This is a genomic window from Dokdonella sp., assembly GCF_041395345.1.
Lineage (GTDB): Bacteria > Pseudomonadota > Gammaproteobacteria > Xanthomonadales > Rhodanobacteraceae > Dokdonella.
Map to the genome: position 1 here is coordinate 1 of NZ_JAWLAR010000015.1, position 57,671 is coordinate 57,671.

The 57,671-nt window shown below is 60.5% G+C and carries 41 protein-coding genes and 1 tRNA gene; 18 read left to right on the forward strand and 24 right to left on the reverse strand.

Translation table 11 applies throughout. From position 1 onward, the window contains the following. The 3 genes from R3F00_RS13660 to istA all read right to left on the reverse strand — a co-directional run. The coding region (locus R3F00_RS13660; protein ID WP_371282353.1) for a SpvB/TcaC N-terminal domain-containing protein at positions 1-2,715 on the reverse strand (2,715 nt) is incomplete at its 3' end. A 298-nt stretch (positions 2,716-3,013) separates the two neighbouring features. Next, complete coding sequence (istB, locus tag R3F00_RS13665) at positions 3,014-3,760, reverse strand: IS21-like element helper ATPase IstB (protein ID WP_371282354.1); 747 nt, start codon at positions 3,758-3,760, stop codon at positions 3,014-3,016. Beyond that, positions 3,738-5,285 (reverse strand): IS21 family transposase, encoded by a 1,548-nt coding sequence (gene istA / locus R3F00_RS13670; RefSeq protein WP_371282355.1) that lies wholly within the window; start codon positions 5,283-5,285, stop codon positions 3,738-3,740. The genes istB and istA overlap by 23 nt, the downstream gene beginning before the upstream one ends. 757 nt (positions 5,286-6,042) lie before the next feature. Between istA and R3F00_RS13675 the strand changes: the two genes are divergently transcribed. Both R3F00_RS13675 and R3F00_RS13680 read left to right on the forward strand, forming a co-directional pair. Continuing rightward, positions 6,043-6,807 carry a hypothetical protein gene (locus R3F00_RS13675; protein WP_371282357.1) on the forward strand — a complete coding sequence of 255 codons (765 nt, stop codon included), beginning with the start codon at positions 6,043-6,045 and terminating at the stop codon, positions 6,805-6,807. 1,080 nt (positions 6,808-7,887) lie between these two features. Then, complete coding sequence (locus R3F00_RS13680; RefSeq protein ID WP_371282358.1) at positions 7,888-8,784, forward strand: hypothetical protein; 897 nt, start codon at positions 7,888-7,890, stop codon at positions 8,782-8,784. Between the two features lie 386 nt (positions 8,785-9,170). Here the strand turns inward: R3F00_RS13680 and R3F00_RS13685 are convergent, their stop codons facing one another. From R3F00_RS13685 to R3F00_RS13695, 3 genes are all read right to left on the reverse strand, one after another. Beyond that, positions 9,171-10,283: a hypothetical protein gene (locus R3F00_RS13685; protein WP_371282359.1), complete on the reverse strand. Its 1,113-nt coding sequence runs from the start codon at positions 10,281-10,283 to the stop codon at positions 9,171-9,173. 778 nt (positions 10,284-11,061) lie between these two features. Next, positions 11,062-11,439 (reverse strand): hypothetical protein, encoded by a 378-nt coding sequence (locus R3F00_RS13690; RefSeq protein WP_371282360.1) that lies wholly within the window; start codon positions 11,437-11,439, stop codon positions 11,062-11,064. A gap of 38 nt (positions 11,440-11,477) precedes the next feature. Continuing rightward, positions 11,478-12,758 carry a hypothetical protein gene (locus R3F00_RS13695; protein WP_371282361.1) on the reverse strand — a complete coding sequence of 427 codons (1,281 nt, stop codon included), beginning with the start codon at positions 12,756-12,758 and terminating at the stop codon, positions 11,478-11,480. A gap of 561 nt (positions 12,759-13,319) precedes the next feature. On the opposite strand from R3F00_RS13695, the gene R3F00_RS13700 reads away from it, so the two are divergent. The 3 genes from R3F00_RS13700 (at position 13,320) to R3F00_RS13710 (ending at position 17,368) form a co-directional block, all read left to right on the forward strand. Beyond that, positions 13,320-14,474: a helix-turn-helix transcriptional regulator gene (locus tag R3F00_RS13700; RefSeq protein WP_371282362.1), complete on the forward strand. Its 1,155-nt coding sequence runs from the start codon at positions 13,320-13,322 to the stop codon at positions 14,472-14,474. A gap of 82 nt (positions 14,475-14,556) precedes the next feature. Continuing rightward, a complete protein-coding gene (locus tag R3F00_RS13705; protein ID WP_371282441.1) occupies positions 14,557-15,738 on the forward strand; it encodes a helix-turn-helix transcriptional regulator in 1,182 nt (393 codons plus the stop codon). Between the two features lie 538 nt (positions 15,739-16,276). Beyond that, the gene (locus tag R3F00_RS13710; protein WP_371282363.1) at positions 16,277-17,368 is read left to right on the forward strand and encodes a CFI-box-CTERM domain-containing protein; all 1,092 of its coding nucleotides are present in this window, start codon (positions 16,277-16,279) and stop codon (positions 17,366-17,368) included. 47 nt (positions 17,369-17,415) lie between these two features. Here R3F00_RS13710 and R3F00_RS13715 read toward each other — a convergent pair whose 3' ends face one another. The 8 genes from R3F00_RS13715 to R3F00_RS13750 all read right to left on the reverse strand — a co-directional run bounded on the left by R3F00_RS13715 (position 17,416) and on the right by R3F00_RS13750 (position 23,795). Then, positions 17,416-17,949: a hypothetical protein gene (locus R3F00_RS13715; RefSeq protein WP_371282364.1), complete on the reverse strand. Its 534-nt coding sequence runs from the start codon at positions 17,947-17,949 to the stop codon at positions 17,416-17,418. Positions 17,950-18,094: 145 nt separating this feature from the next. Then, positions 18,095-18,883, reverse strand: coding sequence for an IS30 family transposase (locus tag R3F00_RS13720; RefSeq protein ID WP_371282365.1), 789 nt, complete (start codon positions 18,881-18,883; stop codon positions 18,095-18,097). Positions 18,884-18,916: 33 nt separating this feature from the next. Next, on the reverse strand, positions 18,917-19,753 hold the full coding sequence (locus tag R3F00_RS13725) for a serine/threonine protein kinase (RefSeq protein WP_371282366.1): 837 nt from the start codon (positions 19,751-19,753) through the stop codon (positions 18,917-18,919). Positions 19,754-19,984: 231 nt separating this feature from the next. Further along, positions 19,985-20,227 carry an antitoxin Xre/MbcA/ParS toxin-binding domain-containing protein gene (locus tag R3F00_RS13730; protein ID WP_371282367.1) on the reverse strand — a complete coding sequence of 81 codons (243 nt, stop codon included), beginning with the start codon at positions 20,225-20,227 and terminating at the stop codon, positions 19,985-19,987. Between the two features lie 280 nt (positions 20,228-20,507). Next, positions 20,508-20,584 (reverse strand) — tRNA-Arg (locus tag R3F00_RS13735). Between the two features lie 276 nt (positions 20,585-20,860). Next, the gene (locus R3F00_RS13740) at positions 20,861-21,406 is read right to left on the reverse strand and encodes a DUF1579 family protein (RefSeq protein ID WP_371282368.1); all 546 of its coding nucleotides are present in this window, start codon (positions 21,404-21,406) and stop codon (positions 20,861-20,863) included. A gap of 164 nt (positions 21,407-21,570) precedes the next feature. Continuing rightward, positions 21,571-22,479, reverse strand: a complete 909-nt coding sequence (locus tag R3F00_RS13745) for a hypothetical protein (RefSeq protein WP_371282369.1) — start codon at positions 22,477-22,479, stop codon at positions 21,571-21,573. Next, positions 22,476-23,795: a dicarboxylate/amino acid:cation symporter gene (locus R3F00_RS13750; protein ID WP_371282370.1), complete on the reverse strand. Its 1,320-nt coding sequence runs from the start codon at positions 23,793-23,795 to the stop codon at positions 22,476-22,478. The genes R3F00_RS13745 and R3F00_RS13750 overlap by 4 nt, the downstream gene beginning before the upstream one ends. Positions 23,796-24,214: 419 nt before the next feature. Between R3F00_RS13750 and R3F00_RS13755 the strand changes: the two genes are divergently transcribed. From R3F00_RS13755 to R3F00_RS13780, 6 genes are all read left to right on the forward strand, one after another. After that, the gene (locus tag R3F00_RS13755) at positions 24,215-24,952 is read left to right on the forward strand and encodes a response regulator transcription factor (RefSeq protein ID WP_371282371.1); all 738 of its coding nucleotides are present in this window, start codon (positions 24,215-24,217) and stop codon (positions 24,950-24,952) included. Continuing rightward, the gene (locus R3F00_RS13760; RefSeq protein ID WP_371282372.1) at positions 24,949-26,181 is read left to right on the forward strand and encodes a sensor histidine kinase; all 1,233 of its coding nucleotides are present in this window, start codon (positions 24,949-24,951) and stop codon (positions 26,179-26,181) included. Before R3F00_RS13755 ends, R3F00_RS13760 begins: the two co-directional genes overlap by 4 nt. A 54-nt stretch (positions 26,182-26,235) precedes the next feature. Further along, positions 26,236-27,717 (forward strand): ArnT family glycosyltransferase, encoded by a 1,482-nt coding sequence (locus tag R3F00_RS13765; protein ID WP_371282373.1) that lies wholly within the window; start codon positions 26,236-26,238, stop codon positions 27,715-27,717. Positions 27,718-27,775: 58 nt separating this feature from the next. Then, positions 27,776-29,407 (forward strand): FMN-binding glutamate synthase family protein, encoded by a 1,632-nt coding sequence (locus R3F00_RS13770; protein WP_371282442.1) that lies wholly within the window; start codon positions 27,776-27,778, stop codon positions 29,405-29,407. A 262-nt stretch (positions 29,408-29,669) separates the two neighbouring features. Then, the gene (locus tag R3F00_RS13775) at positions 29,670-31,028 is read left to right on the forward strand and encodes a 3-oxoacid CoA-transferase (protein ID WP_371282374.1); all 1,359 of its coding nucleotides are present in this window, start codon (positions 29,670-29,672) and stop codon (positions 31,026-31,028) included. Positions 31,029-31,178: 150 nt separating this feature from the next. Next, complete coding sequence (locus tag R3F00_RS13780; protein ID WP_371282375.1) at positions 31,179-33,440, forward strand: TIGR03032 family protein; 2,262 nt, start codon at positions 31,179-31,181, stop codon at positions 33,438-33,440. Positions 33,441-33,507: 67 nt separating this feature from the next. Here R3F00_RS13780 and R3F00_RS13785 read toward each other — a convergent pair whose 3' ends face one another. From R3F00_RS13785 to gpmI, 5 genes are all read right to left on the reverse strand, one after another. Then, a complete protein-coding gene (locus tag R3F00_RS13785) occupies positions 33,508-34,101 on the reverse strand; it encodes a hypothetical protein (protein ID WP_371282376.1) in 594 nt (197 codons plus the stop codon). A 101-nt stretch (positions 34,102-34,202) separates the two neighbouring features. Then, positions 34,203-35,009, reverse strand: a complete 807-nt coding sequence (locus R3F00_RS13790; RefSeq protein ID WP_371282377.1) for a hypothetical protein — start codon at positions 35,007-35,009, stop codon at positions 34,203-34,205. 133 nt (positions 35,010-35,142) lie between these two features. After that, positions 35,143-36,552, reverse strand: a complete 1,410-nt coding sequence (locus R3F00_RS13795; RefSeq protein WP_371282378.1) for a S41 family peptidase — start codon at positions 36,550-36,552, stop codon at positions 35,143-35,145. 51 nt (positions 36,553-36,603) lie between these two features. Next, positions 36,604-37,758, reverse strand: a complete 1,155-nt coding sequence (locus R3F00_RS13800; RefSeq protein WP_371282379.1) for a murein hydrolase activator EnvC — start codon at positions 37,756-37,758, stop codon at positions 36,604-36,606. Next, a complete protein-coding gene (gpmI, locus tag R3F00_RS13805; RefSeq protein ID WP_371282380.1) occupies positions 37,758-39,287 on the reverse strand; it encodes a 2,3-bisphosphoglycerate-independent phosphoglycerate mutase in 1,530 nt (509 codons plus the stop codon). The genes R3F00_RS13800 and gpmI overlap by 1 nt, the downstream gene beginning before the upstream one ends. A 216-nt stretch (positions 39,288-39,503) precedes the next feature. Between gpmI and R3F00_RS13810 the strand changes: the two genes are divergently transcribed. Together R3F00_RS13810 and R3F00_RS13815 are read left to right on the forward strand one after the other, a co-directional pair. Further along, positions 39,504-40,163 (forward strand): hypothetical protein, encoded by a 660-nt coding sequence (locus tag R3F00_RS13810; RefSeq protein ID WP_371282381.1) that lies wholly within the window; start codon positions 39,504-39,506, stop codon positions 40,161-40,163. A gap of 144 nt (positions 40,164-40,307) precedes the next feature. After that, complete coding sequence (locus R3F00_RS13815) at positions 40,308-42,020, forward strand: M28 family metallopeptidase (RefSeq protein WP_371282382.1); 1,713 nt, start codon at positions 40,308-40,310, stop codon at positions 42,018-42,020. Between the two features lie 449 nt (positions 42,021-42,469). On the opposite strand, the gene R3F00_RS13820 is transcribed toward R3F00_RS13815, so the two are convergent. The 3 genes from R3F00_RS13820 to R3F00_RS13830 form a co-directional block, all read right to left on the reverse strand. Then, positions 42,470-43,753, reverse strand: coding sequence for a hypothetical protein (locus R3F00_RS13820; RefSeq protein WP_371282383.1), 1,284 nt, complete (start codon positions 43,751-43,753; stop codon positions 42,470-42,472). 229 nt (positions 43,754-43,982) lie between these two features. Beyond that, positions 43,983-45,656, reverse strand: a complete 1,674-nt coding sequence (locus tag R3F00_RS13825; protein ID WP_371282384.1) for a hypothetical protein — start codon at positions 45,654-45,656, stop codon at positions 43,983-43,985. Between the two features lie 2 nt (positions 45,657-45,658). Continuing rightward, complete coding sequence (locus tag R3F00_RS13830) at positions 45,659-47,014, reverse strand: choice-of-anchor Q domain-containing protein (protein WP_371282385.1); 1,356 nt, start codon at positions 47,012-47,014, stop codon at positions 45,659-45,661. Positions 47,015-47,171: 157 nt separating this feature from the next. On the opposite strand from R3F00_RS13830, the gene R3F00_RS13835 reads away from it, so the two are divergent. Then, positions 47,172-49,160, forward strand: a complete 1,989-nt coding sequence (locus R3F00_RS13835; RefSeq protein WP_371282386.1) for a winged helix-turn-helix domain-containing protein — start codon at positions 47,172-47,174, stop codon at positions 49,158-49,160. A gap of 296 nt (positions 49,161-49,456) precedes the next feature. Next, the gene (locus R3F00_RS13840) at positions 49,457-51,481 is read left to right on the forward strand and encodes an amidohydrolase family protein (RefSeq protein WP_371282387.1); all 2,025 of its coding nucleotides are present in this window, start codon (positions 49,457-49,459) and stop codon (positions 51,479-51,481) included. A 99-nt stretch (positions 51,482-51,580) separates the two neighbouring features. Here the strand turns inward: R3F00_RS13840 and R3F00_RS13845 are convergent, their stop codons facing one another. Then, positions 51,581-52,060 (reverse strand): hypothetical protein, encoded by a 480-nt coding sequence (locus R3F00_RS13845; RefSeq protein WP_371282388.1) that lies wholly within the window; start codon positions 52,058-52,060, stop codon positions 51,581-51,583. A 495-nt stretch (positions 52,061-52,555) separates the two neighbouring features. Then, a complete protein-coding gene (locus R3F00_RS13850) occupies positions 52,556-53,101 on the reverse strand; it encodes a carboxymuconolactone decarboxylase family protein (protein WP_371282389.1) in 546 nt (181 codons plus the stop codon). A 154-nt stretch (positions 53,102-53,255) separates the two neighbouring features. Here R3F00_RS13850 and R3F00_RS13855 point away from each other — a divergent pair, with 154 nt between their 5' ends. The 3 genes from R3F00_RS13855 (at position 53,256) to R3F00_RS13865 (ending at position 57,486) form a co-directional block, all read left to right on the forward strand. Beyond that, a complete protein-coding gene (locus R3F00_RS13855; protein WP_371282390.1) occupies positions 53,256-54,107 on the forward strand; it encodes a cupin domain-containing protein in 852 nt (283 codons plus the stop codon). 328 nt (positions 54,108-54,435) lie between these two features. Further along, the gene (locus R3F00_RS13860; RefSeq protein ID WP_371282391.1) at positions 54,436-56,760 is read left to right on the forward strand and encodes a catecholate siderophore receptor Fiu; all 2,325 of its coding nucleotides are present in this window, start codon (positions 54,436-54,438) and stop codon (positions 56,758-56,760) included. Between the two features lie 33 nt (positions 56,761-56,793). Then, a complete protein-coding gene (locus R3F00_RS13865) occupies positions 56,794-57,486 on the forward strand; it encodes a Fe2+-dependent dioxygenase (protein ID WP_371282392.1) in 693 nt (230 codons plus the stop codon). Positions 57,487-57,671 lie beyond the last annotated feature (185 nt).

Genomic DNA, 57,671 nt, shown 5'->3' on the forward strand with positions numbered 1-57,671 from the left:
GGCATTGCGAGCCACCGAGACAGCGCTGCCGCTCGGGTTAAAGCGCACCAAATCAGGCGCACCATCGCCGCTGGTATCCATCAGGAAGCTCAAGACCTGCAATGGATCCTGTGCGTTGTTGGTCGCATTGCCGACGCCAATCTCTGCATTGAAGCCCGTGCTGCTGAACAGCCGGGCTTTCAGGGGATAGCGCGGCGTCGTACCACTGCCCAGGTCGACGGGATAGAACAAATCCTTGCGACCATCTCCATTGAGGTCGAACAGATTCACCTGGCGCGCGAGGTCTGCGGAGGTCTGCAAACCCGTCGCCTGCTCCGATTGAAAACGGCTACCGGCGGCAGCCGGATCGGCCTTGCCAACATTGAGACGAGTGTGAAAGGTCCGCAGCGCTCCGCTGGGCACTCTCTGGTAGAGCACATCAGCCTGACCATCACCATTGATGTCGGCTAGCTGGACGTCATTGCCATCGCGACTGATGTTGCCGCTACCGGTTCCGGTTTCGCCGAGTGTCGCCTCTTGATCGAGTACGAAACGGAAACGGCCATTCGGCTGGATGCCCGCGTTGCGATAAACGTGCCAATAGCTGCGGAACATCTGACCCGCACCTTCGACAATACCTTGGGTATTCCAGACATCGTCGTATGCGGACGGTAGTAGCCGGGTGCCCTCTGAAGGCGGAACGCCGATGCCCAACTGAATGCATATTGGGCAGCTGCCGCCCTCATCGATAAACTGCACGCGAAAGAGCATGTCGCTGGCACCGTCCCCATCGATATCCGCGTTGGGATTGCCGCGGGACAAGGCCGAGTTGATGGTGACCCCGTTGAGAAGGTAGTTGGGCCCAGGGCTCGGCGGCTCATCCACATCGACGAGAATATTGGTGCTCGAGAATTGGTAGGTGTTTGGCACTGAGGGGGCCGTGCGCTCCAGTAGTCGTGCCGTGGCAGCGCCTGCCGATCCGATGTGAATCAGATCGGGAAGCGAGTCGCCATTGAGATCGAACAGCCGACCGTCATCGTCGATCGACGACTGGATGCCTGTGGCGTAGAGGGTCGCCGAGGTATATCCCCACGTGACCAGTCCAAGTGTTGCCGGCGAGATGACCCAGGCGGTGGTGTTGGAAAACATCAGGTCATCGCGACCGTCCCCGGTGAAGTCGAACAAATGCCAGAGGTTCTCGAAATGGAGTGCACGCAGATCGCTTCCGCAGGCTCCAGGGTTATTGCGTTGCAAATAGATGCCACTGGCCGACGAGGTCTGCAGGCCCGTCGCGTTGGCAATCGAAACCATGATCTCGAAGCGCTGGTTGGCAGGAACCGACCCATTCGAGCACTTGTTGTCACGCAGCCAGATCAGATCCTGTCGACCATCGCCATCGACATCACCCACCTTGAAATCAATGGATCGCGCCAGGGTAGCGTCATAGCCGGCAGAGGTCGGAGTCGTCGGAAATCCCTGGACCGGCGACCCTCCATTTGCGCCCCATTGGAACTGCGTGGCGGGATAGCAGACTTCGCCGGTGCCATTGGGCGCGCATTCCTGCAACGATGTCAGTCGTGAGTATCGACTGCCTGTGCCAAAGGTAAAGTAGTTCAGCTTGTAGGTGCGAGCAGTCGCCGCCGTATCAGGATTGGTGCCATTGTTGACCGTGCCAATGACCTTGATGGTGCTCAGTCGCTGAGTCAACGCGAGTTTGGAGCCGGCCAACCAGTCGATGCGCTGACTGGTCGAGGGCATCGCTTCATAGGTGAATTCGACGCGGTTGTACGGTGCCCTCGTTTGCGTCTGGACGTGCGGCGAGGAACGATCGACTTTGCCGGTATAGCTCACCTCGGCAAGGCGCATCTCGCCATCGGTCTGATCAGCGTTGTAGAGGAAATCGATGCTGTTGCCTGTTGCGTCAACGATGCGATCGATGCCCCAAGTAAGGGCTTGTGTCGCGAGTAAAGTGCCCGTGCCGTTGTTTGGACGCAGTCGCGAATTGCCGGCGAATCCGAATCGCTGCAGGGAACCGTCCTTGGGGTATACCAACCAGTACGAATAGGCAGGCGCGCCACTGACGCGATAGCCACAGACGCGCAAGGCGGGGTCCAGTTCGATTCCGAACTCGCGGCCCGTGTGCCCATTCGGCGCTGCGGGACATGATCCAATACTTCCACGATCCAGCAGGCGGCCACCGTCAAGGCAATAGGCGCTGCCCGATTCGTCGGCACTGAAACGAATGCCGGGAAATGGCCCTGCGCCATCACCGTATTCGGTGCCCTTTCTGCACCGGCTGATCGAGGAAAGGCCACCGATGGCCCAGCCCGGTCCAAGCGGTCCGTGGCTGCCACGACTGGAATACTGAAGCGACAAACTGGGGACAAAGCCTGCCGTCCCTGGCGGCGTGTAGATCGGTACAGTGTAGGTACTCGCGCCGCTCTCATCGACGTGCGTGGTGCCTGGTGTTGCGCCTACGCTATCGGAGTACGGGTCTACAGGTGGCGTCGGCTCCTGGTATGGGACCACTGGCGACTGAGAAGGCCCGCCGAAAGCTCCGCCGGGCGGCGGGCCGAAGGCATTGTCACCGAAGCCGAAGCCGATCACCCTGACACTTGCGGGTGTAATGCCAGCAGAAAAGGCCAGAGTGGCTACAAGCGCGGCGCTGAAGAAGCGGGAATTCAATACACGGTGCGCGTATCCACGCGCACCGGAGACGGCCTTTCCATGATCCATGTCTGCACCCCAGTGATCGAAACTCGATCCCCCGGAATCCCATGCGTTTCCGAGGGACCGACTCGACAAAATCTAGCACATTCAAATGAAGAAGATCGCCTTCTTGACAAATATGAATGATGATTGGCGTGAACTCTGGGGCTCAACACGTGAAACCCTGTCCGAGACCGCTTCCCAACAGTGCACGGCCCTTTGCAGCCGAAGATCTCGCGATGTACTGGGCAAGGGCTGATCAAGATGGAGCGACGAAGTGATCACGGTGACCGGCCCCGGGGTTCGCCGGGGCCGATGACCAGCCTCAGGCGTCGGGGTTGCCTCGCGAGGTTCGTCGCATTGAATCTCCCTTGAGCGCGATCGCGTGCTTGTTGTGCAGCAAGCGATCAAGAATGGCATCGGCGATGGTTGGCTCGCCCAGATAGTCATGCCAGACGTCAACAGGAAGCTGAGAAGTGATCAAGACGGAGCCGCCCGGAATGCGATCGTCAATTGCCTCCAGCAAGTCTTGCCGGCCGCGATCGGTGATCGGCGATACGCCCCAATCATCGAGAATCAAAAGGCGAGCCTTGGCCAATCGAGTTCGAAGTGCAGGAAGGCTGCCATCCGCATGAGCCACCTCCATTTCTTCCAGCAGTCGGGGCATTCGGTAGTAGATCATCGAATAGCCTTTGCGAGCCGCTTCGTGCCCGAGCGCACAGCCCAGCCAGGTCTTTCCTGTCCCTGTTGGTCCTGTGATCACGACGTGCTGGCCGTGCTGAATCCACTGGCACGTCAACAGATCCAAAATCTGCCTTTTGTCGATTCCCCGTTTGGCTGAGAAGTCGATGTCTTCTGGGCAGGCACTCTGCGCTTTCAACTTGGCATTCTTGAGCAACCGGTCGATTCGCCTTCTTTCGCGTTGAGCGAGCTCAACGTCAACCATAAGCCCGAGGCGATCGTCAAAGCCCAGGCTCTGCGTCGTCGGATTGTCGAGTTGCTCAGCGTAGGCGCGCGCCATGCCTGGCAGGCGCAATGCAAGAAGTCCTTCACGCGTCTGATTGGTCAACATGTTTCTGCTCCTTGTTCTTGAAATAGTCTGCGCCTCGGAGATTCTCGTGCGAGGGCATGGGTCGTTGGCTCACTGGCTCACCACTGCGTTGCTCAAGACGGTTCTGCAGAATCGACCGAATGCTCTTGACCGTCGGCGATTGAATAGCCAATGCCTTGACGCAAGCCAGCTCGAACCGTTCAAGCCCGTTCTTTCTGGAGATCCTTTGAAGGGTGGCGCAGGCGTTGAGCGCACCTGCAGGGTGGCGGGCGCCGTCAAGAAGCTTCTCGACGACAAGCAGTGCGTTGGGCCCAACCGACTCCGCCCACGTCCGATAGCGCAGGGGCGTGTGATCCGCCCATGCCAGGTGATGGTCTGGCATGTGCGCTCGATCGGTTGTTTTGTGCCCAATCGATTGAAGGCGAGCGTGCGATGCAACACGCGTCCGCCCACTGAAGATCTCTATCATGGTTGGAGTGCAGCGTGCATGGACTTCCTGCTGCGCCAATCGATACGGCACCGAATAGAAATGTCCCATCACAGCCACGTGGTAGTCAGGAGGAACACGCTGGGGCCCGAACCATTGCGCATACTCATAGCGGGAGGGCAGCGGATTCAGCGCAGGCTTGTCAATGGCATCGAACCGTTCGCGACGACTCTGCCGGTAGCGACGCATGACCCGGTTGTTGATGGCTTCAACACACTCGAAGATCCCAGCATTCAGCTCCGACAATGAGTGGAACACCCGATTGCGCAGTTTTGCGATGCCCCACCGCTGAAAGATCAGGACGCCGCCTTCCACAGTAGCTTTGTCTTTAGGCCGACGAGAACGGGCTGGCAAGATGACGGTTCCGTAGTGTTCGCCCATTTCGAAGTAGGCCGGGTTCAGGGTCGGATCGCGACCCGCTTTCAGGACCGCCGATTTCAGATTGTCGGGCACGGTGATTTTCGGGACGCCACCAAGCGCCGCGTACCATTCGCAGTGCGCATGAATCCAGTGTTCCTGGCGCTGGGATGGAACCGCGAGTGCAAACAGCAAGCCGGAAACACCCGCTGAGGCCACAAAGATTTCCGCGTCGTGAGTTTCACCGGTGGTCGGGTCAACCCACTGCATCTTGCTACCGGAAAAGTCCACCCAACCCCGCTCGCCGGGCTCGAATTGCTGGCGCATGGAAAGGGTATTTCCGCCCACCCATTGGACATAGAGTTCGTTAAAGTGACTCAATCCATAGGCAGTTTCAGGTTCCTCTTCCTTGTACTCCATCCACAAGAGCGTTCGCGTTACTCCCTTGCGTTGCAACTCTCGATGGACATGGGCCCAGTCGGGCAATCGCTTGTTGGAGTTCGTGGCGCCGCGACGGCTGAATTTGAGTTGAAGTTCGTCATCGTTTAACTTCTGGACGTCGTCCAGTTGTATTTGATACTTGTCTGCAAGCTGCCGGTATCGCCGGATGCTGTTGTAAGCCATGTCTACCTGGCGACCAATTTCCCGGTTGCTATCGGACGTCGAAAGAATCAGACGAATAGCCGTCCGCAATGGGTTCATGCCAATCTCCAAGAACAATCCGCCACCCAGGGAGCGGCTGCGGCTCCGGCGGATCGGCAATTGAGACAAGCGAGCCCTTTGCCCGAACCGGCACAGAAGGACTTGACATCGACAGGGTCGCAGATGGAGTATTGCAGGCAAGGTTGTGCCGCAAGACCCGAGCGCCTTGGAGTGTAATGAACTCCAAGGCGTTCTCATTTTTGCGCTTGGGAAAGCAGCCTTGAATACGAATTACCGATTCATGTCGAACCTCTCTGCGAGTTTTGATAGGTACTGGAGCCTGCGCGGCGCTGCCCCCAGAGCCATGCCGCGATGTCCACAGCCGATGCGAAACGGCCTCGACGGCCTTCCACCGTAAACGTCGCAACGGGCAAACGTCCCCTCTGCTGAGCTTTTCTGAAGGCGTCCTGTGAGGGGTAGCCCAAGGCGCGGGAGAGCGGCTCGCCCCCGACCGTTGCTCCCAGGGCGCGAACTAGCCGGCACTCGAAATCTTCATAGACCAGCCCGCCATGGGATAAGGGTTCTGTCGGTTGCCGCTGAACCATTTTGCTTGTCTCCGACTAGGGTGGACATTTTCCGCATCCTAGGATCTCTAACGTGAGATCGCAAAGTGGAGCGGTTCGACGAAATCGATACACCCACGCCAACCCCGGACTACCCGTGACAGAGCAGGATATTCGAGCGACCATGGGCCATGCCCATACCATTCCTGAGTCCACTTCCGCCCGCCGACGGTTGGGTGCACCACCGGAATGAGGTGAAGCGCTGCAAGGGCGGAGCATGCTACGGCGCATTGGCGTCCCACTTCGGGACAGATTCGCCGAAGCAGCTCGAATGGCGAGTGGATGGTCGAAGGCCCTATGGGCGCGACAGCGACGCCGCCGCATCAAACAAGTATCGCCGCTGGCGTCAGGGCAAGGCGCTGCCGCACAAAGAAACCATCTTGCACGTAGCGTCACGCACAGCGATGAGTGTCAGGCTCGACGACTGGATAGACCTGCCACTTTGGGAGCTCCTCGCTCCCGAGCCGCCAGCGATGCAACGAATTCATGAGTTGCTGGAAGAGTCCCCGACTGCCATCAGACGGATACTGTTCATGGACAGTTCTCCGGATCGCTTGGGCCGGTACCGCCATTCGATGGTCAATCGGCAACAAACCCTCGCCATACGCAACCAATACTCACTTGATGCGCTCATTGCACTTCTGTGCCTGGCGCGAAAGGGAGAGGTACTTGATGACGATCCGCACCATTTCCTGCCGTCGGCGTGTGCCTTCGACATTTTTCCGAGAGTGCTTTTCGCGCATCAGCCCTTGCGATATGTGTGGCAAGAACTGTTCAGCTGCATTGAGCGCATTTTCTGGAAGCGATCGTACGTTGATGGAATGCACTACAACTTTCCTGAAAGCTCCGTTCGATCCAGTTTACGAGCGCTTGATGTCAATCCTTCAGCCATACTTGCTTGTATGTCGGGGAAAAACACTCGATTGGTTCAACAAGAACAGTCGAAATCAGCAGGGTAGAAGGGGTGGTCAACATTAGCGGTAAGCTGATCACGCAAAATCGGCGAGGTGGTCAATCTGAATCGGTTTAGTGATCATGATCAAGCGGCGCACGCAACCCGATGGGAAGACGGCGCTACCGCACTCACAACGCTCTTGGCCGGGTTGTGGAAGGTCAAAGGCGGCCGTCCCATTCTCGCCCTCGGGAAGATTGTCCAAGCCTTCGACCAGGACAGCGTCGAACAGGACCGGCGCAAGCACAAGAACCTCCGTCACCAACCGTGGACTGCACGAGCCTGCGCGGGAAATCGTTCATAGGCAAAGCGCGCGCAATCAGAGGTCGCGATCAGCTAGGCTGGAGGCCGAATACGGCCACAGCCGGACATTCCGAAAGCTAGGGTGGACGTCCCACGGAGTCGCCTTGTAGATGAGCGCTTTGTTTGAGGGTGCGTAAGCACTCTGGGGGATCGCGTCAATAGGCACGGACAACACGGTCAACCGGGATCGTTTCGGTGTCTCATGCATGGCACTGAAACTTAGGGGCAGGTCACGACCACTATTCATTCCTAGCCGATTTGATCGGCACGCAGATTTGATCAGCACGTAAATATCCAGTCGTACCCCAGTTGGGTGATGAATTTGGGAGGCTTTGGGCAGATGATCCACGAAGCGAATCGCTGTTGAGCCTCGCGGACGCGGATCAGGGAACATTCGGTAGCTGGAAAGGAATTGGATCGTTTAGGCGATCTGGAGTCATTCTGACGAATGCGTCCCCGACGAACTTTGCGCCACTATTCGACAGAAAGTGGCAGCGTGGGTTGATCCTCAATGGGTGCCGTTGGTCGCATTCTCCTGATCAAAGATTCGAAATTCGAATGCGGCGAGAGGAAAGGCTAACTAGCAGCAAGTAACTTTGTAACCTACAAACGGTAAAGCATTATGTTTAGATGCAAACACGCGCTAATTCTTTATGGCCTTGCTGTATTCACTAATAATACATTTGCGGCAAGCACTGAGTCTTTTAGTGGGGAGGTTGGCGTTTGCATCTCCGCGTCGATCTCCTGTGGTGGATTCGACTGGGTTCGCCTCCGCGGAGGGTTCTTGGTCGGTACTGTGCGATACCAGTCTCACGACGACAAGAGCTTCAAGTACAGCGTTGAGTTTGACAATCGAACGCGCTGCAACGTAACAGTCGGCACCACGATGATGCGGCACGGAAATACATTGAATGCTCAGACGTTGGATTTCGGCAATATAGAACTCGAGCCGATGGAAAGTCGCGAGTCAAAAGTTATGAGCTTTTCACCAAGCAAAAGTGAGTCTCAAAAATATGAGATGGTGAAGTTCACATTCAGCGGTGTTGCAACCTGCGGGAAACTGAAAGACGCCGAACACACGCACGTATCACTAACCCATGGAGGAGCTAGAATGAAAAGGGCCTTACTGTGTTTTGTAACTCTTGTCGCATCTATCAACTACGCATCAGCAATGGATTGGAATACTTGCAAAGCCACAGGAACTAGCCGCGTTTGGTTCGAAGACACTTCAACTGGCCTTGAAGAAACTTCAGGCCAAATGTCTTCCGCTCAAGTGCCCAAAACGAAGGGCGTTTCATGTGAGGAGATACAGGCTGACGATGGTCAATACTCGTTAAACCCAGCAGTCCACAACTGGACCTGTTTTTGCAAAATAGATGCTGAAGGGAACGCCATTATTGACCGCGTAAGCACGAGCAAATTCCATGACGATGAGAAAAGCAGACGGCTAATAGTGATTGACATTGACAAAGGCGAATTTGAAGTGGGGCAAAGTATGGAGCGCTATTCGCCCACGCTTTCGAATGTGAACAATTCTTCGCGCGAAGAGGTATGTGAAGCGACAAAATCACCAACTCTGGACACTATCAACTCGTTCAAACAGAGCTATAGCGGGTGTGATAATCGAGGTACTTGCGCTGTAATGAGCTATGCAACAGGATCGCTTACAGATTGCGAGTAAGATCCAGACATTTTAGCGCTACCCGCCTTTCAATCGGGCTGAGCGGCGTCAGTGACTTTCCGCTTGGCCGGATGGGGGCAATCCAAGGACTTTGTTTAAAGCCCGTCGGCACTCCGATTTGCGCCAGGTCACTGACGCTTACGAAATCGTAAGTCCCTCCGACGGGACAATCGGCCTTGGGAGTCAACCCGCCGGCCTCTGAGCGTCGGCGCGATCACCAGGGCCTTTCATTTTTTGGGGCAATGCTCCCAAAATGGAGTGTCCGAGAAAGGCACAAGGAATGCCTTGCGTGAGCGCCCTAGATAGATCTAGTTTTAAAGCCAGACCCCATGCTACTAGATGCGCGTACGCATCTGACCCAAGAATGTCAGTCATGGGCAAGGCACCTATTGCGCCTGTGAGGCGCTCACCCCGGCAAACAACGAGATCGTGCCCAATGCGCTGTCGCGAACATCCGAATTGGTGCTGTCGGCGAGTCGATGCGCCAGATCCAATGCGCGTGAATCGCCAATGCTGGCCCAGAGCACCATCGCGAGCGCCTGCCAGGGCACTTCCTCTTCCTGCGCATACGTTTGCGCGAGTAGCGCCACATCCTCGGGGTACTTCTTTGAGACCTCGCCGACAAACCACTGAACGCCCTGGACCTCATCACGGAAGCCACGAGCCGTTTGGACCTGCACTTCCAATGCCTGATCCGCATCGAGTTTGATGCCCGCTTTCCGGGCGCGATCCGGAATGCCTTTCGCGCGCTCGACCAGGGCGGTGCGCACTCCCGACTGATCAAGCAGCTCGACAAACTCATCGCGTGCCAGCGCGTTCCAGTCGCCCAGTTCTCCACGAAGAACGATCTGAACGAACCAATCCCCATACAGCGCCACGTTCTGCGTCATGACCGGAATGCTCTTGATGATATAGGGTGCGGGTATGCCGTTGGCATCGACCGTGAAGCGCATAGCCTGCATTGCCTCAGCGATCCTGCCTTGAAAGAAGAACCAGAAGGCCGCCTGTGTTGCGAGCCAGGGGTGATCAAGGCCGGCTATGGCGCTCATAGCCGGGCCGAGATCCGGGTAGGTCATGACTTCCTGGAAGGCTTCATCAAGACCATCGGGATAGCCGCCATGGTCTTCGTACGCCTTCCCCCCAATCATCCCCTCGCCATGGTCCGTCGCGAAATCAATCATGACCCGAGCCGGACGCCGGGAAGGATCCGTCGCGACCTGCTCGATCATCGACAATGCGGCCTTGAGACGGTCGCCATCGCGGTTGTGGGCGAGGCTTAGGACGGAGGTCAGGATCTCGTATTGCGTTTCCGAATCCGCAGCGGCAATCGCGTCGACAAAAAACTGGCGATTCGGATCACTGGGCTTGGCCCAGCGCGCCAACCAGCGCCGTTGTGCCAGGGATGCATCAGGCCAACGGGATGCAATCTGGTCAATATCGGCAGCATGGTATTCGTGCCGCCCCAGGCAATCCGTCTCCCCGGCCGTTGCACAGGTCATCAGGCGGTCGCCTCGCGCTGTCAGCGCGGGTGCATCGCCTTGGCCGGCACGGGCTTCCTCCGCAGCCTGGACCAAGGCTTCGTTGTCACTGTCTGCGGCCCATTGGGTCAGGATCCGCATTCGCTCGACGCTGATGACCAGATCGCTTTCCAGCAACACGCCGGCCGCTGCGCGCAGTGCTGCGGCCCGTTGATCATCCGTCAGGGTGCTCCTGTGCGCCGCTTCAAGGAGTTCGTCCTGGCTACGAAGACCTACCCCAACCATCAAGCCGGCTGCAGAGAGCGTTGAACCTCCTCGTTCTGAAGCGCCCCCAGCTTTGCGCTTGCGCTGGTATCACCGCAATGTGCCTGCTGAAGAAGGTCCTCGATCTCCTTGCCGATCCCGGGCGTGCCTTGGCTTCGGCTGAGGCCACTTCCAGAAAATCCATGAGGCGCCGGGTGGGCATGTAGACGACTTGGGAATCACATCCCTGAGTGGTCGGCTCCGATGGCGCGGCCGCTTGCTCCGCCAATGCAGCCACAGTAAACGTCACCGCCATGATCGCGGCAACGGCTGTCAAACCCGACAGGCGAGCCTGCTGCATCGGCCGCCCCAAGCTTGAATGGAAACAGCTAGCGTAGCTGCGCATACCTCATTGTTCCGGCGATATAAATTCGAGTCACCTGAATCCTCTATGGAGGTTCGGTCCTTAGTTGAGATTCTAGAGCTATAGGTTATGGGACCTCTTGCTTCCGCAACTTACTCAAGTGTACTGACTCAACTGCCCGCTAAGGCTTCGCTATCTCTTTGTGGACCAGTTGCATGGCATTGCCTCGGTTACTTTTGCCGGCCCTTGCAGAAAAATGCCAACATGAAACATGGTAACTGATGACTGCTCTCGATCAAGCACAAAGAAGTACTCACTGCGACTGGCATTTATCACCTCGAACCCGGTATCCGTTTTCTCAACGCTCCCTTGGTCCGCTTCATAGCCACCTTCAAAAATCCTAGCGGACGTTCCTCGCACAATCAGCGTCAACTGCGCCTGAGTATATCCGTCGTCTCTTCCCCTGCCGCAGAGAATGTCCACGTTCACAGAGTTCTCGCCAATAAACTCGACTTCAGCAAGCGCCGGCGCGCTTAGCAACATTATTATCAACGCGAGTGTGCCTTTCATATGCGCTCCTGCCAGTTGGTAGTTCCAAAGTGAAAGCACTATAGTTGAGATTCAAGCAGCTTCGGGATTGCATTTGCTGTAATCCCTTTCTTATTTTCTGGATTATCCAGAAGTATAGGCCAGTAGTTTATTCTGTCAGATGTTGCCCACTGCAAGCTCAGTACGCGAGGATCATGATTGAGAACAATCTGGGTGAAGGAATTTGCTACCGAGTCAAGCCAAGGGCGTAGTTCGTCCGGCACACGGCAGTCATTCGAAGCACACGCTATGCTCAGCAAGGTGAGAGACTCTGCAACCCAAGCTTGAATTTCACGAGACTCATGAAGCTTAAGAAGATCCGGGACCTCACCAGCACCGTAAAGCAGCAGCATGTTGATTTCGGATAGCGAAACGAACGCGAGATAGTTTCGAACTACATTTTCGCGATAGAAAGTAAAGATCTGGCGATCAGGATCCGACCATTTTCCGTAGGGCCATATGTTTAGTGTACGGCAGTGCTGTCGTTGCCTGAACCAATCATAGTGGGAACGGAGCTCTGCTCTCCTGTCGACATCAATGTCCATCAACTGGCCTGCGGAAAAGCGCAGTTCACGCTCGGAGGACTCACGCTGGTCTCGTTTGCAAGAATTGCGAATTTCCTTCACGTCGAGATGAAAGGGTGTCTTGTTCTGGTATCGGGTTGCCCAGAAATCGATGAGCCTGCGATCACGCAACAAGGAGAGGGAGACTTCACTTCTACTGTGCCCGCTCCAGCTCATGAAGATCGACTCACGATCTGCTGGAGCCGCTCTGTGGAGCAAGAACGCCAGCCGAATGAATTCCGAAGCTTCAGCATGCTCTCTACTCCAGGCTTTGCTTGGATAGCCCAGGATTAGTTCGAGGTTGGGGAATAGCGCGCGCCATGGGCTGTCGTCTAGAGAGGCATCAAGAACTCCTGAATAGCAGCCACGAAGCGCGATGGCCTTGACGCTGGGGAAGGTTGCTCCACTTCTCTTGGCCTCTTCGCTGTCGAACGCTCCTAAATGCCCGGAAAAACGAAATGCGCCCGAGTGTCCTGAAAATATAAGAAAGTCTGGCTGGCCAGACGCTATTGATTCAAACACTTCTTGTGTGACTTTGGCGGGCGTACCACCGCTTGGGAAAAGAAAGGAGGTTGAAGCATCGAGCCTCAATGCTTCCTCCATTAGTTTGTCTGGCCCGTCAAAGTCTATTGTCAGTGAGCGGTCAGATGCGAAGACGGAAAAAGTCAGAGAAACTGAAACAAGCCATGCCAGCGAAAGGCGGACTTTTGCTTTGATGCGAGCAATAGGAGACATCATGACGATGTTCTCCCGATTGGCGGAGTGGTCGACATGGAAGCAAGGAAACCTCGTTCGCCTTTAAGCAATCCAGCTATCTCCTGAGAGGCCGCACCTCGCTGATCTAGCCACTCTCCCTACCGCCTGGTTCCGCTCCAACCCATCATCGGCGTGCTTATATGAGATTTGGAAGGATCCACTAGCCGAACCCCTTGAGCAGCCACAATTCCGAAGTTTGCTTTCCCGCCGCAGCGCCACAATTGTTCTCCGGACCTCAATTGCTTGGGCGAAGCCTATCCCCTCCTGCGCAATCTCCCATCCCCCAAGTGGGGGATGAAATTGGATAAAGCCGAGTTTCCAATGGAAGTATGATGATTCGGTAGCGCCTACTACTTCGATAGGGGATTCGACTCTATCCAGCTCTACCGTATTGCCCGTTTTTCAAATGAGACGCTCGGTGCTGATTTGCGACGGGCGTTAGATGCGCTGGCGAGGCAGTTCTGTAGGCCATATCCAGGGCTCTTGAAGTTGTGCCGGTTTGAGGATTAGTCTCAGCAACGATCACGTGACAGGGGCGTGTACGTGTTCAAATCCAGCGACGCCGCGTGGCGACTTGAATATATCGATGCCTGCTATGCGGCAACGCTGGCAAACGACGCCTCTGCGCTGAGTCCTGCGCTTTCAATGGTGGCAGGTCGCGTTGGCGCGGCCATGGCGTTGCTGCAGGTCATGCAGCCTTGTGGTCCGGCAGTTGAAGGTATTGCCTCGTGGGGTTTTCCGGACGGCATGCTGGAGGACTACGGCGCGCATTTTGCGGCGGATGATCCCTGGCTGCGTTTGTTTCTCTCCAATCGCCTGCACTGGGGCCAAGCCGCTAGCACCGGCGAGGAGATTGATATCAGCCCGGTCATCAACACCGGCTACTACAACGAGTTCTGGCGCCGCTGGGGCCTGCTGCATACCTCGGGTACATTCGCCGAACTCGCCTCGGGCGGTGTGCTCAACCTCGGCCTGCCGCGCTTTGCCGACGCCGGCACGCTGCAACGATCGCATCAGGACGATCTCGCTTTCGCCACCAGCCATCTGGTCCGCGTGGTCTCGATTCAGCAGCGTCTGGGGGCTCTTCAGGCCGACAACGAACGCCGGCAATCGATTCTCGATCGCCTTGATTTTGGCGTGGTGCTGATTGATGGCAAGGGTCGCATAAATTTGATCAATCTCAATGCTGAGGCATTGATTGGAAACGGGGGCCCCTTGCGCAGCAATGGAGGCGCTCTCGGATTTCGTGACGACGATACCGAGCAGCGCCTGCGCCGCCAGTTGGAGCTGTCGCCGCTGTATCGGCGCATTCGATCCCGCACCGCGCCTGATCCATTCGTGGTCAGCGCGATCAACGGGCGTCGCTGGATGGTTTTCGTCCTGCCATGGCAATGCACCACGTCCGACCAGTGGGCGCTGCTGTTCTTCGATGAAAAAGCGCCTCAGCCGGATGCGACTGCTGCGCTGGCCGTGCTGGGTGCGCTGACGACGGCGGAAACCGGTGTATTGCAGCGGGTGCTGCTAGGTTTGAACAGCAGCGAGATCGCGCGCCAGCGGGGCACCAGCCCGGAAACTGTTCGCAGCCAGATCAAATCCATCATGCAGAAGCTTGGGGTCCACGGCCAGTCGGAACTGCTGCGGCTGGCATCGCGGTACAGGCCGCCGCTGACAGCGGACGACACGGAGCCAATGGGATGACGCATCGCACGGTTGCCAGCTTGGACAACCGACTTTAATCTTCCAGAATATCGCGCTACAGGGGGTGTGTCGCGTGTCCGAAATGAGTTGGCAAGCAGCGACCCGAGAGAGCGAGCAATCGCAGTGGCGGCTTCAGTATGTCGACGCTTGCTATGCGGCGGCACTGGGTTCGGATCCGCTGGCGTTGAGCGGCGTGTTGCGACAGGTGGTCGAGCGCATTGGCGCGGCCATGTCATTCCTGCAGGTAATGCATACCTCTGACAGCGCGATGCAGCCAATCGCCGCATGGGGCGTGCCGCAGCCGGTGCTCGAAGACTACGCGCTGCATTTCGCCGACAACGATCCCTGGCTGAAGCTGTTCGCAACCAATCGTCTGCGCTGGGGCCAAGTGGCCTGCACCGGCAATCTCACCGACATCGGCGAAGTGGACATGGGACCGCTGAAGATGACGCCTTACTTCAACGAGTTCTGGCGCCGTTGGGGCCTGTTGCATACCGCAGGCACGTTTACCGAAATCGCGCCCGGCAAGATTGTCAGCCTCGGAACTCCGCGCTACGACGATGCCGGTTCGCTGCGTCCGGGCGATTACCCCGACTTCGCGTTCGCCGCCAGCCACCTGGTCCGCGTGGTATCGATCCAGCAGCGCATGAGCTCGCTTGAAGCGATCGGCGCGCGCAGTCAGTCAGTGCTCGATCGACTGGACTTCGGCCTGATGCTGCTGGATGCGCGCGGACGCATCACCCAGACCAATCGCCCGGCGGAAGCGCTGCTGCAGCCCGGCGGACCCTTGTGCAGTCGCACCGGCCATCTTGTTTTCCGAGACGCGGCGATCCAGCAACGCATCCTTGAGGAGCTCGATCTCTCGGCACTACGCGGCAATCGTCGAAGCCTCCACGCCGTCGATCCGTTTGTCATCATCTCTGCATCGTGGCAGCGCTGGGTGGTGTTCGTGCTGCCGTGGCATAGCAGCACCTCGAACCAGTGGGCGCTTCTGTTCTTCGACGAGCACAATCAGGCGCGCGATGCCGGCAAGGCTCTATCCGTGTTGGGTGCGCTGACGCCAGCCGAAGGCGAGGTACTACAGGGCATGCTGCAAGGACTCACTTCATCCGAGATCGCTAACCAGCGAAATACCAGCACCGAGACCGCCCGCACCCAGATCAAATCAGTACTGCATAAGTTGGGTCTGCGGAGTCAGAGTGAACTGCTAAGGTTAGCCGCCCGCTTTGCCATGCCGCTGCGAGATAGCGGTGAGTCGCCATGATTTCTGCGCATCAGATAACCCGCTCGCCATTGATACATCTGCGAATGTGTTGTCGTTCTCGTATAGGACGGAAGATCGGCATTCAAGATCTGGCAGCTCCAGCATCTGGCACGCCGTTTCGCCGCCGCGATTAGTCATAAGGATATGGCATTGACTTTGGGAATCAGACGGAACCCGGAGTGTGCAGGGGCCGCCATGATGGGGTTGCGCCCAGTGTGGTCGGTGAGTAGTGAGCAGCAAGAATACACCTTTCATCTTTGAAAACTACGGATCTGCGTTGATTCCCGCAATCGCTATTGACAGCTGAACCGGCCTCGCTTGTACCACTAGCCAGCCTAGCTACCTCTACCGTTTCAACAATCACCCAACTGGGGGATGAAATCCAGCGAAGAAAAGACTTCAATTGGACGACCATGCCTCTTAAGCCAGCGCTGCATGCGGTTTGATTTAGCTCGTTGCTGCCTGGGTTGAGCCTGACAACAAGCGCGATGACCAGTATGCAACGACACAACGTTTTCGACCTTTGAGCGCACACCTAATGATTGACCTGAATCGTAGATTGATCTCGCTCGCGACTCTCGGATTGACAGTCTGTGGGCTAACGAAATCAAGCCGTGCTATTGCAAGCTCAGCTGCCCATTGCCCCATCGGCGAAATTACAACACCAAACTGGAACGGATATTGGAATGTGCACAGAGCCATGGTGTCTACAGGTTTTGGGCAGGAAAATCCCGAGAAGAGCGGCATAGAGATTTTCGCCACAGACGACACTTCGGGCTACCTAGAAGCCGCGGGCGCATTCGATTGGGAAGAAGTGCTGACATTTACCATCTCAGCCAAACCAGATGACTACAGTAGTTTGGTCGTGGAAGTGGATTCGATACCCATCTTTTTCAACACAGCCAAGTCAAGATTTCGACCAAAAGTTGTCCAGCAGGATGGAGAAGCGCAAGTAGTGGGCGTAAGCAGGTGGTCGCGTGAAGCCGAAACTACTCTGGAAGCCAATCTGGCGGTTCGGCTCAGAAGAGGTTCGCTGATTACATCGCCGCAGTTCGTGTCGTTCGACGGAAAAGACAAATATGTTGAATCCACATTTCTACTATCGAGTGCTCAGACGAAACAGTTACTTGCACCAGGGGCCGATAAGATATCTGTTGAGCTCTTAGACGACAATGACGTGGTGCTATCTCGCGATTACATCTCATTGGGTCTCGAAGACACCTTTCTAAAGACAATGGAGGCACATTTACGAGCGCGGAATGCCGCCAATGATATTGATGCTTGCCCCAAAGGTGGTGGGTGCTACCTGACTACAGCAGCATGTGCTGTACTCAGGCTGCCCGACAACTGTTGGGAACTCCGGCAACTCAGGAAGTTCAGGGACGAGTGGTTGCTCAGCAAGACATGGGGACGAGCAGATGTTGACCACTATTACCAGAGTGCGCCAGCGGTTGTAGCAGCTCTTTCAAGAGCAGATGATTCGCATCTGATATTCACGAAGCTGTATTGGCTCTACATTCTTCCATGCGCACTTTTGTTCGCAATTGGCTGTCCCAGGATTGTCTACATGCACTATAGAAACGGCGTGCGCTCCGTTTCAAAGCTTGTCCGTAAACGCAGCAGCGACTGATATTGACCTGTCACGAAGTTTCAGTGGCAGGGGGTATTGTGAATGAACTAACTAAGAGCGGCGCGGAGCCGGGCGGCCAGCCATGTCTGGATCGCGGTCTGAAAATCATCACTATAGTTCGGCGCACTAAGGTCGGTGCGATAAACGGTCTCGCCCGACATGCGCAGGAGAAGCTCCTCACCAGCGGGCACGGCCTCATAGATGACCGACAAAATGCGGTCGGTCGATCCCTGTTGCGACCAAAACAATGTGTTTCGACCGATTTCGCCGGTGACGCCCCAGCCAGTCTGAGTAATTGACAGACTACCGCCGATGGATTGCTGCATTTGATTGAAGACCTGTTGCACCTCCCTCAGTGCGTCACTGAGCATCGTGATCGTTGCCTTCAGCCGGCGGCTGGCGGAGGTGTCGAGTACTTCGCGGAGCGCGGCCAGATTCTCGTCGGCCGATGATCCGTGTGATTGATTTTGCATCATCCTGTCCATTCGTTCGCACATCGCTTGCACGGTGGCGAAGCGGTTCACAAAGCGCGTGGCAAAAGCCTCATCGAAGAGGGCGAGTTCAACTCTGAAGCGCAACACGGTTGAAGGAACGGTAGAACACGAATTCTGGTGTTTTGAATCCTAACCGCTTTCGTGGTCGTCGATTGATCTTGTCTTCGATGCGTTGAATTTCCGCGTTGGAGAATGAAGCGAGATCGCAGCCCTTGGGGAAGTACTGGCGAACCTAACCGTTGGTGTTCTCATTGCTGCCACGTTGCCAGGCTGAGAAGGGATCGGCAAAGAAGCTGGTTGCCCCCAGGGCGGCGTCGATCAGGGCGTGCTCCGCGAACTCACTGCCGTTGTCCCAAGTCAATGTATGCACCCTGGGCATAAGGGGCTTCAGCGCTTTGAGGATGGCGTGACGGGTTGGATCGGATGCGCCGCTGGCGACTCGTCGCATTCGGAGCAGGCCGCTCTTGCGATCCACCAGTGTGACGATACGAGCTCTACCCTTGCCGACGATCGTGTCGCCTTCCCAATCGCCAAGGCGTTGGCGGGTCTCGACGATGGCCGGACGTTCCTGAATGCGGCGACCGCCGAAACGTTGGCGATCCCGGGGCTTTCCACAACGGTTGCGACGTTGCTTTCGACGGCGCCGCAGGCTCTTCCAGAGGCTTCCGCCGCGTTGACGGTCCCGTGCGATGTGCAAGTAGATGCGCTCATGACTGACAGCGACCTCGCCACTGCCTGCGATCTGGTCAGGACTCCAGCCCTCACGCAAGCACTCATCGACTCTGCGCCATTCGCTCAGACTGATCCGAGGTACGGCGCTGGCACGATTGCGCCGCTGCTCGCTGAAGTGTTGTGCCGTGGCAGACCGATACTGACCTGTGCCCGCGTTGCGCCGCAGCTCGCGACTGACAGTACTGGGACATCGTTCAATGACCCGGGCGATCCAGCGGATCGAAACGCCTGCACGAAACAGCCGCTGAATCTGGTAGCGTTCGTATTGGCTCAGGTGCGTATATCGCATGTGCAACTCCACTTGCCGGTGAAGTCGCGCAGGCTAGCGCACCTGGGCCACTTCACCGAATCGGTGTTGCGCTTCGAAGTTGAACTCACCGAGTGCCAAGAGACTCGCGAGTCGAGGCGATGCGACGTTCTGGAGCTTTGTCATCGCGGCCGTTCGTTGGTGCGGCATTCGGCCCTCGCTGTCTTCAAGCACATCGGGTGGGTCGCCGGTCAGCAGAAAGAAGAGGATACCCGCAGCAAAGCAGATGTCCGACCTCGGATCCTGTTTCGACAGGCTGCCGGCCGACAACTCGGGAAGCCGCAGGAAACGGTTGCCGACCTCCTGCCAGTGCTCGGTCTGGAAGTCGATGTCGGTGAGATCGTGATAGCTGATCCCGAAATCGAGCAACCAGACGCGCGCCGGGGAGCCGCCTTCGAGGATGATGTTGTCGGGCTTTACGTCGCGATGGACGCACCCCTGCGCATGGCAAGCCTGAAGGATATCGAGCAGGCGCGATGTAATCGTCACAGCCGTCTCGATCGACACCGATGCTTGCGAAGCGCGCCATGACCGCAGAGTGGTTCCATCGATGAATTCGATCACGATGAAAGGAAAGGCAGTGCCGTCCACGTGTCGATGTGGGTTGCTCTCTATTAGCTTAGGAATGCCATCGACACCGAAGCTGTCATAGGCAGTCGCCTCGCGGAAGAAGCGAGCCCGACGCTCGGGAACATTCTTCGATTTGATGATCTTAAGGAAACCGATCTTCCCGTCGGACCGACGTCGCGCGCGATAGGCTTCGCCTTGGCCGCCACCATCCAACTCCTTGAGTTTCACCCAGCGCGTCTTCCACGTCTGGTCATCGATCCATGCTGATTGGGTCTCAGTCATGCTCTGCCGCACCTCATGGCCAACGGTCCGAATCGTCTGGCATTGCTTCATTGACCTCTATTCTTGTTGGGGGGAGTCGATTCCAGATTTGGGCGACTCAGGCCCAATCAATTGCATATAGTCTGCAGCCTCGCTCGGGGCAAGGGATGTCGCGTAGGAAAAGTGACTTCAACATACAGGCGCGAGAGTGGAGGCGCCGTTTGCGGCCAGTGAGCAATTAAGCAAACTGGGTTACTGGTATGCGCCACCAATAATTGCCCCGAGAACCCTCCGTACGGACCTGATGCCGTCTGGGGTAATCATAAGATCTGTTGGTCGCGATCCACCAAGTGCTGGCTGAGGTCGCTTTAGCCACTCGCCGCGCCAGTGATCGAATTTGAATCCAAACGGTATCGCACCTTGTGCGTCGAGAGCCGATTCAAGGCTGCGAAATACTTCTTCGAGCTCTTCGGGCAGGGCTATTGATTGAGGCATGAGGACACCATCTGAGCCTGCCGCGATTCTAGCTCACTACAGTGCGGAAGCAGACAAGAGCGGTTTCCGGATCGCTCTGATTGGCAACTACACCATGCTCAATCGGTGCGCCGATCAACATGTGCCGGTGCACGCACCTCGCCAGACGAGCAAGAGCAGGTACTACATTCAGCATTTGGAGACGCACCCCGCAAGGCATGCCTCGGAGCCTTTACTCAAAGGCAGTTGAACGCCAATTAGCCGGGTCACGAAGGTGGCCACGAAAGAGTCACGAGGGGGTTGGCGCGCCCGGAGGGATTCGAACCCCCGACCACCGCCTTCGGAGGGCGGTACTCTATCCAGCTGAGCTACGGGCGCGTATCTAAACGACTTTTTTCTTGAACGGGCAGAAAGCCGAGTAATGGCCTCGTGTCCGGCCGCGCATTATATCCGAAGACTGAGTACTGCCTTCGGAGGGCGGTACTCTATCCAGCTGAGCTACGGGCGCGTTGCAAGTCTTTTTCGGCAGCTTCTAAGCCCGGGTAACGGCACCGGGGCGAACCGCGGCGGGAGTATAACCCAGCTGCGTACGTTGGCCGGAGCGGACCTTCGCGTGCTTCACGCCCGATTGCAGGTGCAAGGCACCCCAACTCGCTATCTGGCGTACTTGCCGTTGAAGATCTGTTTCCAGGTCTTGCCGCCGTCGCTGCTGACGGTCCAGACCTGCTGGAATCCGCCGTCCTCGTTGGGACTCCAGCGGATCCTGTGGTGCACGGTTGTGCCGGGCTCCCTGACCGATGGCCGCTTGCCTTCAAGCACCAGGGAATCACCATCGAACTGGCCGCTCAGCTCGAGCACGATGCCGTTGCTGTCGATCCAGGTCTGCCGATAGATATCGAGCTGGGAATCGTAGAAGCTCAGGCTGGTTCCATCCGAACCGCCTTCGGATTTCCACTCCTCGCGCACGGCGCAATCACCGAACACCGGGGTCAGCGTATTGTGGCCCACCACCTTGCCGTCTTCGGTGACGGTCCATTTGCCGAGCAGCATGCGCAACTTCTGGTGCTTCGGCGTCGTGCAGTCAGGCATGGCTGACTGAGCAGGCTTGTCGGATTCATCGGCGTGTACGCTCATCACGGAACTCCAGAGCAGCAGGAGGGCAAACCATACCGACTGAATCAGTTTGAATGCAGCGTTCATGGAGCGTCTCCAGGGCAGCGAGCGGGAGTGCTGGCGGTATTGATACATGGCAAGCCACCCAGCGACAGCGCCAAAAGGCATGGGGCTCCACTCCCCGCAATGCCAGACCCCTTCAGAATTCTTGATTCTGTCGGACTGTCTGCGCCACGCCAATGCGGATCCCGTCAGAACGCACTCTCGCGCCCTTCGAGAACCAGGCTGACGGGCACTTCAAGGATGTCTGCGCCACCCTGAGCATTCGAACGAGCAATGTAGAGCAGTTGGCCATCCAGCGACGGGCGCGGCATCAACTCGCTTTGACTGGTGTTGATCGATACGACTGGCATCGGCACAGACCAGCTGTCGCCGCGGCGCCATGACCGATAAAGATCACCAGCAGCCGACATTGCACCGGCTCGACCGGATGATTCGAAAAGCAGATATTCCTCCTCCGGATCGACGAACAGGTTCCATTCGCCGTGCTCCGAATTGACGCTGGTTCCCAGATTTTCCGGCTGCGCGTAGCGAGTCCCCAGTCGCCTTGCCCGCCAGAGATCACCGCTACCCGAACCGCCTGGCCGGTCCGACGCGAAGTAGAGTGTTCCCGAGCGGGTCGACACCGGACTGAATTCGGCGGCGGTCGAGTTCAGGCCATCCACTCGCGCCGGCTTGCTCCAGCCGCTCGCGGTTCGACGCATGGACCAGATGTCATCATCGCTGCGCTCGGGATCTTCATGGGCATTGGAGGTGAAAAAGAACTGTTGTCCATCCGGCGATACGAACGGATCGCCATAACAGACATCATTGCCGGCGAGAAAATCCGACGGCTCGCTCCACTCGGCTTCGTTCGGCAAGCTGACCAGGATACGACCGCAACCCGGTGTTCCCCACGGCGCATCGGTTCGAACGAAATAGAGCGCGCCATTGATCGGATCGACTGCTGCGCCGTATTCGACGGCAGCGGTCGAAACGATACCCTTGCCGAGCACGCGTGCCTCGTCCGCCAGGCATGCACCCGACAGCAGCGCGAGCAGCACGAAAGCTAGGCCGCGCCCACGCGCGCCGTGGCGCACATGGCGTGGTAATGCGTTCACTCGCCTTCCCGCGCGGCGACTGGCTGCATGTCGACTGCATCCGGCAGATCGGGACCCGCCTCGAGTTGTCGCGCCAATGCATCGCGATCGAGCTCGTTTTCCCAGCGCGCGACGACGATCGTCGCAACACCGTTGCCAACCAGATTGGTCAGCGCACGGGCCTCGCTCATGAAGCGATCGATGCCGAGGATCAGGGCGAGGCCGGCAACCGGCACGCTGGGCACTACGGTCAGCGTCGCCGCCAGCGTGATGAATCCGGCGCCGGTTACACCCGATGCACCTTTCGATGTGAGCATGGCCACGGCCAGCAGGGTCAGCTCCTGGGTCAGGCTCAGTTCGACGTTGAGCGCCTGGGCGACGAAGATCGCGGCCATGGTCAGATAGATGTTGGTGCCATCGAGATTGAACGAGTAGCCGCTGGGAATGACCAGGCCGACCACCGATTTTGAACAGCCGAGTCGTTCGAGCTTCTGCATCATCGGCACGAGCACGGTTTCCGACGACGAGGTGCCGAGCACGAGCAGCAGCTCCTCGCGGATATAGCGCAGGAACCTGAAGATGCTGAAGCCGCTGAATCGGGCGATGGCACCGAGCACGAAGACCACGAACAGCACACACGTCAGGTAGAAGCTGCCCATCAATCGGGCCAGTGGCCCGAGGCTGTCGACTCCGTACTTGCCGATCGTGAAGGCCATGGCAGCACCGGCACCAATCGGCGCAAGGCGCATGATCATGCCCATCATGCGAAAAAAGACCTGCGAAAGTCTCTGCAGGAATTCCAGCACCGGTTTGCCGCGCTCGCCGATTCCGATCAGGGCGAAGCCGAACAGCAATCCGACCAACAGCACCTGCAGCAGGTCGCCCTGCCCGCTGAAGGCATCAAGGAACGTCTTCGGAATGATATCGAGGAGAAACTGCGTGCCGCTGCGCTCGCTGGCCTGGTTTGCGTAGCGGGCCACCGCTTCGCCATCGAGCGTGGCCGGATCCACGTTGAACCCGGCGCCCGGCTTCAGGGTATTGACCACGAGCAGGCCCAGGACAAGGGCCATCGTCGAGACGACCTCAAAATAGAGAATCGCCTTGACACCTACGCGTCCGACCTTCTTGACATCGGAAACCCCTGCGATGCCGATGACCACGGTCAGAAAGATGATCGGCCCGATCAGCATCTTGATCAGGGCGATGAAGCCGTCACCGAGCGGCTTGAGCTGGATGCCGGTATCGGGCAGGAAATGGCCGATACCGCCCCCCAGGATGATGGCCCCGAGTACCCACAGGTAGAGATGGCGCGGGCTATTCTGGCTTGATGCGCTCATCGATGGATTGTCGCCCTGGAATGGATGGAGCCTGACTTCCCTGCGGTCGCCCCCCGAATCGTGTGCCAGGAGCGCGCAGCCTGCCACTCCGGATTGCGCCAGACCCGGCGACGCAGTGCAAGCCTGAAACACGGGGGCGGACGACAAGCCGTCATTCCAGCGCAGGCCGGATGCCGTGCCTGCTTTTCTTTGGAAATCAACGGCGCGACTGGATGACCAGCCGTTTGGCTGCTGTAAAGCGCTTCAACCCTGCATTGGGATGATCGGAAGCGACGAATTCAGCGCTGCCTTAACTCAAGCCTAAGATTTGACACAGGAGTGCGAAACGAGGATTCATGCATAAAGTGAATACCCATGACTGCCAGGCCAGCCATGACGGATAGCGGCATCTGCTTGATCGAACCGGATAGCGAGGGGTAATGCGGTCACAAGCCACACAGTCGGGGCATCGCACCGGCAAGAAGATTGCGAGTAGTTTCGGTCCGCTCAAGGTCCTCCTTGTCGAGGACGAGCGTGATATCGCCGGCAACATCTGGGATTTCCTCGAGCGTCGTGGCCACGTGATTGACCACGTCGTCGATGGCGAGCGTGGCCTTGCGCGCGCGCTTGAAGGCGGCATTGACGTAATCGTGCTGGATCTTGGCCTGCCGCGCCTGGACGGACTTGAGCTGTGCAGGCGCTTGCGTGCGGCCGGCGATGGCGTGCCGGTGCTGATGTTGACGGCTCGCGACACGCTTGAGGATTGCCTGGCCGGATTCGAAGTAGGTGCAGACGACTACATGGTCAAGCCGTTTGCCTTGCATGAGCTCGAGGCGCGCATTGGCGTTCTGCACAGACGGGGCCTGCCGCCTGCCGATGCGCAGCTGCAGGTTGGCGATCTGGCCTACGCGCCAGCGACCATGCTGGCCAGACGAGCAGGACAATCGATGCCTCTGACCGTCGCACAAGGCAGGATTCTCGCATTGCTGATGCGCGAATCACCGAAAGTCCTGCGCCGTGAGGACTTGCTGCACGCACTTTGGGGAGAGGAAGGCGGCAGCTTCGCCGCATTGCATACCCATGTCAGCGCATTGCGCGCGATCATCGATCGGCCGTTCGGTTCAAGCATGTTGCAGACGATTCACGGTATTGGTTATCGCTTGTGCGTCGAGCCATGAAGATGCGGCCGGCATCGCTGCGCCGGCATGTGACCCTGGCCTTCGCCTTGCTCGGTTGCGTACTCAGCTTGCTGTTTGCCACCGCCACGATCTTCATCACCGAACACTACGAAGCCGTCATGGCCGAAGGCATGATAAACGGCCTCGCGCAGGATCTGCGTGATCGCCACGCGCGTGATCCGGAGAACGAACTTCCCATGCCGCGATCGCGCCTGCTGCAGGGATACCTGCGCCACGCAGATGGTAGTGGCAACGTGCCAGCCGACTTTGCCGAGCTGCCGCTGGGCATCCAGGAGTGGGAAACAGGCGAGGATCTGGACATTTTCGTGGGCGTCTTCGACCTCGCTGGCGATCGGCTGTACCTCGTTATCGACATGCAGGAAGTGGAGACGCTGGAGCTTTATCTCGAGACCGTATTGGCCGGTATCGTGGTTTCCGGCACCGCGATTGTCGCCTGGCTGGTCTGGATTCTGGCCGGCAGGACGATCGCACCCGTACGGCGGTTGGCCGAAGCCGTCGAGGCGTTGCCGGTTCGCGCCGAGCGCACCCATCTGGCCGAAAACATGGCCAACGACGAATTGGGTCGCCTGGCCAGCGCCATCGACGGCTACCAGGCCCGACTCGTGCTATCGGAAGATCGCGAACGACAGTTCTTCGCCGATGCCAGCCACGAATTGCGCACACCGTTGTCTGTTGTCCGCGGTGCTGCCGAGCTGCTGCTGGAGGATGAGCAACTTGGCAACGCGTCGCGAGAACGGTTGCGCCGGCTGGACCGCGGGGTCGAGACCCTGACCGACCTGCTGGACGTGATGCTCAGGCAGGCCAGGGGAATCTCCAGCTCGCTCGAAGAAGTCGATACCAAGGCCTGGTTGCAGGAGAGCCTCGCCGATCTGACCGACCGGTACCAACTAAGCCTGCATGTAGAGCAATCCCGATTGTCTCTGAAACCTCGCGAGGGCGCGCTGGTTCTTCGCGGACTCGTCCGACGTCTGGGTCGGAGCGAGCAAGCCTGCAAACTCGATGTCATTGCCGGAGCGAACACGATCACGCTGCGTCATGCGATGGGCTCGAACCGGAAAGCCGAAAGCATCCAGCGCGATCAATCGACCGACACCCAGCTTGGCGCCACTCTGGTGGGCAGACTCGCTGCCAACATGGGCTGGTCCATTGACGAGAGTCAGGCCGAATCCGGCCAGATCACGCTTACCATCCCACCAACTGGAACGTGAGCCGCAGTGTGCCGGTCGGAGCCGGTACGCGCTCGCGGAACCCGAGGATTACTGATGCGAAATCCGGCGCCACCCTCCTTGCTTCTGACTGCAGTGGCTGTCCTGCTGCTGGCCTTCACCTTTCTCGGCACGCGGCCGATCTGGGACCCGGACGAAGGTCGCTACACGAATGTAGCCCTGAACATGCTCGAGAGTGGCGACTGGATGCACCCGAAGCGCAACGAGCACATCGGCCACTGGACCAAGCCCCCGATGACCTACTGGGTGATCGCATCAAGCGTTGCCGCTTTCGGTTACAACGCCTGGGCCGCACGCCTGCCGATTGCGCTCGCCTACCTTGTCTGCATTTGGATGGTCTGGCGAATTGCCAGACGCCTCATGCCGGGCGAAGAGAACAAGGCTGCATTGATCTACGCGACGATGTTCCTGCCCTTCGGTGCAGCCCAGTTGGTGACCACGGACTTTCTGCTGGCCGCCGCATTGAGCGTCGCCATGATGGCCTGGATCGAATCCCGATTCGGCAATCCTGCGATTTCCCTGCGCTGGGTATGGCTGATGTGGCTGGGATTCGGACTCGGATTCATGATCAAGGGACCTCCCGCCCTGCTTCCCTTGCTGGTCATCATTGCCAGCACCCGCCTTCTTCCAGCATCCGCGGGTCGCTCCGCCTTCCACTGGAGTGGCCTGCTGGTCTTCGCTGGCGTAGCGTTTCCCTGGTATATCGCAGTCTTGCAGAGCCAGCCTGGCCTGCTCGACTATTTTCTGCACAAGGAAATAGTGGATCGGGTTGCCAGCGCCGACCTGGGCCGCCATGGCGAATGGTACGGCTGGCTGCAGATCTACGCGCCGACCCTGATCCTCGGCAGCCTGCCCTGGACCTGGCTGCTGTGGCGCTGGCTGCGATCGCTCGGGACGACCTTCAGAACCTGGCGCGATCCCGAACTGCGCGGCAGCGATTCGACTGGACTGATGCTTTTTCTCTGGGTTGCCCTGCCGCTGATCGTGTTCTGCCTGGCCAGGTCGCGCCTGCCGCTCTATCTGCTGCCGCTGTTCACGCCGCTGGCCCTGATTGTTGCGCGCCAGATGCGTCTCGACGGCAAGGCGTTTCCACAGCTGCACTGGTTGGGCCTGTGGATGGTCGCCCTGATCGGTCTGCGCCTCGCCAGCGCATTCTGGCCCACGCACAAGAATGCCGAAAGCTGGGCCGACGCGATTCGCGAGCGAACCACGGAAAAGGTCGAGGAATTGGTGTTTGTCGAGGACATGGCTCGCTACGGCATTCACCTGCATCTTGGCGCAAGGGTCGACAAGGTCTCCATTGATCCGCTTCATCCCTCCCTGATCGGCGGCGAGTACGACAGCGAACTCGATACCGAACTGGACGACAACGACCAGGCCGCGATCTACATCTGCAAGGAGAAGCGATGGCCCGAGCTGGAGTCCATGCTCAATGCGCGCGGCTATCCCACGCGCGTGCTCGGCGAACCCTTCAACGAACGCGTGATCTTCAGGATCCTTCCGAAAACCTCGCCCTGATTCCGCAATCCGCTATCCTCGGCACGTCGCCGGAAAGGGGGTTGCCGCCTTGAGTTCCATCCTGCCAAGTCGCTACTGGATTTTTTCTGCTGCGCTGATCGCCGCCGTCATCAGCGCGTTGTTCTGGAAGGAGGGCGGAATCTGGCCCTGGATTTGCGTGCCGGCGACCGCCCTGACCGGGGTCGGACTGTGGGATCTGCTGCAACGGCGACACACGCTCCGGCGAAACTTCCCGATCTCGGCGCACGGTCGCTACCTGATGGAAGCGATCCGGCCGATGATGCGTCAGTACGTCGTCGAGGGCGACAACGACGAGGTGCCGTTTTCGCACGATCAACGCTCGATCGTCTATCAGCGCGCCAAGCAGGCGCAGGAAACGCGCCCGTTCGGCAGCGAGCGGAACATGTACGAGCCGAACTACGAGTGGATCAATCACTCGGTGCTTCCCAGGCATGTCGAGAACCATGACTTCCGCGTTCCGGTGGGTGGTCCGCAGTGCACGAAACCGTATTCAGCCAGCGTCTTCAATATTTCGGCAATGAGCTTCGGATCGCTTTCGCCGAACGCAATCCTCGCACTCAACGCCGGTGCCAGGCGCGGCGGCTTCTACCACGATACTGGCGAAGGCTCGCTCTCCGTCTACCATCGCGAGAACGGCGGCGACGTGGTCTGGGAGCTGGGTTCGGGCTACTTCGGCGCGTGCAGCTCGGCCGGCGTTTTCAGCGAGGAGAAGTTCGCCGAACGTGCCGTCCTCGACCAGGTCAAGATGATCGAGATCAAGCTCTCCCAGGGCGCCAAGCCGGGTCACGGCGGCATGCTCCCGGGTGCCAAGGTCACTCGGGAAATTGCCGAAACACGCGGTGTGCCCGAAGGCGAAGACTGCATTTCTCCGGCGCGCCACTCCGCGTTCGACAGTCCGGAAGGTCTACTGCGTTTTGTTCAGCGCCTGCGTGAGCTGTCCGGCGGAAAGCCGGTTGGCTTCAAACTTGCGATCGGCCATCCCTGGGAATGGTTCGGCATTGCCAAGGCTATGCAGACGACCGGCATCCTGCCCGATTTCATCGTCGTCGATGGGGGTGAAGGAGGAACGGGGGCCGCACCGATGGAATTCATTGATCATGTCGGAGTGCCGATGCGCGAGGGTCTCATGCTAGTGCACAACACCCTGGTCGGGCTCAACCTGCGCAAGGACATCCGTATCGGCGCCGCCGGCAAGATCATCACCGCATTCGATATTGCGCGCACGCTGGCATTGGGCGCGGACTGGTGCAACGCTGCACGCGGTTTCATGTTCGCACTGGGATGCATCCAGTCGCAAACCTGTCATACCGACAAGTGCCCGACCGGCGTTGCGACCCAGGATCAGAAACGCTGGCGCGCGCTCGACGTGCCGAGCAAGGCCGATCGGGTCATGAATTTTCACCAGAACACATTGCGCGCGCTCGCTGAACTGATCGGTGCCGCTGGCCTGGCGCATCCGGGTGAACTGGGCCCGGAACACATCATTCGCCGGGTTTCTGGCAAGGAGATTCGCTCGCTTGGCGCGCTGTACTCGTTCCTGAAGCCAGGTGACCTGCTCGATGCTGTTCCGAAACATGCCGTCTTCCAGCAGTTCTGGACCAGCGCTCGCGCCGACAGCTTCGCCCCGCCGATCGGTGTCGCCGAATTGCGCTGGAGCAAGCAGATCTAGGTGGTTCCCTGCTCGCGGCCTGGCCCTGGTCGGCTCCATGGTTTTTGACAAGTGCCATAATGCTTCCTGATCCCGTCGCATTCGCGCAAGATGCTGCAGTCCGTGTCTTGCAGAGCGTCATTGCGTTGGCGCATCGCATTTGCCCGAAAGTCGCATTGAACCGGCTTCAGGTCCGTACTACGCTCGCCGCCTGACCCAGCAATCGCTTGACTCTGTATACCGCTTGGGCGAACACACCGGCTCGAACCTCAAAGGATTTCACGTGAAGAAAGTCTATGCCAACGCCAACGCAGCCCTCGAAGGCTTGCTGTCCGACAACATGACCATTGCCGCGGGCGGGTTTGGCCTCTGCGGCATTCCGGAAAACCTGATTCAGGGACTGCTCGATGCCGGCACCAAGGGCCTGACCATTGTCGGCAACAATGCCGGCGTCGATGACTTCGGCATGGGCCCGCTGCTGAAGACCCGCCAGGTCAAGAAGGTGATCGCCTCCTATGTCGGCGAGAACAAGGAATTCGAGCGCCAGGTACTCGCCGGCGAACTCGAACTCGAACTCGTACCGCAGGGCACGCTGGCCGAAAGGCTTCGCGCCGGTGGAGCTGGCATCCCCGGCTTCTACACGCGCACGGCCTACGGAACCCGGCTCGCCGAAGGCAAGGAGACCAAGGCGTTCGACGGTGTCGACTACGTGCTCGAACCGGCGATCAAGGCCGAGGTTGCCATCGTCAAGGCCTGGAAGGGCGACAAGTTCGGCAATCTGATCTATCGCAAGACCGCACGCAATTTCAATCCGATGATCGCGACATGCGGCAAGACCACGATTGCCGAAGTCGAGGAGCTGGTCGAAACCGGCACGCTGGAGCCAGATCAGATCCACACGCCCGGCATCTACATCGACCGCATCATCCAGGGCGAAAAGTACGAGAAGCGCATCGAATTCCGCACCCTTTCCGGTGCCGCACCCAGTGGAAAGGAAAATCCGGTACGTGAACTGATGGCCAAGCGTGCGGCCAGGGAGTTGCGCGACGGCTTTTGCGTGAATCTGGGCATTGGCATTCCGACCCTCGTGGCCAACTACATCCCGGACGGCGTCAGCGTCACCCTGCAATCGGAGAACGGCTTGCTCGGCATTGGTCCCTTCCCGACCGAGGCCACCGTCGATGCCGACCTGATCAACGCCGGCAAGCAGACCATCACGACGATTCCTGGCAGCAGTTTCTTCTCCAGCGCCGACTCGTTCGCCATGATCCGCGGTGGCCACATCGATCTTTCAATTCTTGGCGGCCTCGAAGTATCCGAGAACGGCGACCTCGCCAACTGGATGGTGCCGGGCAAGATGGTCAAGGGTCCGGGCGGCGCGATGGACCTCGTCGCCGGCGTCAAGCGCGTGGTCGTGCTGATGGAGCACACCGCGAAGGACGGCTCGCCGAAGATCCTCAAGGCTTGCGAGTTGCCGCTCACCGGCAAGGCCTGCGTCGACATGATCATCACCAATCTATGCGTATTCGATGTCGCCGAAGGCGGTGGCCTGACCCTGACCGAGCTGCATCCGGGCGTCAGCCTCGAGGACGTCAAGGCGAAGACCGGTTGCTCGTTCAAGATCGCACCGGGCATCGGCTGATCGCGTTGCTGGCATCGTGCGCGGCGCGAATCATGCCTCCTGTCCGAGGCGTTGTTAGCGCTGCCATTTCGGCCCTGCCGGCTGCAGTCGTGGTCTCGACCAGCCGCTTGACCGAGACCTAGCTGACGCATCCGAGACAACGCCCAGATCATGCAGCCGTTTGCCAGTCAGCACACCGAGAGCTTCGCCGGGTTCCTGCGCAAGGCTGGCGTTTCACTCGCGGTTTCCACCTATGAGGCCGGCCAGCTTGTCCTGCTGCGACCGCAGGAACAGGGCGCGAACACGCACTTCATGCCGATGCGCAAGCCGATGGGTATCGCCGTGGATGGCGGAACCCGCCTGAGCGTCGGCGACGCGCACCGTGTCGAGACCTTTCGCAACCTGCCGGCTGTCGGCGAGAAGATCGCGCCGGGTCGGCACGATGCCGTCTATCTGCATCGGGCCACGCACGTCACCGGCGATATCGATATCCACGAGATGGGGTACGACGCCGATGGCGAACTCTGGCTGATCAACACGCGCATGTCCTGCCTGTGCACGCTCGCCGCGGACAGCAGCATCGTGCCGCGCTGGAAGCCGCCTTTCATCAGCCACTACGACCTGCTCGATCGCTGCCATCTGAACGGTCTCGGCTTCCGCAACGGGCGGCCGCGCTACGTGAGCATGCTCGGACATGGCAACGCGCCCGGCAGCTGGCGCCGCGACAAGGCGAGCAGCGGACAGATCATGGATATCGAGGACGATTCGATCGTCGTTGACGGACTGTGCATGCCGCATTCACCGCGCTGGTATCGCGACCGGCTCTGGTTCCTGGCCTCCGGAGAAGGCTGCCTCAAGCGTGTTGATGACCATGGCAAGATCAGCACCGTGGTCGAGCTGCCTGGTTTCACGCGCGGGCTCGCTTTCGTCGGCCGCCATGCCCTGATCGGCCTCTCCAAAGTGCGCGAATCGGCCATCTTTGCCGGCCTGCCGCTGACCGAGCGCGTCAGCGAACGCCACTGCGGCATCTACCTTGTCGACATCGAGGCGGGCTGCGTGGTCGGTTTCCTCAAGTTCATCGGCGATATGCACGAGATCTTCGATGTTCAACTGCTGCCGCATCGTTCACCGACCGTGCTCGACTCGAGCTCGCCCCTGCTCGCCAGTTCCTTTGAGTTGCCGGTCGAATCGCTGCACCTGATTGCGCCGGCAGATCCCCTGCAGGAAGCACTGGCCGAGGCCCTCCGACTTCATGCCGGCGGCGAACTCGAGCAGGCCATGGCCGCGTATCGAACCATCGTCGACCAGCATCCGCAGCAAGTTGAGGCCCGCCAGCAGCTCGGACGTTGCCTGTTCGACGCGGAACAATGGCGGGATGCGATCGGCATGCTGGAGAGCGCCCTGGCCTTGCACCCCGCCAACGCCGACGTGCTCAATCGCCTGGGCTTGTGTCATTCGCGCATCGGCGATCAGGACAGTGCGCTGGAATATCTGCAACGCGCCCTGCAAGTGGATAGCCAGTTCGCTCTCGCGCATTTCAATCGTGCGCTGATCCTGCTCAAGCTGGGCCGCTTTGCCGAGGCCTGGGCTGAATACGAATGGCGCTGGCAACTACCCGGCTTCAGGCCGTTCAGGTCTCCGCAGCCGCAATGGCAAGGCGAGGACATCACGAATCGGCGGCTGCTGGTGCACAGCGAGCAGGGCGATGGCGACCACATCCAGTTCTGGCGCTACCTGCGACTCGCCCGCGCGCGTTGCCGGGAGCTGATCTATGTCGGCCCCGATCACCTCGTCGAACTGGCTGCAAGTGTGGACGGGATCGATGAAAGCCGCGGTCCCGGAGACATCGCGCGCGACCGCTTCGACTGCTTTGTTCCGCTGATGAGCCTGCCCCTGCGACTGGGCCTGCCCGATCCACTCCCGATGACAGCGCCCTACGTGCGCATCGCGCAGCATGCGAAAGCGCACCCGTTGCCCGGCGACCGGCGCATCGGCCTGGTCTGGAAGGACGGCGCCATGCACAAGAATGAGCGCGATCATTCGATGACCCTCGAGCAAATGCTGCCCTTGGTTCAAGCGCGTGGCGCGGAGTACTTCAGCCTGCAGATGTCTGTCACGGGCGGCGAAGTCGAACGCCTGAAGGCCCACGGCGTGACCCATCTGGAGCCGGAAATGCGCACTGGCTTGCGCACCGCAGCCTTTGTCGAACAGCTCGACCTGGTCATCACCGTGGACACGGCCATCGCGCATCTGGCCGGCGCAATGGGCAAGCCGGTCTGGATCCTGCTTGGCGGCGATTCCCACTGGCGCTGGGGAATGACCGGCCAATCCAGCGCGTGGTACCCGAGCGCGCGCCTGTTCCGCAAGGCCGCTGGCGAATCCTGGCCGGCGCTTGTAGCACGCGTCGCCGTTGCCCTGGCCACGGCCGACTGAGAGGCAACCACGAAGCGGCGACGCGAGTGTTGCGAGGAGGCGAGGAAGATTTCTGTCGCCAGGGTGTCTAGCTGAGCGTCTGGAATTGCCGAATGATCCAGGAAAACTGGTAGGCGAGGCCTGCGATTGCAAAAACGCCGTGGTAGATCGGATTGCGCGTGGCCATGGCGATTGCGCAAAGCACGACATAACTCAGGTTGCGTATGAGGTACTCGCTCCCTGCAGCGCGAAAGTACTCCTCACCCTTGATCCAGGTGTCGGCGAAATCGACCAGGTAGGCCAGCGCAAGCAGGCTGAAGAACCACACGCGTCGATCGTAGAACAAGCTGCGGTAGTCCTGCCCGGAATCCAGCACTTCCGGAAACAGGATCGTGCAGAGCAGGTAAAGCAGCAAGGCGTAGACCGTGACGAACAGGTAGATCTCGAAGGTCCATTCCACCGTGTGGGCCAGGCGGAACTCCCACCACCAGAAGTGCAGCAGGTAGACGAACATCGAAATCGCCCACAACAGATGGATCCAGTAGGCCTTGAGACGAACCGGTCGATCAATGATGCGGGCAAGGTTGCGAATAAGATGAGTCAGCCCGAGACCGACGACCATGCCCAGCAACACGCGCACGTGCACATAATGGCTGGCCATTTCGACAGTGGATTGCTGCATCAGTCGGCAAGACGGGGACTGGGCCTGGGAACCCAGTGTTGCCGAGGCCGGCAGTCATCGCAAGCTGAGGCAGCGTCCGCGGATTCCCGCCGCGACACGCCTCAGGGCTCGGGCGGATCGGGTGTATCGAAGCCGTCTGCGAAGATCACATTGACCAGGTCGATGCCGTTGACAGCAAACGGCATGTCGACCAGATACGGAGACGTGCCATTCTCGAAAAGCTGCCAGGCGCCTGGCGAGGTGGCGCAACTGTCGTTCGGGTCTTCCACGCTGGTCGGGCACTTCTTGCGGGCGAAACCGTCGACAGCCGTGTAGGGCTGGCCGATGATGCTGACCGGCGGCGTGAATACGCTGGTCCCTGCATCCGGACCCTTCAGTTGCCAGTCGAGCCAGTACTGCCCGGGTGTCAGTTCGAGAGGCGGGATCTCGAGGGTCAGGGCAACCACACGCCGATCGGAATTGGAGAACGGTGCCGCGAAGGACTGTGCGGTGCGGTAAGCGACCGGCGTGGTCGATACGAGCTGGTTCGTGTCCTCGCCATCAAACACCTTGAAGCTGCCAAAGCCATCCGGCACGCCGATCCAGATGTTCACGCGCGCATCGGTAAAGGCGGCTCCATCGCTGCCAAACTGGTAGGCGTACAAGGTGACGCTGTCGACGGTCCAGATGTGCGTCAAGGGGACGAAGAAGTCGTCGGCCAGGCGAAAATTCGGGCCCGCATTGATGCCCAGCGCGGTATAGCCCGGATAGGTGACATCCTGGGCCAGGCTTACATCCCCGCTGGGCACATGGGCGCCGGGGTTCGTGATGAAGGGTCCGTTGCTGTAAATCTGCTGGGCCATGGATGCCGTGGCGATCAGGGATCCACCAAGGCAGCACAGGGCGGCTGCGAGATTGCGACTCTTCATTCCTCAATACCTCTCATCGAAACCGGGGCAAGTCGCCTGCGAACGGGGCGACGGGTCGAATAATCCGCAAGTTTACCGCGTGGACAGCCGAATGGGTGCCCTTCGCCACCGACACACGCGGATTCTCCCACGTTCAGCCCTTGCCCTGGCCCGTCGATGTGGCCGCCGGGGGATTCTGGCGGCGCTGCAAGGCCATGGCCTTGAGCGCATTCAGGGCCTCGCTCAGGGCGTAGTCGCTGGGTGCACCGGATCGGACCGGGCTCAGCACGACGGGCGCGGGCTCGTCGTCTACGCCCCCTTCGCCCTTCAGGTGATTGCGCAGATCGCGTTCACTGATGCCGGACAGCGCCTGGCCCTCGTTTTCGCTCAAGGCCAGATCGGCAAGCACGATGTCCGGCTGGATGCCCGAAGCCTGGATCGAGACTCCGCTGGGCGTGTAGTAGCGGGCCGTGGTCAGTTTCAGCGCATTCTCGTCGTCCAGCGAGAGCACGGTCTGCACCGAGCCCTTGCCGAAGCTGCGCCGACCCATGAGCAGGGCACGGTGGTTGTCCTTCAGCGCACCGGCGACAATTTCCGCGGCCGAGGCACTGCCATTGTCAATCAGGACGACCAGTGGCGCGCCTTCAAGCGCATCGCCAGGAGTTGCGCGGAACGCCATTTCGGCTTCGCGGATGCGACCCTTGGTGGTGACGATGCCACCGGCGTCGAGGAGCAGATCGCTGACTTCGACCGCCGAGGTCAACAGACCGCCGGGATTGCTGCGCAGATCGAGAATGGCTCCGTTCAAAGGCTTGCCATTGTCCTTGCGCAGACGCGCGATGCGCTTGCGCAGATCGGCGCCGGTCTCGGCCTGGAACTGGCTGACGCGCAAATACGCGTAGCCGGGCTCGAGCATGCGGCCACGCACACTGGCAACACGGATCGTTTCGCGCTTGAGCTTGATTTCCAGGGGCAGATTGCTGCCTTCGCGCAGGATCGACAGACTGACTTCGGTACCGACCGGGCCGCGCAGCATGTCGACGGCATCGTTCAGGTTTTCGGCCGCGATCGGCACATTGTCGATGCGCAGGATGGAGTCGCCAGACCGGATTCCGGCCCGCGCCGCGGGCGTGTCGTCTATGGGAGCGATGACGCGCAGGGCACCGTCCACGGTCGTGACCTCGATCCCGAGTCCGACATAGCTGCCCGAGGTGTCCTCATTGAGCTGGCTGAGTTCCCCCGCTTCAAGATATTCGCTGTGCGGATCGAGTCCGACCAGAAGGCCCCGAATGGCCGCCTGCATCAGCGCGTGGTCATCGACTTCCTCGACATAGGCCTGCTTGACCAGACTCAGCACCGCAGTGAACTTGCGCACGTCATCCAGGCTGATCTGGCCAGGCACCGTCGGCGCCTCCCTGGCCTCGACCGCTTGCTCGGCCGCGGATTCCTGCAGCGCGTCATCCGGCTTGTCGCCCACGACGGGTGGATCTGCCGCCTGCGTGGCAGGAGCAAACATCAGTGCGCTGACCAGGATCAGCAGGAAAGCGGGGAAACGCAGGTACATCGGAAAAACCTCGATAGGGTCGCGCCGATCATAGCGCGAGTGGGCCGCGGATTAGCGCAGCCAGGATTTTGGATTGATCGCCTTGCCCTGCTGGCGCAGCTCGAAATACAGGGCCGCGGATCGCTGGCCACCGCTGGATCCGCTGGTGGCGATGGTTTCGCCGGCGGATACCCAGTCACCGACGTCCCTGCGCAGCGATTCGTTGTATCCATACAGGCTCATGTAGCCATCGCCGTGATCGAGGATCAGGAGCATGCCGTAGCCTTTCAACCAATCGGCGTAGGCGACGCGGCCGCGGGCGATGGCCTTGACCGTGGTGCCACTCGGCGCGCCAATCAACCAGCCCGACAGGCGCCTGCCATTTTCGTCATTGCCGCCGAAGCGGACCAGGATCTTGCCCTCGACCGGCATCTCCAATTGACCGCGCAGACGGGCGAACGGTTCCGCGCCGTCCGGTTGTTCAGGAATGTCGGCAAATACGTCCTGAAGTTGCTCGAGCAGCCTGAGCAGTCCCTTCTCGTCCTTGGCCATCAGCGCCAGACGTGACTGCTGGGCGTCCAGTTTCTGGTCGAGCTCGGCCAGCAAGGCCTCGCGTTCGCCACGTTGTCCACGCAGGATTTCCGCTTCCTCTTCGCTGCGCATTCGGGTGGCATCCAGCTCGGCGTTCTGCTTTTCAATCGCCAGTTGCACTTCGGCCAACTGGTTCAGATCCTCAAGCAGATCATCGATACGCTCGACACGGGCGCGCTGGAAATAGCGGTGATAGGCCAGCACGCGCGCAATTTCCCCGACATCTTCCTGCTGCAGCAGGAGCTTTAACTCCTCGCTGCGTCCGAGCGCATAGGCCGAGCGCAACAGCACGGCCAGCGCCTTTCGTTGTGCGGCCAGCGTTTCCGACAATCGCGACCGGCGCAACTCGAGCTCTGCCAGCTTCTCCTGCTGGACACGCAACTGCTCTTCAATGGCACGCACTTCGCCGAGGCTCGCGTCTATGGCGACCTCAAGCTCACGCAGGGATCGGGTCGCTTCGCTGCGCTCGCTGTCGGTGGTCTGCAGCTCGAGAGTCAATGCACGGATTTCGGCGCGTACTGCCTCCAGGCGAGCCTGGGCTTCCTTTTCACTGACCGAGGTCGCCTCAGCCGCAGTCTGCGCCTGCGCAGCAACAGCCACGAACAGGACGAACGCTGCCAGGATCCGGATCGACATCAATCGATGAATTCGACAAGACTGTGGCCGGTCATTTCTGCAGGCGCCTCGATACCCATCAAGGCCAGCACACTCGGCGCAAGATCGCGCAATGCTCCGTTGTGAAGCCTGGCCTTGCGACCGACGTAGACCAGCGGCACCGGACCGACCGTATGCTGGGTATGCGCCACGCCCCGGTCATCGACCATCTGCTCGAGGTTGCCGTGATCCGCGCTGATCAGCATCTCGCCGCCACTTTCGCGGATGGCTTCGACGATCCTGCCGAGAGCCAGATCGATCGCTTCGGCGGCCTTGATCGCCGCAGGCTCGACGCCGCTGTGTCCGACCATATCGGCATTGGCCACATTGCAGGCAATGAAATCGAAGGTGTGCGCGCGAATCTCTGCAACCAGGCGATCAGTCAGCTCGGGCAGACTCATCTCGGGCTTGAGGTCATAGGTGGCGACTTGCGGGCTCGGAATCAGGATGCGCTGTTCGCCGTCGAACGCCGCTTCGCGCCCGCCGGAAAAGAAGAACGTCACGTGGGCGTATTTCTCCGTCTCGGCGATGCGCAACTGGGTCAGACCCCGTTTGGCGAGCACTTCACCCAGCGTGTTTTCCATTGAGGCCGCAGCGAAGGCGATGCCGGTGACCGGCAAGTCGGCGGCATATTCGGTCAGGGTCACGAACGCGGACAGCGCGGGCTTGCGCTCGAGCACGAATCCGTTGAACCCCGGCTCGACAAAGACACGGCTGAGCTGGCGCGCACGATCGGCTCGGAAATTCATGAACACGACCGCATCGCCATCCTGCATGGGCATGCCGTTGCCGATCGCGGTTGGCACAACGAACTCGTCATTCTCGCCACGCGCATAGGCGGCCTCGAGGCCCTCTGCTGCCGTTGCAGCCTGGTGTGGCGCGCGCGCATCGACGATGGCTTCGCAGGCCAGCTTGACCCGATCCCAGCGCTGATCCCGATCCATGGCGAAGTAGCGCCCGCTGAGGGTGGCGATCCGCGCGGCCGGGTGCTCATCGCATTTCGCCTGCAGGCGTTGCAGCGAATCAGCGGCACTTCTTGGCGGCGTGTCGCGGCCATCGAGAAATGCGTGCACGGCGATCCGTTCGACACCGGCTGCGGCGGCAAGGTCGATCATGGCGAGGATGTGCTGCTCGTGACTGTGCACGCCACCGGGCGAGAGCAGGCCGAATACATGCAGGCAGGATATGTTGTCGCGCGCTGCGGCGCAGGCGCCGCGCAGCGCCGGGTTGCGCTCAAAACTGCCGTCTGCAATCGCGGCATCGACGCGGGTCAGGTCCTGATAGACGACTCGCCCTGATCCGATGTTCATGTGGCCCACTTCGGAGTTGCCCATCTGACCCTCCGGGAGACCCACGCTCAAGCCATGCGTGTCGACCAGGGCGTGCGGGCATTCGGCCAGCAGTTTCCGCCAGTTCGGGCAGTCCGCCAGGGCAATGGCATTGTGGGCGGTTTCCTCGCGATGGCCCCAGCCATCGAGAATCAGCAGGAGAACAGGCTTGGGTCGGGACATGGGCAGCAGGGCTTGTAGGTGCGCAAGGGCAGTCCTTGCAGGTATCGAAATGGTACCGGAAGCGGGCAAGTCACGGCCGGCTCGGCGTGGGCCGGGGCACTTTCGCGGTCGCATGCAGGCCGACTCCGTTGATCTTGCAGGGAAAACGCCGACGCTCTAAACGGTGCGGCGACAATCCGCATCAAAGCAGCGGCAACCCATCAGGAGGTTTTCCCCATGCTGCGCTCACTTGTTCTTTCCCTGCTGGTCGCCGGCTCGGCCCTGGTCACGACCAGCGCGCTTGCCCACGGCGACATCAGCAAGGTCAACAGCTCGATCCGCATCGACTCCGGCGAGACGGTCGGCGAGCTGACTACGGTCAACGGCTCGATCCGGCTCGGTGACAATGTCCAGGCCAGCGAGGTATCCACCGTGAATGGCTCCATCGATATCGGTGACAACGCAAGTGTCGAATCCGCCGATACGGTCAACGGGCGCATCACGATTGGCAGCCACACGCGCGTATCCAGGGATGTCGAAACGGTAAACGGATCCCTGGACCTCGAGGAGGCCAGCGACGTCAGCGGCGATGTGGCCAATGTAAACGGCGACATTCGCCTGCGCTCGGCTCATGTCGGCGGGCGCATCCAGACCGTCAGCGGCGATATCGAGATTGGTGCCGACTCCATCGTCGATGGCGGCATCCTGGTCGAGAAATCGAACAACTGGTTCAACTTCGGTTCGAGCAAGCCGCCGCGCATCGTTATCGGCCCGCGCGCCGTGGTCAAGGGTTCACTCGACTTCGAACGGGAAGTCGAGCTGCTGGTCAGCGACAGCGCCAGTATCGGGGCTGTTCGCGGCGCCACGCCGGTGAAGTTCTCCGGCGAAAACCCCTGAGTTATCCAGCGCATGGGGGCGTGCATGGCGCGCCCTTGCCGCGCATGGAACGAGAAGGACAGGCGCTGCGGGCCAGCCCGGCTTTCGAGCCATTCGGGTCAGGCTGCTAAGATCCCCGATTGCCCAACAATCGGAGATTGCTCCATGGTCCGCATCGCCCTGGTCAGCACGATCATCCTGACCCTCGCCGCCTGCAACCAGCAGGAACCGGCCAAGCCCGCCCCCGCAGTGACCGAATCGACGCCTGTCGTCGACTACAAGCCGGAGCCGGTGCAACCGACACCCGAAGGCCGGTTTTCTGCCGCCATCAACGCCGAGGACTTTGCCGCGCGCCTGAAGAAGCTTTCCTCAGACGAGTTCGAGGGACGCAAGCCCGGCACGATCGGCGAGCGCATGACCACGGCCTATATCAAGGATCAGTTCGAGCGCATCGGCCTCAAGCCGGGCATCGATGGGAGCTGGTTCCAGACCGTACCGATGATGCAGACCGAAATGCTCGATCCCGGCAGCGTCAAGGTCGACGTGAAGGGATCCACGAGTTCGGTCAGTTTCGGCATCGGCAGCGACATGGTCGTCGGCACCCTGAATGGCAGTACCGAGGTCAATCTGGAGAACTCCGACATCGTGTTCGCCGGCTATGGCGTGTCCACACCGGAGTGGAACGACTATGCCGACATCAACGTCAAGGGCAAGACGGTCATCGTGCTGGTCAACGATCCGGGTTGGGGCAACCAGGATCCGGATCTGTTCAAGGGTCCGACCCTGACCTACTACGGCCGCTGGACCTACAAATACGAAGAGGCCGCGCGACAAGGGGCTGCGGCCCTGTTCATCGTCCACGAAACAGCCGGCGCGGGTTATCCCTGGGCCGTCGTCGAGAACGGCTGGACCGGCACCCAGCTCTCCCTGCCCGCCAGCGAGGATCCGGCACCGCGTCTGGAGACCGCAGGCTGGTTCAGCGAGGAGGCGGCAACCCGCCTGTTCGCCGCCGCCGGTGCCGATTTCGCGGCACTGAAGAAAAGCGCCGACCTGCGCGGTTTCAAGCCGGTCAGTCTCGACGCCAGGCTCTCGGTCAAGTTCCAGAACAAGATCGACGTGACCAGTTCGGAAAACGTGATCGGCTACCTGCCCGGCAGCGAGCGCCCGGATGAAGCCATCGTCTACACGGCGCACTGGGATCACCTCGGCAGGGATGAATCGCTCAGCGGCGACCAGATCTACAACGGCGCCATCGACAACGCGACCGGCGTTGCCGCGATCATGGAAATCGCCGAGGCCTTCGCCCAGCAGCAACCGCCACCGCAACGTTCGGTGTACTTCGCGGCAGTGACTCTGGAGGAATCCGGGCTGCTCGGTGCCCAGTACCTGGTCGCACACTCCCCGGTTGCGCATGAAAAGATTGCAGCCAATATCAATATCGACGCCATGCATATTGAAGGGCCGTCCAGGAACATCATGGCATTCGGTCTTGGTCAGTCCGAACTGGACGACTACATCAGCGAAGCCGCCGCAGCGCAGGGGCGCGTTGTGACCGGCGACGAAGAACCCGAGAAGGGCTTTTTCTTCCGCTCCGATCATGTCAACTACGCACGCGCCGGTGTACCTGCGCTGTATATCCGCGACGGGCTCGATCTCGTCGACGGTGGCGAAGCGGCCGGTCGTGCCGCGAGCAGCGACTACACCACCAACCGTTATCACAAGCCCGCCGACAACTACGATCCGAACTGGGATTTCCGTGGCGTCATCTCCAATCTCGAAGCGCTCTATGCGGTGGGCCGCAAGCTCGCCGACGAAACCACGTACCCGAAGTGGAAACCGGGCGCCGACTTTTCGCGGCCGGAGAAATCGGCCGACTGAAAAAGGGGGCGCGCCCTGCTGACGGCGGGGCGCGCCCAAACTGGACCAACGGCGGGGGAAACGCAGCCTTGGCTGCATGGACATGCTGGCCCGATCCGGTCTCGGAATCCGAGATTGGGCGATGTGCGATACGCGCATCGGACTCCGCCGTCGCATGAACTTCATCGCAGCAGCCGGCGGCCAGGTCGTCCAGCGCCGGGGCAACTCCAGAATCTTTCGCACCCCAATGGCCTAAACGGCAAACCCGCCCGTTCGCACCCATGCGTAGGGTTTCTCTCGTCCGCCACGCCGGGCCGAGGGAGGCAGTCCGTGCAGGTTTGCAGTCTGGAGCGATCCGACGATGCCGTGCCGAGATGAGCGCTGCGAGTTCGTGGCCGCTTCGTTCGAACAGACAAAGGCGGTTGCGCGAAGTACTCGATTGGCCTTGCTGCTACGGTCCGATTGTCGGCTCACCCGTCGAAACCGTTGACGAAGATGACGTCGTCGCGCATGTACTCAACGGCACCGACATCGCAGAGCGCCTGGCCGTCGTTGTCGCCGTCCTGGGGCCGCTCGCGACCGATCAGGTCGGTTCCGGAGCAATAGATGTCGACGTCGATCACCGAGTCATTGAGCTGGGGAATGTAGGCCCTGTGCCAGCCGTCGCTCCCGAACCAGGCCAGTCCGGGATCGGTATCGGTCCAGCCCGGCATCCCGATGATGCCCTGGCAGCTGTGACCGGTCTCGATATTGAACTTGCTCAGCGGATGCGCGCTGGCGACGCCGTCGAAAGTGCAGTTGAGCGCTGCATTCCTACTGGCCAGCACCGAGTTGATCATCAGGATGATGGCATCGGCGCCATCGAGCTCGATCGCCCGGAAATTGTTCTTGAGGGTGGAGCTCTCGAAGCTGACCTTCATCTCGTCGGCGCTCGTCGCGTTGCGGACCAGCAGCGCCTGACCGTCGCCGTCGCTGATGCTGACGGTCGTGAAAGTCGTGACGCAGTCGTGACGCAGGCTGAGCTGGCGATCGGCCAGGACGGTACTGGTGATGAAGGTGTCGCCCGGATATTCGTTCTTCCAGAACGAACTCTGCCGGACGCTGACGATGCCGCAGTCGTTGATCAGCGCGCCGCCGCCGAACCCGGCATTGTTCTCGTTGAACACGCTGTCCTCGATCATCAGTCGTGCACTGAGGTTGTAGATGCCGCCGCCGTACTCGTCGGCGGCATTGTGTTCGAACTTCACCCGCGTCACGGTCACCTCATCGACGCCGTCGCGAACGTAGATCGCGCCACCGGCGGTTGCCTCGCCTCCGCGCAGGATTACGCGCTGCAGGGTGAACAGCGCGGTCCCGGGGCGCACGTCGAAGATGCGATTGCCGAGGGCCGAGGCATCGATGACGGGCAATTCGTCGTCCGGCACGACGAAGGTGCCGATCACGACCGATTCCTTGATGTCGAGATCCCCGGTCGCCGCACTGTTGCCGCTGCCAGTGATGTTCAAGGTGATCGTCGAGTTGCCGGGCAGGATGATGATGTCGGTCCCGGGCGAGGCGTTGGCTTCCATGACCGCCGCGCGCAGGGTGCAGAAGTTGCCACTCGATATGCGGCACTGGTCGTCGCCGGGATTGTTGTCGACGGCATCCAGCACGGTGACGTTGACCGTGAAAATGGCGGCGTGAGCCTTCGGTGCGAGTAGCAGGCCCAGCGACAGCAGGCCGGAGATCAGTGGAACGAGGGGGCACGGCTTCATGACTCGGCATCGCAGTGAGAGAGGTCCAGCGAGTGTTGCCTGCACGCAGCAGTCCGACATGATGGCCGTCTTAGGAAAAGTTTAGGGATCGTTTCGGGCACGGACCTCGGCGCATGAATCAGCAGTAGTTGCCACCGAAAGTGCCGTTCGAGGGTTCCGGGCCCGTCGAGGGATGGACGGACACAGGAGCAACACCTCCCGCTGCGCGATAGAAGCGGGATCGATCGGATCAGGGCAACGAATCGAATCCGTCTGCGAAGATCAGGTCTGGGACCGTCGGCACCCACTCCCACGCGCCGATATCGGGGTCGGCATCGCGCGGATTGCCGGAAACATCGGCGGCACTCGAGTAGAGCGGATCACCGTGGTCGACCATCGCGGACGCCATGGACGCCGGACGCAGATCGCCCGCGGCAGGATCGCTGAATCCCGGCTCCAGGGTTGCGGAATGGAGGTCGAATCCGGTCGCGGTCTGCCACTCCAGCAGGCTCCCCACACCGCGCACCCAGTTCGCGCCCGGCGCTGAGGGCGTGAAGCAGAGATTGTGGTCCATGGCCTGGTAGCGCGCCGGCAGGTCGTCGGCATCGAAGCAGCTGAACGGGCCTGTGCCAGCGTAGTGGAGGGCGTTGCTGACCAGCAGGTGCGCCTGGCCTTCCCCGTTCAGACGAATACCGATGCCGATCGCCGCCGGCCCGAAGTAGATCGCGTTGTTGCGCACCGTGACCATGTCCATCGGCAGGTCATTCGCAGCCCGATCCCGATCGGGCGCGGCGATGCCGAGGCTGTCGAAGTCGGCCGCGGCGTTCTGCTGGACAATCAGATTGTCTTCGATCACGCAGCGCTGGCACGAGGCGACGCCGATCGCGACACGCCCGACGTTGCGGACCCGGTTGCCGCGGATCGTGACATCGGTGAATGCTTCCGCCTCGCTGTAGCCGGGATCGACCGCGATACCCCAGCAGCCCGCGTTGGCCATGCCGAGCGCCTCCTCGACCGCGTTGTTCTCGATCAGCAGGCGGCTCTGCACGCCGTGCACGACCAGCGACACGGCACTGCAATGGCCGCTGGCATCGAGGGTCGCGCGGTCCAGGCGATTGCCGACGATGCGCATGCCGTCACTCGCGCCGCTGATGTAGATGTTGTGATCGAACACGGCCAGCGAGCCATTGTTCGAAAACGTGGAATCGAGGATCTCGCTGCCGTCGGAGCTGCCGAGCCAGCCGAAACTGCGGTTGCCGTCGACCTGCGCGTCGCGCAGCACGATGCGTTCGTTGCGGCCGTCGCACAACGGATCGGCACTGCACTCGTTCGAACCGGCAAGGTGGACGCCAATGCGAAAGCCTTCGATGACGACGCGCTGGATCACGACATCATCGATGTCGTTCTGCAGCAGGAATCCGCTCGCGGTCGCCGCCTCGCCAAGGTTGCTGCTGATGTGCAGGTCCTCGAACACGTAGCCTTCCTCGTGATCGGCGTTGCCGCCGTCCTGGAGCGCGAAGCCGTGCCGGTCGGTGCGCCGCTCGATCCACGGCGAGGGACTGTCGGCGCCGGTCCAGCCCGGCGTGTAGGCGCCGACCGTGCACGGCATCTCGGCGCGGCACGCGGCATTCACCCATCGCTCGCCCGCCGTGTCGACATCCCAGGCGCCACCGCGGCAGAAGCGGATCGCGTCGCCGGCGGCGAGCCCAGCGAAGGCGACTCGCGCCCGCTCGTAGGAGCGCAACGGGAATTCCGGACTGACGCCACTATTGCCGTCATCCCCGGCCACGCAGGCCGGCAGGCTGTTGTCGCCGCAGTCGCAGACATGGAGGTCGGCGGCCTGCAGGGCCGGCGAGAGCAGCGCCAGCATCGAGGCCAGCCACCACGCAGGCTGGCCGGCTTGAGTCAGCGCGAACCGATTCATCGTCAGGGATTCAAGTCGAAGTCGTCGGCGAAAATCGTGTCGTCGGCCTGTACCGACTGCATCTCGATGCTGCCGACGTCGCAGCGAACCGGACCGTTGACGCTGCCCTGCCTGGGCCGCGGCTGGTCGCGCTGGTCCTCCTCCGGGCAGCCGACACCGCCGGTGACCGGGTGCGCGGAATCGAGCAGCGGGCTGCCTGCGCCAAGGCGCCTGTAGCGTTGCAGGGAATTGCCGTCGTTCTCGGCCGCGAGCAGGCCGAGGTTGGTCGCAACGAGATTGGTCGAGCCGCTGGCCAGGTCGCAGCTGCCGTCATCGGACGCGTTGTAGCCGTTGGTATTCCAGCCGGTGCCGATCAGCTGGCAGTTGGCCGGGTTGTGTTCGGCGATCACCGAATTGCGCATGCGCAGTTCGCCAAGGGTCTGGCCGGCCGCGTCGGGACCGACACGGATGCCACCGCCGAGATTCCCGGCGACGGTGCTGCTGGTGAGGTCCAGGGTGCCGCCCTGGCTCAGTACACCGAAGCCCGAACTTTCGAGCACGCTGGTGTTGCGCAGGTTGAGCCGGCACACGCCGCTGTCTGCGGCATTGTCGCGGACATTGTGCAGGGATTCGCCGAAGCTGCCGAAGTTGCTGTTCTGATAGACCGAGCTGCGTTCGATCGTGGCGCTGCCGCAATGGTTGACCAGGGCACCACCATGTTCGGCGGCGGCATTGTCGTGGAGGCTGCTGTCGACGACGGCGAGCTCGCTGCGGTCGTTGTAGACGGCGCCGCCGAGCACGGCATTGTTGCCGAACAGCTCGACCCCGGTGAGCGTGGTGCGGGTAGACTGCGCGCCGATGTAGATCGCACCGCCGCGCCCGCCGGGCTCGTTGCGGCTGGCGCCGGTGATGCGCACGTGGGTCAGGAAGAACTCGCCCTGGAACACGTTGAACACGCGGTCGTCGAGGGAACTGGCATCGATCAGCGGGTAGTCATCAGGATCGTTGCCGCTGTAGAGGATGACAAGATCCTCGAGCACGTTCAGGTCGCCCCTCGATGCCGGCAGGAATTCCGGATTGCCGGTGATATCGAGCGGAATGACGGCACCGGCCGGCAGGGTGATGATGTCGGGACCCGGACTGGCATTGGCCTGCATGACCGCCGCGCGCAAGGTGCAGAAGCCGTCCATGCCGACCACACGGCAGACGCCGTCGTTGACGTTGTCGTCGGGCGCGTCGGAGGCGGTCACGTTGACCTGGAAGATCGCCGCTGCAGCGAGTGTCGGCCACATCAGCAGAAGTGCGAGGGCGGCGACGGGCATGTGGCAGCGGCGACCGGGCGATCCCGGCAGCATGCGAAGAGGCAATGATGAAGGCATGGGTTCTGCGTCCTCGGAAACGAGTCGGCAGTCTGTGCACGGATCGCTGCGGGTGCTTTATGCTTGCCTCATGAATTCATGATGATTTGCTTAATGCATTGATTCGCATGAGGGACATCCACTCCAGGAGCCTCGACCGCCCGATGTCGATCTTGCGATGAACGATTCTCCGTCGAATCGCTTCCAACTCGGTGAATGGCAGATCCACGCCAGCGAGAACTGCATCATTCGCGGTGAGGAACGCGTGTCGCTCGAACCGCGGGTGATGGACCTGCTGGTGTATCTGAGCCGGCATCCCGATCAGACCCTGGGCAAGGACGAGATCCTGCAGTCGGTCTGGGGTTCGCTGCACCACAGTGACTCGGTGATTGCGCGCGCGATTTCGTTGCTGCGACAACATCTGCACGACGATGCGCGCAACCCGGCCTACATCCGCACCATCCCATCGCGAGGCTACCGCCTGATCGCTCCGGTGACGCCGATTGCCGAGGACGGACCGGTCACGCCGGTCGACCGTGTCGAAACACTTCCGGCGCATGGCGCTACTGCAGCAGCGGGCAATCCCGACTTTCCTGCTACGCCGGTCATGGAGTCCTCGGCTCGATCGAGGCGACCTCTCTGGATCGCGGCCGCCACGCTCTCCCTGTTGCTGATCGCCGCTGCCGCGTTCTGGCTACGACAGTTCGATGACTACTCGCCAGCGGGTGCGCAGCCAGCGACACTGACAGCATTGAGCGTCATCGCCATTGCACCCCTGGCGGACAAGGATGTGCCGGATGACCATCGCTACCTCATCCACGATGTGCACGAAGCCGTGGCCAGTGCCCTGCTCCGACGCGGCAGGCATCGTGTCCTGATGCTTCCCGAGCCACAAGGCGATGATGTCGAAAGCAATCACGCGGACTACTTGGCCTTCGCCAGGAAAAGCGGAGCCGATGCCGTGCTCACGGGAACGGCAGTGGAGAAGCAGTCCAGCATCCATGTCGAGTTGCGCCTCGTGGTTCCCGACACCCACGAGCTGCTCTGGACGATCACGCTGGAAGAAGATCCCGGATCGGAGCAGGCATTTCGCAATGGCATCGTTGCCACGGTCGTTTCCTCGCTGGGAGCTGCGCTGGAGACTCCCACAGGCAATGCATCACGCGGCTATTCCGTCGATCCGACGGCCTATCGCCTGCAGGCACAGGCGCGCTGGTTCGCGCAGCGGCGCTCTGTGGAGGGTGTCAGGAAAGCGCATGAGCTGTTCAAGCAGGCGGTGGAGCTGGATCCCACCTATGCCGACGCTTTTTCCGGACTGGCCTTGAGCTTCATCTACCAGATCCAGTACACCGGCATGCCGGCAGACTCGGCGTATGCGCAAACCATGGCCGCAGCACAACGTGCGCTGGAACTCGATCCGGACCACAGCGAAGCCATCGTGGCGAAGGCGCAAGTACTGGCCCTGCGTGACTGGAACTTCGATTCCGCCATCGACTTGCTGCAGCGCGCCCTGGCACTGGACCCCGGAAATATCGGCGCGCGCCAGCATCTTGCGGAGATGCAGGTGATGACCGGCCAATACGATGCAGCGATCGCGAACATCAATCACGCCCTGGCAATCAAGCCCTATTCCGCGCTGCTGCTCGCCGTGAAGGCGCTGATTCTGACTCATGCCGAACGCTATTCTGAGGCACTGGATACCCTGCATCAGGCGGAACTGCTTGCGCCTGATTTCAGCTGGCACTTCATCTACTGGTCCACCGCACTCGCACGCACCGGCAAGCCGATTGAGGCCGCCCAGATTCGCGCCAGGCACCATTCCTTCCTCGCCAAACTTGACGAGAGCGAGCAGCAGTCTCTGCAGCAGGCCATCGAGAGCGAAGGACCGGCGGCGCTGTGGCGCGCCATTGCCGATCACGCCGAGCCCTACCGCCGGACCGGGCTGCCTGTCTACCGCTGCTATGACATGGAGCAGCTGGCGGCCCGTGGCCAGGACAACGAGGCGTTGGCTCTGCTCGAAGACATCCTCAAGAGCCGTGGCGAAGCATTCCTGATGCTGCAAGTCAGTCCGGCTCTGGACCACCTTCGCGACCTGCCGGCCTATGCGACGCTGATGCGTCAGAACGGCGTGCCGGGCGGCGGCTGGCCTCGTCGAACGCCGAAATGATGCAAGGGCTTCCCGGCATCCCGGCAGATGCTGGCATTGAAGCATGGGTGCGCCAGATCTTCGCGCAGCGCGAAGTGTTGCGGGGTATCTGCTGAACAGGGATGCCGGAGTGCTCCGAGTCAGATCCGTCCACCATGCGGGTGTTGGCCGACCGATAGGGAGCAATGCTGTTGCGTTTGCTGCCGAAGTTGCGCCAGCGGCGAACGCCGCGAGTGAAGTTGATGGCCGCGCCGGCTTGCACTGCTGCCCGGTGCTGGTCAGAGTAGATGGCCAGAACCGGACAGGGGACAGCAAAGATGAAGCTCGCATTCAAGCTCGTGCTGCTCGGGATGTGCTGCGCGTTGGCTCAGACCGCCATGGCCGACGAATCATTCTCGGCCATTCGTGGCGGCACCGTGGTTGGACATCTGAACACGATCGAGAAGAACGGTACGGTCGAGATCGACTACGACTACAAGAGCAATGGGCGCGGCCCGACCATTGCCGAAACCATCGTGCTCGACGACGCCGGATTCCCGGTTTCCTGGACGATTACCGGCGCGTCTACGTTCGGCAACAAGATCGATGAACGCTTCAACCGCGATGGCGAGCTGGCCAGCTGGACCGACTCGACCGGTGTCGGCAGCGCCAGGATCGCGACACCAACCCTTTATGTGGACCAGGGCGCGAGTCCCTGGGGGCTCGGCATGTATGCGCGTGCCCTGCTGGCCGAACCGGACCACGTGCTTCCCGCATTTCCTGCCGGCGAACTCAGCCTGAGCGAAGGCGAGACGCTGAGCGTCACGGGCAAGCCCGGCACGATCAAGGTTCGCGTCTATGCGCTGAGTGGCATTGGCTTGAACCCCTCCTATGTCCTGCTCGATGACGAGAAGGCCCTGTTCGCGGCGGTCTGGTCGAAGTTCATCGTCATTCGCAAGGGTTACGAAGGTGAAGAGGCACGTCTGCGTGGCGTGGCCGATCGACTCGCCACCGAGCGCTTTGAAGTGATCCAGAAGGAAACCGCGCACCACTATGAGGCGCCGGTGCGCTTGCGCAACGTACGCGTGTTCGATCCGCAAACGCTGCAGATGGGAGAGCCCGTTTCGATCGTGGTCAGTGGCGAGCGCATCAGCAGTGTCGAACCCCTAGACAGTCCGACCACGCCCGGCGAAGTCGTGATCGACGGCGAGGGCGGCAGCGTGATTGCCGGACTCAACGACATGCACGGCCACCTCTCCAGTGAGCAGGCGCTGTTGAATATCGCGGCCGGGGTGACCTCGGTGCGCGACATGGGCAACGACAATCCTGTCCTCGACGTGCTGATCAGGCGCATCGATGAAGGCGTCATGGCCGGCCCGCGGATCACCCGCAGCGGCATGATCGAAGGCAAGAGCCCCTTCAACAACAACAATGGCATCCTCGTCGACAGTCAGCAGACCGCCCTCGATGCCGTGCGCTGGTACGCCGCGCGCGGCTACTGGCAGATCAAGCTCTACAACAGCATGAATCCGGACTGGGCCAGGGCCAATGCCGCCGAGGCCCACCGGCTCGGCATGCGCGTGAGTGGCCACGTGCCGGCATTCTCGACCGCCGATGCCATGGTCGATGCCGGCTACGACGAGCTCACCCATATCAACCAGATCATGCTTGGCTGGGTCCTCGAGCCGGGTGAGGACACGCGCACCCTGCTGCGTCTGACCGCACTGAAGCGATTGCCCGCACTGGACCTGCAATCGGAGAGCGTGCAGCAGACCCTGCAACATATCGCTGCGAAACACGTGGCAGTCGAACCCACCATTGGCATTCACGAGCGTCTGCTGCTCGGGCGCAACGGCGAAGTGCCGAAGAGTCTTGCTTCCATCATCGACAACCTGCCAGTCAGCGAGCAGCGTGATGCACGACTGGCCTGGATCGATTCTTCAGCGCTGGGAGACGCCGAAGCCTATGAGGGCGCATGGACGCAGATTCTCGACACCTTGCGCATGATGCGTGAGCGCGGCATTTTCCTCATCCCCGGCACCGACATGGGTGGCTCGTTCAGCCTGCATCGGGAACTGGAACTGTTCGCGATGATCGGCTTTTCGAACGCCGAAGTGCTCAAGCGGGCGACCTTCGACATGGCCAGATACCTGAGCCGGGATCAATCCCTGGGTTCGATCGAGAAGGGCAAGCTGGCCGATTTTCTGCTCGTGCCGGGCAATCCGGTCGAGGACCTCGCCGCGATCCGGCAGGTGCGCATGGTCGTCAAGGGCGGCACGGTCTACTTCCCCGCCGAAATCTATCCGCATTTCGGCATCAAGCCGTTTGCGACCTCACCGCGCGTTGCGGAATCCGCGAACTGACAATGGGGTTGAAGCGGCGACCGAGAGCTGCTGTTTGCAGCGGCTCTCGTGTTCCCGACTCGGTCGCAAACCGTGAGTGGGTGCGACGCAAGGAGCTTGCTAGCCGCCACCCGGTTCAATCGGCAGGTCGAACTTGACCTTGATCATGGCGTCCTTGTCGTTCTTCCAGTCCATGCTGCCGGCGACGCGCTTGTCATCCAGCCGGGTGACCTTGACTGCATCGGCAACGCCCGATTCGCAGTAGCTTCCGCTGCTGCTGGTATCGCCCACATGGAATGAATAGTCGACGCACATGGTGGGCTCACCCTTGTCGAAATTGATGGTGACTGCCTGACCGTCGTGCCCCATGCGATCGAAAATATCCACCTTGCCGTCTTCGCGCATCTTGTCCTTGTCGAACGGTACATTGGTCAGCGAGACGGCGAGCCCTCCACGACTGGGAAATGCCAATCCGTCGACCACCTTGAAATCGACATTCTCGAGGCTGACATCGCCTGTTGCCGAATCGGCAGCCAGGGCGGGTGTGGTTGCCGCCAGCAGCGCCAGCAAGCCAAGTGGTGCAAGTGCGGAACGATTCATGACCTTCCTCCTGCGTAGTGAACTTCAAGGCCGTTCTCAAGGGCCTTTGTTGTTATAACGCTGCCGGATGGCATTTGCGAACTGCATCGGTTCGACTTCGCGTGAACTCACTCCGAGGCAGTGCCGGAACGCAGCATCGCCCGGCTTCGGGTTCCATGACCGCCACGACCGACGACGGGCCCATGTCCCGAGATTCCGCGATCAGCTGAGCCATCGATGCGACGGCCCCAGGGTCATCGATCTGTCCGAAATGGCTCAGCCTCGGGCATCCTTCTCGATCGATCAGGTCCCGGCCTGGCGTACCGCGCATGCGTGCGGGTGACATCGGCTCAGCCGTGTTGATCCATTCGCCGGCTTCCTGTGCGGGCGCTGCGCTGAAGTTCGAACCCATGAACCGCTCCACGCGTTCCTGTGCTGCAACGCCGGAAATGGCATTGCAGCACGTGGTGGGAAAGCACAGCAGGAACCTGCCATTCCAGTTCCGACGCTTGGTTCTCAGGCGGCCTTGCGCAGCGCTACGGCCGGGAAATCCAGCGGTACTGCCAGTGCGATGTTCACATAGTTGGTGAACAGGTTCAGTGCGACATGGGCGATGATCTCGACGATCTGTTCGTCGTCATACCCTGCTACACGCAATTCGCGGATGTCGGCGTCGCCGACCTGACCGCGCTGCTCGACCAGCCTGACGGCGAACTGCAGCGCCGCATGCACTTTGGAATCAGTCGAGTTGCCGGCTTGCGCTTCCTGCATGTGTTCGGCGCTGACGCCCGCCTTTCTGCCGAGCGCCGTGTGCGCGGCCAGGCAGTACTCGCAGGCATTCCTGTTCGCGACGGCAACTGCAATCTGTTCGCCGAGGTGGGCACCAATCGTGCCGTTGCCGAGAGCGCCGAACGCCGCCCACATGCTGCTCAGGGCCGCCGGCGAATTGGCAACTGCGCGAAACATGTTCGGGGTGGCTCCGAAGGCGCCATGAATGGCGTCGAGCATCTGCTTGCGCTCGGGCGAAGTGGCATTGCGATCAATCAAGGAAACTCGGTTCATCGTGGAACTCCTGTTGGCCTATGGGTGGGGAGGAACGGTGTCCGCCGGCACTGCCTGATGCGGATCACCTGAGGCGCATTATTTCCGAAAGGACAGGACTATTCGCATCATTTGGTCCATGATATGAATCAATTCGTCCAGATAGCCCCATGCCATGGAATCCATTGATCGCCTTTCCTCCTTGCTTGAGCGCTTTCGCGTTCGCGCACACCTGTTCCACAGCGGCACCCTGTGCGGACTGACGGCATTTGATGCACGTCCAGGACGCGCCTTCCTGCATGTTCTGAAGCGCGGCGACATGGTCGTGAGCCACGACCGCGGCAGTGGTGCCCGGCACCAGATCGCCCTGCGCGAACCAACCCTGTTGTTCTATCCGCGCTCCTTGCGGCACACGTTCGAGAACCCGCCAGACAATCCTGCCGACCTGGTTTGCGCCACCCTCGACTTCGAATCGGGCTCCGCGCACCCGCTCGCTGCGGCACTGCCGCCGGTCATCGTCCTGCCTCTGAACCGTGTCGACGGCCTTGGCCAGACGCTCGATCTGCTGTTTGCGGAAGCCGAGCGCGTCCGCTGTGGCCAGCGGCTCGTGGCGGATCGCCTGTTCGAAGTGTTGCTGCTGCAGTTGATGCGCTGGATGCTGGATCATCCGCAGGAGGTCGGCCTGCAATCGGGACTGCTGTCAGGCCTGTCGCATCCACGCCTGGCGCGCGTGCTGACCGCTGTACACGAGCATCCGGAGAACCCCTGGTCACTGAAGACCATGGCCGAGTCTGCCGGCATGTCGCGCAGCGCGTTTGCGGCAACGTTTCACGACGTCGTCGGATCCACCCCGGCGGCCTACCTGCAGGGCTGGCGCATCTGTATCGCCCAGTCATTGCTGAGAAGCGGACTATCGATCAAGTCCGCCGCCCACCAGCTCGGATTCAGCAGCGCAGCGGCCCTGTCGCGCAGTTTTGCCCAGGTCGTCGGCGCTTCACCGCGTGCCTGGTTGCGCGCGACTGACTGAAAGTGAAGAGGCGGGATCCCGCAATTCGGCGGCTTGTCGTCCGCAACCGCCCACGTCTCCAGTCACATGGCTCCGGCCGCTGAAAATACAGGTTGATGGGCCAGCAAGGGGGCTGCAAGGACAACCAGTCCGGACGCATTCTTATTGCAACTCATTCGCATTTGCGTTTTAATTCGCCCTGATCTTCCTGAATCGTATTCCCCATCACGCCCGGTCGGGATGACTGATGTTTGCCGCCCTGCACGAACAGAAGCCATCCGAATCTGACTGCTCAGCCGAACCCTGCCAGAGGCATAGGTCCGGGCCCTTTCTTCCACAGGAACTGGCAATGTCCTCCATCAAGAGTCGAAAGCACGCGCAATCTCCACGTTTGTACAGTCAACCAGTGCTGGCAGCACTGACCACGGGAATGGCGCTGGCTTTCCCGGCTGCGTCCGCGCACGCGCAGAATGAACATCTGATGCCGGATTCCGCGAACGCAGCAGAGTTGAATACGGTATCGGTCGAAGGATTCGCCGACGACGGATTCAAGATTGACGAGATGGCCTCGCCGAAGTTCGTCAAGCCCCTGATCGACACAACCCAGACCATTCAGATCATCTCCAGCGAACTTTTCGACAACCAGGGGGCCACCACGCTGACCGAGGCGCTGCGCAACAGCCCTGGTACCGGCACCTTCTACGTCGGCGAGAACGGCAACACGACCACGGGCGATGCGGTCAATCTTCGCGGGTTTGATGCCTCTTCAAGCATCTTTGTCGATGGCATGCGCGATCTCGGCACTGCCTCACGCGATCTCTTCAACATCCAGCAGATCGAAGTCACCAAGGGCGCGGCCGGCACCGACTACGGTCGCACTGCGCCCGGCGGCGTGATCAACATGGTGTCCAAGCAGGCCATGGCCGGCAATGCACTTTCAGCCGCCATTTCATTCGGCACCAGCAGCCAGCAGCGCATGACCGCGGACTGGAACAGCAGTGTCAGCGACCACACGGCATTCCGGCTCAACGTCATGGCCCAGGACAGCGGCGTGCCGGGTCGCGATGTGGTCGAAGACAATCGCTGGGGCATCGCGCCGTCGCTGGCGTTCGGCCTTGGAACCTCCACGCGTCTCTACCTCAACTATCTCTACGTCAAGCAGGACAACGTTCCGGATGGCGGCGTATTCACGATCGGACTGCCTGGCTACACGTCGCCCGATCCGGAGCGCCCGGAAATTGGCCAGGCGCCCCGGGTTGCCCCGGACAATTTCTACGGCACGGATTCGGACTACGACAATGCCGACTCGAACATGTTCACGGCCCGCGTCGAACACGATTTCGCCAACGGCATGGCGCTGCAGAACACGACCCGCTGGGGCAGCAATTCGCAGGATTACATGCTCACGGCCTACCGCGGAAATTCCGAGAGCATCGTCACGCCGGACCTCAATGATCCTTCCACCTGGACCATTGCGCGCAGCATTCCAACCTTCAAGGACCAGACTTACGACATCCTGGCCAACCAGACCAACCTGCTCATGCACATGGAGTCCGGCGGCGTGGAGAACGACCTCAGTGCAGGTGTGGAGCTGTCGAAGGAAGAGCTCGATGGAACAGGCATCGCCGTGCTGGACGAATCCACCTGGCCAGCCGCCAACATCTACCACCCCGACGCGAATGTCAGCGGCCTGGCCTGGGGACCGAACGGCGCGAAGTACTCGGGCAAGAGCGACACCATCGCGGCCTACGCATTCAACACACTGACGCTCAACGAGCAGTGGCAGTTGAACGCCGGAGCCCGCCTTGACCACTATGAAACCGAGTTCGACAGCATCGTCATATGCGGCTCGCGCGGCGCACCAGCCTGCGGCGATCTACCGCCCGGCACATTGATCACGGGTGTGGATGACAACATCCGCGACAATCTCTTCAGCTGGAAGCTCGGCGCGCTCTACAAACCTGCCGAGAACGGCAGCGTGTACGTCAACTACGAGGTTTCCCAACAACCACCGGGTGGCGGTTCTCTTGAGCTCAGCGCGTCGGCAAACAATCTCAACAACCCGATCTACGATCCGCAGGAATCCGGCACCGCGGAAATCGGGACGAAGTGGGAGTTCCTCGACAGTCAGTTGCTGCTGAGTGCCGCGCTCTACCGGACAGAGATCACCAACGAACTCGTGCAGGATCCGGTTGATCTGAACTACTATCAGACCGGCGAGAAACGCGTGCAGGGCATCGAACTCGGCATGGTCGGACAGATCAACGAAAACTGGTCGATATCGGCCGGATACACGTTCATGGATGCCGATGTCACCGAAGGCACCAATGTCGCCCAGGACGGAACGACCGGACTCACCTATACGCCGGAACACGCGTTCACTTCGTGGACGACCTATCGCTTGCCGTTCAACCTGACCATCGGCGGTGGCGTTCGCTACTCCGGCGAATTGAAGCGCGGCACCGATGGCGCATTGGGTACGCCCGTATCCACCGACAGCTACTGGGTCGTCGATGCCGTCGTCAGCTATCCGTTCAACGAGCACCTCGACCTGCAGCTGAACGCCTACAACCTGTTCGACGAGGAATACGTCGCCGCGATCAACAAGAGCGGTTACCGCTACACGCCCGGCGTACCGCGATCGTTCCTTTTGACGGCCAACCTCAAGTTCTGATCAACTGGTGACGGCGTCACACAGGGCAAGACCATGTTGCTTCACGTACCCGATGTTCTGGACAAGGCGCAGCTAGCGAGGATTCGCACTGCGCTGGCCTCGGCCGACTGGACGGATGGCAAGGAAACGGTCGGTGCGCAAGGCGCGCTGGTCAAGCGCAATCGCCAGCTGCCGGACGCTTCCCCACTACGTCAGGAACTCGGGAGGATCGTTCTGGACGCGCTTGCTGCCAGCCCGCTTTACTTCGCCGCGGCACTGCCGTTGCGGACCTTGCCGCCGCGCTTCAATTGCTACGAGGGCGGCGGCAACTACGGCTTCCACGTCGATGGCTCGGTCATGTCAGTGGCCGGCGCGGGCGGTCAAGCTGCAGGACACCTGCGCAGCGACATTGCCTGCACGCTGTTTCTGAGCGAGCCCGACGAGTACGAAGGCGGTGAACTCGTGGTCAGCGACACCTATGGAGAGCATCAGATCAAGTTGCCGGCGGGCGACCTGATCGTGTACCCGGCAAGCAGCCTGCACAAGGTCGAGCCGGTCACGCGCGGTGCGCGGCTGGCATCGTTCTTCTGGGTTCAGAGCATGGTCCGCGACGACACACGCCGACGCCTGCTGTTCGAAATGGATACTTCCATACAGACCCTGACTCGGGCTGCCGCGGACGCCAATGCCGTTCTCACGCTGACCAACATCTACCACAATCTCTTGCGCCAGTGGGCCGAGACTTGAGGATTGCGCCAATGAAGCCGGAGCAAGTCGACAGGCAGACCTGCAACCGCATCATTCGCACGGACGTGACTCGTTTCCAGGCTCGAATTCGAAACTCGACTGTTGCCCATTCTGCCAACACCCGAACCCAACAGCGCGTGTGGCGCGGCCGGATCGAGCTGCTGGATTTTTTCACTCGGCCCGAT

Excerpts from the sequence above, each read along its gene's own strand:
- istB (WP_371282354.1), bottom strand. The coding sequence starts at position 3,760 with ATGTTGACCAATCAGACGCGTGAAGGACTTCTTGCATTGCGCCTGCCA.
- istA (WP_371282355.1), bottom strand. The coding sequence starts at position 5,285 with ATGAACCCATTGCGGACGGCTATTCGTCTGATTCTTTCGACGTCCGAT.
- R3F00_RS13685 (WP_371282359.1), bottom strand. The coding sequence starts at position 10,283 with ATGACCTGTGCAACGGCCGGGGAGACGGATTGCCTGGGGCGGCACGAA.
- R3F00_RS13690 (WP_371282360.1), bottom strand. The coding sequence starts at position 11,439 with ATGAAAGGCACACTCGCGTTGATAATAATGTTGCTAAGCGCGCCGGCG.
- R3F00_RS13695 (WP_371282361.1), bottom strand. The coding sequence starts at position 12,758 with ATGATGTCTCCTATTGCTCGCATCAAAGCAAAAGTCCGCCTTTCGCTG.
- R3F00_RS13705 (WP_371282441.1), top strand. The coding sequence starts at position 14,557 with ATGAGTTGGCAAGCAGCGACCCGAGAGAGCGAGCAATCGCAGTGGCGG.
- R3F00_RS13710 (WP_371282363.1), top strand. The coding sequence starts at position 16,277 with ATGATTGACCTGAATCGTAGATTGATCTCGCTCGCGACTCTCGGATTG.
- R3F00_RS13720 (WP_371282365.1), bottom strand. The coding sequence starts at position 18,883 with ATGCGATATACGCACCTGAGCCAATACGAACGCTACCAGATTCAGCGG.
- R3F00_RS13725 (WP_371282366.1), bottom strand. The coding sequence starts at position 19,753 with ATGACTGAGACCCAATCAGCATGGATCGATGACCAGACGTGGAAGACG.
- R3F00_RS13730 (WP_371282367.1), bottom strand. The coding sequence starts at position 20,227 with ATGCCTCAATCAATAGCCCTGCCCGAAGAGCTCGAAGAAGTATTTCGC.
- R3F00_RS13740 (WP_371282368.1), bottom strand. The coding sequence starts at position 21,406 with ATGAACGCTGCATTCAAACTGATTCAGTCGGTATGGTTTGCCCTCCTG.
- R3F00_RS13750 (WP_371282370.1), bottom strand. The coding sequence starts at position 23,795 with ATGAGCGCATCAAGCCAGAATAGCCCGCGCCATCTCTACCTGTGGGTA.
- R3F00_RS13755 (WP_371282371.1), top strand. The coding sequence starts at position 24,215 with ATGCGGTCACAAGCCACACAGTCGGGGCATCGCACCGGCAAGAAGATT.
- R3F00_RS13760 (WP_371282372.1), top strand. The coding sequence starts at position 24,949 with ATGAAGATGCGGCCGGCATCGCTGCGCCGGCATGTGACCCTGGCCTTC.
- R3F00_RS13765 (WP_371282373.1), top strand. The coding sequence starts at position 26,236 with ATGCGAAATCCGGCGCCACCCTCCTTGCTTCTGACTGCAGTGGCTGTC.
- R3F00_RS13780 (WP_371282375.1), top strand. The coding sequence starts at position 31,179 with ATGCAGCCGTTTGCCAGTCAGCACACCGAGAGCTTCGCCGGGTTCCTG.
- R3F00_RS13785 (WP_371282376.1), bottom strand. The coding sequence starts at position 34,101 with ATGCAGCAATCCACTGTCGAAATGGCCAGCCATTATGTGCACGTGCGC.
- R3F00_RS13790 (WP_371282377.1), bottom strand. The coding sequence starts at position 35,009 with ATGAAGAGTCGCAATCTCGCAGCCGCCCTGTGCTGCCTTGGTGGATCC.
- R3F00_RS13795 (WP_371282378.1), bottom strand. The coding sequence starts at position 36,552 with ATGTACCTGCGTTTCCCCGCTTTCCTGCTGATCCTGGTCAGCGCACTG.
- R3F00_RS13800 (WP_371282379.1), bottom strand. The coding sequence starts at position 37,758 with ATGTCGATCCGGATCCTGGCAGCGTTCGTCCTGTTCGTGGCTGTTGCT.
- gpmI (WP_371282380.1), bottom strand. The coding sequence starts at position 39,287 with ATGTCCCGACCCAAGCCTGTTCTCCTGCTGATTCTCGATGGCTGGGGC.
- R3F00_RS13810 (WP_371282381.1), top strand. The coding sequence starts at position 39,504 with ATGCTGCGCTCACTTGTTCTTTCCCTGCTGGTCGCCGGCTCGGCCCTG.
- R3F00_RS13815 (WP_371282382.1), top strand. The coding sequence starts at position 40,308 with ATGGTCCGCATCGCCCTGGTCAGCACGATCATCCTGACCCTCGCCGCC.
- R3F00_RS13820 (WP_371282383.1), bottom strand. The coding sequence starts at position 43,753 with ATGAAGCCGTGCCCCCTCGTTCCACTGATCTCCGGCCTGCTGTCGCTG.
- R3F00_RS13825 (WP_371282384.1), bottom strand. The coding sequence starts at position 45,656 with ATGAATCGGTTCGCGCTGACTCAAGCCGGCCAGCCTGCGTGGTGGCTG.
- R3F00_RS13830 (WP_371282385.1), bottom strand. The coding sequence starts at position 47,014 with ATGCCTTCATCATTGCCTCTTCGCATGCTGCCGGGATCGCCCGGTCGC.
- R3F00_RS13835 (WP_371282386.1), top strand. The coding sequence starts at position 47,172 with ATGAACGATTCTCCGTCGAATCGCTTCCAACTCGGTGAATGGCAGATC.
- R3F00_RS13840 (WP_371282387.1), top strand. The coding sequence starts at position 49,457 with ATGAAGCTCGCATTCAAGCTCGTGCTGCTCGGGATGTGCTGCGCGTTG.
- R3F00_RS13845 (WP_371282388.1), bottom strand. The coding sequence starts at position 52,060 with ATGAATCGTTCCGCACTTGCACCACTTGGCTTGCTGGCGCTGCTGGCG.
- R3F00_RS13850 (WP_371282389.1), bottom strand. The coding sequence starts at position 53,101 with ATGAACCGAGTTTCCTTGATTGATCGCAATGCCACTTCGCCCGAGCGC.
- R3F00_RS13855 (WP_371282390.1), top strand. The coding sequence starts at position 53,256 with ATGGAATCCATTGATCGCCTTTCCTCCTTGCTTGAGCGCTTTCGCGTT.
- R3F00_RS13860 (WP_371282391.1), top strand. The coding sequence starts at position 54,436 with ATGTCCTCCATCAAGAGTCGAAAGCACGCGCAATCTCCACGTTTGTAC.
- R3F00_RS13865 (WP_371282392.1), top strand. The coding sequence starts at position 56,794 with ATGTTGCTTCACGTACCCGATGTTCTGGACAAGGCGCAGCTAGCGAGG.